The 56,758-nt window shown below is 50.8% G+C and carries 44 protein-coding genes; 36 read left to right on the forward strand and 8 right to left on the reverse strand.

Annotated features, from left to right (window positions below; translation table 11 throughout):
- Window positions 1-305: 305 nt before the first annotated feature.
- Together FE783_RS34345 and FE783_RS34350 are read right to left on the reverse strand one after the other, a co-directional pair.
- Entirely contained in the window at window positions 306-1,169 is an 864-nt protein-coding gene (locus tag FE783_RS34345; RefSeq protein WP_158302184.1) for an AraC family transcriptional regulator, read from the reverse strand.
- A gap of 74 nt (window positions 1,170-1,243) precedes the next feature.
- A complete protein-coding gene (locus FE783_RS34350) occupies window positions 1,244-2,410 on the reverse strand; it encodes an alpha/beta hydrolase family protein (protein WP_138883920.1) in 1,167 nt (388 codons plus the stop codon).
- Between the two features lie 432 nt (window positions 2,411-2,842).
- Here FE783_RS34350 and FE783_RS34355 point away from each other — a divergent pair, with 432 nt between their 5' ends.
- The 4 genes from FE783_RS34355 to FE783_RS34370 all read left to right on the forward strand — a co-directional run bounded on the left by FE783_RS34355 (window position 2,843) and on the right by FE783_RS34370 (window position 9,293).
- Window positions 2,843-4,150 carry an ABC transporter substrate-binding protein gene (locus tag FE783_RS34355; protein WP_138883921.1) on the forward strand — a complete coding sequence of 436 codons (1,308 nt, stop codon included), beginning with the start codon at window positions 2,843-2,845 and terminating at the stop codon, window positions 4,148-4,150.
- A gap of 499 nt (window positions 4,151-4,649) precedes the next feature.
- On the forward strand, window positions 4,650-5,966 hold the full coding sequence (locus FE783_RS34360) for an ABC transporter substrate-binding protein (RefSeq protein WP_158302185.1): 1,317 nt from the start codon (window positions 4,650-4,652) through the stop codon (window positions 5,964-5,966).
- 30 nt (window positions 5,967-5,996) lie between these two features.
- Window positions 5,997-7,781, forward strand: coding sequence for a hypothetical protein (locus tag FE783_RS34365; RefSeq protein WP_138883923.1), 1,785 nt, complete (start codon window positions 5,997-5,999; stop codon window positions 7,779-7,781).
- A gap of 129 nt (window positions 7,782-7,910) precedes the next feature.
- Window positions 7,911-9,293, forward strand: coding sequence for an extracellular solute-binding protein (locus FE783_RS34370; protein WP_138883924.1), 1,383 nt, complete (start codon window positions 7,911-7,913; stop codon window positions 9,291-9,293).
- 144 nt (window positions 9,294-9,437) lie between these two features.
- Here the strand turns inward: FE783_RS34370 and FE783_RS34375 are convergent, their stop codons facing one another.
- Together FE783_RS34375 and FE783_RS34380 are read right to left on the reverse strand one after the other, a co-directional pair.
- Complete coding sequence (locus tag FE783_RS34375; RefSeq protein WP_138883925.1) at window positions 9,438-10,571, reverse strand: SGNH/GDSL hydrolase family protein; 1,134 nt, start codon at window positions 10,569-10,571, stop codon at window positions 9,438-9,440.
- Between the two features lie 76 nt (window positions 10,572-10,647).
- Complete coding sequence (locus FE783_RS34380; RefSeq protein WP_138883926.1) at window positions 10,648-11,424, reverse strand: AraC family transcriptional regulator; 777 nt, start codon at window positions 11,422-11,424, stop codon at window positions 10,648-10,650.
- Window positions 11,425-11,786: 362 nt separating this feature from the next.
- Between FE783_RS34380 and FE783_RS34385 the strand changes: the two genes are divergently transcribed.
- The 16 genes from FE783_RS34385 (at window position 11,787) to FE783_RS34460 (ending at window position 28,189) form a co-directional block, all read left to right on the forward strand.
- Complete coding sequence (locus tag FE783_RS34385; protein ID WP_158302186.1) at window positions 11,787-12,944, forward strand: ABC transporter substrate-binding protein; 1,158 nt, start codon at window positions 11,787-11,789, stop codon at window positions 12,942-12,944.
- The gene (locus FE783_RS37780) at window positions 12,941-13,084 is read left to right on the forward strand and encodes a hypothetical protein (protein ID WP_158302187.1); all 144 of its coding nucleotides are present in this window, start codon (window positions 12,941-12,943) and stop codon (window positions 13,082-13,084) included. Before FE783_RS34385 ends, FE783_RS37780 begins: the two co-directional genes overlap by 4 nt.
- Before the next feature lie 23 nt (window positions 13,085-13,107).
- Entirely contained in the window at window positions 13,108-15,669 is a 2,562-nt protein-coding gene (locus FE783_RS34390) for a LamG-like jellyroll fold domain-containing protein (protein WP_138883928.1), read from the forward strand.
- A gap of 209 nt (window positions 15,670-15,878) precedes the next feature.
- Window positions 15,879-16,751, forward strand: coding sequence for a sugar phosphate isomerase/epimerase family protein (locus tag FE783_RS34395; protein ID WP_138883929.1), 873 nt, complete (start codon window positions 15,879-15,881; stop codon window positions 16,749-16,751).
- Window positions 16,752-16,886: 135 nt separating this feature from the next.
- On the forward strand, window positions 16,887-17,321 hold the full coding sequence (locus FE783_RS34400) for a YciI family protein (RefSeq protein ID WP_138883930.1): 435 nt from the start codon (window positions 16,887-16,889) through the stop codon (window positions 17,319-17,321).
- Window positions 17,318-18,601 (forward strand): RNA polymerase sigma factor, encoded by a 1,284-nt coding sequence (locus FE783_RS34405; RefSeq protein WP_138883931.1) that lies wholly within the window; start codon window positions 17,318-17,320, stop codon window positions 18,599-18,601. Before FE783_RS34400 ends, FE783_RS34405 begins: the two co-directional genes overlap by 4 nt.
- 178 nt (window positions 18,602-18,779) lie before the next feature.
- Window positions 18,780-19,214 carry a YciI family protein gene (locus tag FE783_RS34410; RefSeq protein ID WP_138883932.1) on the forward strand — a complete coding sequence of 145 codons (435 nt, stop codon included), beginning with the start codon at window positions 18,780-18,782 and terminating at the stop codon, window positions 19,212-19,214.
- A 129-nt stretch (window positions 19,215-19,343) separates the two neighbouring features.
- Window positions 19,344-19,739, forward strand: a complete 396-nt coding sequence (locus FE783_RS34415) for a VOC family protein (protein ID WP_138883933.1) — start codon at window positions 19,344-19,346, stop codon at window positions 19,737-19,739.
- Window positions 19,740-19,753: 14 nt separating this feature from the next.
- The gene (locus tag FE783_RS34420) at window positions 19,754-20,575 is read left to right on the forward strand and encodes an alpha/beta fold hydrolase (protein ID WP_138883934.1); all 822 of its coding nucleotides are present in this window, start codon (window positions 19,754-19,756) and stop codon (window positions 20,573-20,575) included.
- A 347-nt stretch (window positions 20,576-20,922) separates the two neighbouring features.
- On the forward strand, window positions 20,923-21,117 hold the full coding sequence (locus FE783_RS39075; protein WP_420799795.1) for a GNAT family N-acetyltransferase: 195 nt from the start codon (window positions 20,923-20,925) through the stop codon (window positions 21,115-21,117).
- Window positions 21,118-21,730: 613 nt separating this feature from the next.
- Window positions 21,731-21,997 (forward strand): NUDIX hydrolase, encoded by a 267-nt coding sequence (locus tag FE783_RS38770; RefSeq protein ID WP_274381473.1) that lies wholly within the window; start codon window positions 21,731-21,733, stop codon window positions 21,995-21,997.
- A gap of 361 nt (window positions 21,998-22,358) precedes the next feature.
- Window positions 22,359-22,787, forward strand: coding sequence for a GNAT family N-acetyltransferase (locus tag FE783_RS34440; RefSeq protein WP_138883936.1), 429 nt, complete (start codon window positions 22,359-22,361; stop codon window positions 22,785-22,787).
- 208 nt (window positions 22,788-22,995) lie between these two features.
- Entirely contained in the window at window positions 22,996-23,910 is a 915-nt protein-coding gene (locus FE783_RS34445) for an aminoglycoside phosphotransferase family protein (RefSeq protein WP_138883937.1), read from the forward strand.
- 267 nt (window positions 23,911-24,177) lie between these two features.
- On the forward strand, window positions 24,178-25,947 hold the full coding sequence (locus FE783_RS34450) for an ABC transporter ATP-binding protein (RefSeq protein WP_138883938.1): 1,770 nt from the start codon (window positions 24,178-24,180) through the stop codon (window positions 25,945-25,947).
- Window positions 25,934-27,694 carry an ABC transporter ATP-binding protein gene (locus tag FE783_RS34455; protein ID WP_158302188.1) on the forward strand — a complete coding sequence of 587 codons (1,761 nt, stop codon included), beginning with the start codon at window positions 25,934-25,936 and terminating at the stop codon, window positions 27,692-27,694. The genes FE783_RS34450 and FE783_RS34455 overlap by 14 nt, the downstream gene beginning before the upstream one ends.
- A gap of 24 nt (window positions 27,695-27,718) precedes the next feature.
- Window positions 27,719-28,189 (forward strand): VOC family protein, encoded by a 471-nt coding sequence (locus FE783_RS34460; RefSeq protein ID WP_138883940.1) that lies wholly within the window; start codon window positions 27,719-27,721, stop codon window positions 28,187-28,189.
- Between the two features lie 274 nt (window positions 28,190-28,463).
- Here the strand turns inward: FE783_RS34460 and FE783_RS34465 are convergent, their stop codons facing one another.
- A complete protein-coding gene (locus tag FE783_RS34465) occupies window positions 28,464-28,961 on the reverse strand; it encodes a DinB family protein (protein ID WP_138883941.1) in 498 nt (165 codons plus the stop codon).
- A gap of 354 nt (window positions 28,962-29,315) precedes the next feature.
- Here FE783_RS34465 and FE783_RS34470 point away from each other — a divergent pair, with 354 nt between their 5' ends.
- The 7 genes from FE783_RS34470 to FE783_RS34500 all read left to right on the forward strand — a co-directional run bounded on the left by FE783_RS34470 (window position 29,316) and on the right by FE783_RS34500 (window position 38,070).
- Window positions 29,316-30,371: a serine hydrolase domain-containing protein gene (locus tag FE783_RS34470; RefSeq protein WP_138883942.1), complete on the forward strand. Its 1,056-nt coding sequence runs from the start codon at window positions 29,316-29,318 to the stop codon at window positions 30,369-30,371.
- A 249-nt stretch (window positions 30,372-30,620) separates the two neighbouring features.
- Entirely contained in the window at window positions 30,621-32,120 is a 1,500-nt protein-coding gene (locus FE783_RS34475; protein ID WP_138883943.1) for a hypothetical protein, read from the forward strand.
- Between the two features lie 353 nt (window positions 32,121-32,473).
- On the forward strand, window positions 32,474-33,028 hold the full coding sequence (locus FE783_RS34480) for a dihydrofolate reductase family protein (RefSeq protein ID WP_158302189.1): 555 nt from the start codon (window positions 32,474-32,476) through the stop codon (window positions 33,026-33,028).
- Window positions 33,029-33,150: 122 nt separating this feature from the next.
- Window positions 33,151-33,714, forward strand: a complete 564-nt coding sequence (locus tag FE783_RS34485) for a dihydrofolate reductase family protein (RefSeq protein ID WP_138883945.1) — start codon at window positions 33,151-33,153, stop codon at window positions 33,712-33,714.
- Between the two features lie 944 nt (window positions 33,715-34,658).
- The gene (locus FE783_RS34490; RefSeq protein ID WP_138883946.1) at window positions 34,659-35,753 is read left to right on the forward strand and encodes a LacI family DNA-binding transcriptional regulator; all 1,095 of its coding nucleotides are present in this window, start codon (window positions 34,659-34,661) and stop codon (window positions 35,751-35,753) included.
- 183 nt (window positions 35,754-35,936) lie between these two features.
- Window positions 35,937-37,262 (forward strand): ABC transporter substrate-binding protein, encoded by a 1,326-nt coding sequence (locus FE783_RS34495; protein WP_138883947.1) that lies wholly within the window; start codon window positions 35,937-35,939, stop codon window positions 37,260-37,262.
- 25 nt (window positions 37,263-37,287) lie between these two features.
- Window positions 37,288-38,070, forward strand: a complete 783-nt coding sequence (locus FE783_RS34500) for a M55 family metallopeptidase (protein WP_238403359.1) — start codon at window positions 37,288-37,290, stop codon at window positions 38,068-38,070.
- A gap of 115 nt (window positions 38,071-38,185) precedes the next feature.
- Here FE783_RS34500 and FE783_RS34505 read toward each other — a convergent pair whose 3' ends face one another.
- A complete protein-coding gene (locus FE783_RS34505; protein WP_138883948.1) occupies window positions 38,186-39,223 on the reverse strand; it encodes an alpha/beta hydrolase family protein in 1,038 nt (345 codons plus the stop codon).
- 48 nt (window positions 39,224-39,271) lie between these two features.
- On the reverse strand, window positions 39,272-40,597 hold the full coding sequence (locus tag FE783_RS34510) for an ABC transporter substrate-binding protein (RefSeq protein WP_138883949.1): 1,326 nt from the start codon (window positions 40,595-40,597) through the stop codon (window positions 39,272-39,274).
- A gap of 204 nt (window positions 40,598-40,801) precedes the next feature.
- On the opposite strand from FE783_RS34510, the gene FE783_RS34515 reads away from it, so the two are divergent.
- From FE783_RS34515 to FE783_RS34530, 4 genes are all read left to right on the forward strand, one after another.
- Window positions 40,802-42,193, forward strand: a complete 1,392-nt coding sequence (locus FE783_RS34515; RefSeq protein ID WP_138883950.1) for an extracellular solute-binding protein — start codon at window positions 40,802-40,804, stop codon at window positions 42,191-42,193.
- Between the two features lie 26 nt (window positions 42,194-42,219).
- Window positions 42,220-42,789, forward strand: coding sequence for a hypothetical protein (locus FE783_RS34520; protein ID WP_138883951.1), 570 nt, complete (start codon window positions 42,220-42,222; stop codon window positions 42,787-42,789).
- Window positions 42,786-43,979, forward strand: coding sequence for a winged helix-turn-helix domain-containing protein (locus FE783_RS34525; protein ID WP_138883952.1), 1,194 nt, complete (start codon window positions 42,786-42,788; stop codon window positions 43,977-43,979). The genes FE783_RS34520 and FE783_RS34525 overlap by 4 nt, the downstream gene beginning before the upstream one ends.
- A gap of 215 nt (window positions 43,980-44,194) precedes the next feature.
- Window positions 44,195-45,220 carry a serine hydrolase domain-containing protein gene (locus FE783_RS34530; RefSeq protein WP_138883953.1) on the forward strand — a complete coding sequence of 342 codons (1,026 nt, stop codon included), beginning with the start codon at window positions 44,195-44,197 and terminating at the stop codon, window positions 45,218-45,220.
- Window positions 45,221-45,410: 190 nt separating this feature from the next.
- Here the strand turns inward: FE783_RS34530 and FE783_RS34535 are convergent, their stop codons facing one another.
- Complete coding sequence (locus tag FE783_RS34535; protein WP_138883954.1) at window positions 45,411-46,619, reverse strand: extracellular solute-binding protein; 1,209 nt, start codon at window positions 46,617-46,619, stop codon at window positions 45,411-45,413.
- Between the two features lie 78 nt (window positions 46,620-46,697).
- Here FE783_RS34535 and FE783_RS34540 point away from each other — a divergent pair, with 78 nt between their 5' ends.
- From FE783_RS34540 to FE783_RS34560, 5 genes are all read left to right on the forward strand, one after another.
- Window positions 46,698-47,240 carry a phosphotransferase enzyme family protein gene (locus FE783_RS34540; protein WP_158302190.1) on the forward strand — a complete coding sequence of 181 codons (543 nt, stop codon included), beginning with the start codon at window positions 46,698-46,700 and terminating at the stop codon, window positions 47,238-47,240.
- Between the two features lie 719 nt (window positions 47,241-47,959).
- Window positions 47,960-53,713: an S-layer homology domain-containing protein gene (locus FE783_RS34545; protein ID WP_158302191.1), complete on the forward strand. Its 5,754-nt coding sequence runs from the start codon at window positions 47,960-47,962 to the stop codon at window positions 53,711-53,713.
- Window positions 53,714-54,145: 432 nt separating this feature from the next.
- Window positions 54,146-55,066, forward strand: coding sequence for an aminoglycoside phosphotransferase family protein (locus tag FE783_RS34550; RefSeq protein ID WP_138883957.1), 921 nt, complete (start codon window positions 54,146-54,148; stop codon window positions 55,064-55,066).
- 46 nt (window positions 55,067-55,112) lie between these two features.
- Window positions 55,113-55,688: a serine hydrolase domain-containing protein gene (locus FE783_RS34555; protein WP_138883958.1), complete on the forward strand. Its 576-nt coding sequence runs from the start codon at window positions 55,113-55,115 to the stop codon at window positions 55,686-55,688.
- Window positions 55,689-56,004: 316 nt separating this feature from the next.
- Window positions 56,005-56,559 carry a hypothetical protein gene (locus tag FE783_RS34560; protein ID WP_138883959.1) on the forward strand — a complete coding sequence of 185 codons (555 nt, stop codon included), beginning with the start codon at window positions 56,005-56,007 and terminating at the stop codon, window positions 56,557-56,559.
- The last annotated feature ends 199 nt before the right edge of the window (window positions 56,560-56,758 follow it).

Genomic DNA, 56,758 nt, shown 5'->3' on the forward strand with positions numbered 1-56,758 from the left:
ACAGTTTGCTCGTGCCCGCAGTTTTATCTCTACCCTCCGTAAGCAAGGCCTCCCGGTCCTCACCTCCCTAACCTCCGTCCTTTGTGGTGAATTTCGTTTTGGATGATTATGGAACCTAAGTAGTAACGCATTTGTACCTTATCCTCGCAGATTCCCCCTATTTCTTGGGCATCCAGTCCTTCCACGAAAGGAATAACGTACATTTGAACACTAACTGTCCGGGTTCGCGGCACTTCGGTGGATATAGTGCGCATATGCACCTTATCTGCGCAAACAGCCCGTACCCGCCCGGCGGGCGCCGCCGCCTACTCCGCCGCCTGGGCTTGCCGCCACTGGCTAGGGCTCATGCCGTACCGTTTCTTGAACTGCCGGCTGAAGTAATGGATGCTCGGAAAGCCGTTCGTCTCGGCGATATCTTTGACCGTCAAGCTCGTGTTGGTCAAATAGCTTTTGGCCGCGTTCATGCGCAATTCCTGCAAATATTGGTAAGGGGTCGTCCCCGTGTGCTCCTTGAAGAGGCGGATCAGATAGGAGGAGTCCAGATGGGCCCGCGACGCCAGCATTTGCAGCTTCACCTCGTGCAAATAGGCGGATTCCATATACTGCATCAAATCTTGAACGAGCTGCTTGTTCGGATGCGCCTCAGCCGGCTCCGGATTTGCCGCATCCGGCTGACGGTGCTGCTTGAGAGCTGCGGTAATTTGCAGGAACAGCTTGCTTACATCATGCAGGACGATCCGCTCGCGCAATTCGCCGTGCCGGGATAAGCTCTCGTTATTCATGGCGGCCGCGATCGACTCGCTGGTCGAGGCGATCAGCTCGGCAAGTCCGGAGATGCCGGCCGACAATGCTTCGCCGTCGCTCTGTATGCGGTTCCATTCGATCGCTTCGCCGACGGAAGGGAACGAAGCGGTCTGCAAGAGCGGCCCCGCCCCTTTCTCCAGCTCCAAGTACCAGTATGCGGCCGACTCGGACTTTTTGTACAGATGGTGCGGGACGTTATCCGGAATTAGAAACAACGTACGGCTCCCGGAGCGGAACGATTCGTTCATGAACTCGAGCGTTACCTCTCCGCGGGTGATGCACAAAATTTCGTAGAACGGGTGTGTGCCTCCGCCCATGAATTTCTTCTTGTCATCGACCACATTGTGATATGTGCGAATGATCATCGTAACCCACCCATTCCCGTCAACAGTCGTAATACCTTCACTATAAGGTACCGGGGAGCGGCGTGTAAACTTGATCAACGCACGACGACACGGGTACTGGCCGTACATCCGCGCGAATCGAGCACGTTTATGAAATAAGCCCGGGCGTCCTGCGGAAGGCGAACATAGACGCAGTCATCCGCCCGGTCGAGCGTACAATCGGCCGTTGTCCATTCGCATTGCTGCCAGTTATCGCAATTGCTCGTATAGAACAGCTCTGCCTGGACGGGTTCATTCCCGTCGGCCCAATCGCAGGCGACAGAGACGACCCCATTCTCCTCCCTAGGTTCACCAAGACGAAGCAAAGGCTCGCCGCCGAGAACGATACTGTCCGCGAACGCATAGATTTCGGCAGGCTTCCAGCCGAGCGGGTGAGAATGTCCGAGGCGGGGATAGATGCACATGCCGGATTGCTCGATTCCATTTTTGGCGGCGACATACGATTTGCTGAAAATGTTCATGCCGAAATAAGGATCATAGAGCCAATTCACCCACAGCGTCGGCATCGCCACGCGGGACAAATAAGCGGACGGCTCGGTCAGCCGTTTGACCGACTCGGCGCTTGCTTCCCCCATGTCCACGAATCGCTGACCCCATTGATTATGGGCTTCGTACAGAAAGCCGCATCCGTAGACGGGAATGGCGAACGCGAACCGGTTGTCGATTCCAGCGACAAGACTGGTGACGATACCGCCCCACGATATCCCCGTTACTCCGATCCGCTGCGGGTCCACAAGCGGCATATCGCGAAGGAGGGAATGGGCCAGCATGACATTGGCCGCGGCATGGTACATCCACTGCTCCTCCACGGGCTGGTCGCAATCCACAAAAATGCCTTCCCGGATCGGGCCGGACCACGAATGGCTGAACCGCTTGTTCATTCCGGCTGCCCCGAGCGGAAGGTGCCCCTCCAAATCCATCGCAATAGCGGCGTATCCCCGGTTCGTCCACAAGCTCACCCATTCTTCATAGGCGGTGCCCCCGCCTCCATGAACGAGTACGACGGCAGGCACTTTCTCCTTGTCCGCCACTTCCGGCAATCCGTAATAGGCGAAGACGCGCGTTTCTTTTCCCTTGAAGGGCAGCCCTTCATAAAAAATCGAGTGAATGCCGTTCGCGGCCTTCACGTCGGACGGATATATTCGCGGGGAACGATGCAACTGCTCCAAGTTCCATGGCGACGACTTAAGCGTTCTGTCCATCCCGATACCTCCTTGCGTATGCTTATAGCGGGAAGGTTGGTCCTTCCTCCTGTTGCTACTGTATCAAATTGAACGCCGCGTGTATTTGGTTTATATTCGGCGAAAGATCTCCGGTATACGGCGGCAGCCCTATCCGGTTTGCACATAATTGACCTTATCGTTCGCGGACAGTCGGCGCATGTCTTCTCGGGGACGCGGGCAAAAGTCGTTTTTGTACAAACGGAGGCGGAAAGCACGACTTCTATGCCGTCGAATTACCGGATTTATACCAAATACAGAATACAGCCCCATGCAGTAATCTAATGGTGCAAGCGCTTAACCATAGGGCAAGCGAGGGCGGCGCAATACGATAAAGGGGGCGGCGGGAACGGGAACTGTCCGCTGCGGCTGCGCTTCGAGCACAAAAACATATCGGTTACGGGAGGTTCTACGGTGAACAAAACAAAACGAACGGCACTTCTTGCTGCGTTCATGGTGTCGGTCAGCGTGGTGATGGCCGGCTGCGGCGGCGGGGGACCGAAGGAGGCGGCGCCGGCTGCGGAAGTCAACAAACCGGTTACGATTACGGTGTTTAATCCATCGAACTATTCGGAGTATTTGTGGAATAACTTATGGGTGGAGCCGATCAAGAAGAAATATCCGCACATTACGCTCGTCCATGTCAAAAACGAGAAAGGGTCGAGCCTGGCCGATCTGGTCATGGCGAATCGGGTGCCGGACATCATTCAAGGCTCGGGGATCAAATCGACATTCGAGTATAACGATCTGGGCATCTTGGACGACATGACGCCGCTGATGAAGGCGAACGGCTTCGATGCGGGCGGGATCGATCCCGTCAGTCTGGACAGCTTGAAGATCGATAAGAAGGATGCGAAAATATACGGACTTCCCGTAGGGCAAGGCCATGCCGCCTTGTATTACAACAAAGACCTGTTCAACAAGTTCGGGGTCGCTTACCCGAAGGATGGGATGAACTGGGATGAAGTGTACGAGCTGGCCAAGAAAATGGCCCGCACCGACGGCGGCGTCAAATACCGCGGCTTCGACTTTGTCGCCGATTTCCAAATCCCGTACAATCAATTGTCTTTGCCGTTCGTCGACAATAAGACGGACAGAGCGAACGTCCAGACGGACGGCTGGAAGACGGTGTTTGCGGCTATGAAACGGTTTTACGATATCGACGGCAACAATCCGGGTGCGCTGCCGAACGTGTTCAATCCTTTCCTGAAAGACAAGACGGTCGCGATGTTCGCCGTCCCCAACATTTTGAGTCCTTTGATCGAATCGACCCAGAACGGCTTGGACTGGGATATGGTCACGCTGCCTACGTTCGCAAGCGGTCCGAAGACGGGCATACAGCCGGTCGTATCGGGACTGTACGTCTCCAAGACGAGCCAGAACAAGAATGAAGCGTTCCGTGTGGTGGCGCATCTGCTCTCCGAAGAGATTCAAACCGAGCGTTCCCGGATCGGCGAGCCCTCCATCTTGAAAAAGCCCGAAATCAAGAAGTCGTTCGCCGCGGACATGCCGCATACGAAAGGGAGAAACGTGATTGCCTTCGTTTCCGGTACACCGGCCCCTTCGCCGAGCTCGGTAACGAAATACGATTCGATCGCCGGCACAGAGATGGTGAAGAAATTCAAGGAAGTCGCCTTCAACGGGAAAGATATCAATACGGCGCTGCGGGAAGCGGAAGAGATCATCAACAAGAAGATCGACGAGGAGAAGGCGAAGAAATAAGATGCCGTGAGGACATACGGAATACTGTAAATTCGAGCTTATGTCAGTGGGAAACAGAATAACTGCAGGTTGTACGTAGAGGCTGTCGAGAGACAGTCTCTTTTTTTGTGTAGCCAGAAAATTGTACATCCTATCTACATCCAAAAATCATAATTTAAAATTAGTATAACGTCCTATTTACGGCCCATAGGACAATGAAAATCCACTTTTTTGCATATATATTTGTGTTTTTGTGATTTAAAGGGCCAAAAACGTTAAAACCCCCCCTTTACAGGATGTGGAAGGCGAATTATAATGGGTCTCAGAATTAGATCCTATAACATCGCAGTTGTAGTTGGTAAAGTAATAAACTGTAATATGTGATGTAGATAGGACCTAATATTATAATGGAGGAGGGGATACTCCTTTTCGAGAAAGACGTGTTTCAAGCATGGCACTGTACTCAAGAATCCATACCATTGCGGAAATGAAAGCGTTACCATTTAAAGGGGGTCAAGCGATGTTTCGCAAACCGATTTACGCGTGTACGATGTTCGCTCTTACCGCAAGTATGATCGCCGGATGCGGGGGAATGAAGCAGGAGACAGCAAACGATTCCGGGCGGAAAGCACCCGAAGCGAATGCAATGGTTGCGGCCGAACCGGCTACGCTGAAGATTATGTATTTCGCCACGTTAATTACGAAGGAGGCGGTCGATCAGTTTATCGGAGAACCGGTGAAGAAGAAATATCCCCATATTACGATCGAGTACGTGAACACGGGAGGAGGAGTCAGTTTCCAGAAGATGATCGAGCAAGGGACGCCCCCGGATATCGTCATAACCGATTATCCCAATTTGTCCGCCGTTACGGACTATGCGTATCCGCTCGATCTGAACCCTTTCATAGAAAAGTACAAGGTCAGTCTGAATCAGATGGACCCGTCGCCTGTGCAAGGCATCCGGAACGTCGGACCCAAAGGCGAATTATTCGGTCTGCCGTGGTATGTCGATAAATTCATGCTGTTCTACAACAAAGACCTGTTCGACAAGTTTGCCGTTGCTTACCCGACCGATCAAATGACTTACGACGATCTTGTGGGTCTATCCAAACGGCTGACGCGCAAGGAAGATCAGGTTCAATACGAAGGCGTGCGCTGGGGCAATTTGCATACGGTCGGGATGCAGTGGGGAATTCCGATCATTAACAAGCAGACGGGAAAGGCCGATTTTCAAAACGAGCTGTGGAAGCGGGCCCTTACCGTAGTCCGGGATATTCACGGAACGGGAATTACGAATTTGCCCAACGAGGCGTTCTACAAAGAAAACAGAATGGCGATGCTCACGCAGTGGCTGAATCCGATGCTCGGTTTCGTCGAAAGCGTGGAGAAGAGCGGGCAGAAGCTGAACTGGGATATGGCCTCCATTCCGCAGCATAAAGAGGCGCCCGGCATATCCGGCGCAGCCAAGCCGATTTACTTGCTTGTTTCCCAGGGGAGCAAATACAAGGAGCAGGCTTTTCAGGCCGTATCGTACATATCGACCTCGGAAGAAGTGCAGTCTCTGTTATCGCAGTACGGCAAAATTACCGCTTTGAATTCGGATGCGATCCGAAAACAGTTCGGCACCAAGTACGAGCTCGTTAAAGGCAAAAATATCGAGGCGATTTTCAAGCATAAAACGGCCCCGCTGCCTTACAGCACGAACTACGAGAAACTGGCGAGCCCCGAGCTCAATATTGCGGGGACGGACGTCGCTTCGGGCGCCAAAGATATCAATACCGCCCTGCGGGAAGCGGAAGAGCGGGCCAACAAAAAAATCGAAGCGCAGTTGAAATGACCGATCATGTATATAAGGAGAGTGATCCGCATGGAAGAAAAACAGGCCGGACGGGAAAGTCGATTCATCAGCCGCAGGAAGGTGCTGGCGACGATCGGGGCGGCCGCGGCGGGTGCCATCGCAGTATCGGGCAGTGTGGTCGGATTCGGGAAAGAGGCTGTCGGCGCTAACTGCGCCATCTGCTTGGACAGTCTGGCCGACTTGATAGCCTTGGACGAGTCGGAGCTGCACGACGGGCAATGCTTCTGTGTGAAAGGCTACCGGGCGGGCACATCGCATGGCGGCGGCACCTATGTTTGGGATGCTTCGCGCGGTAAGGGCGTTCATAACGGCGGAACCGTAATCGATCCGAATCGGCCGTTTCCGACGGATTGGACGAACGACGGACAAGTGGCGAATTGGTTCGCGGCGGATGCGGCAGGCCAAGGCTGCTACACGAGAATCGGAGATGCGGCAATCACTCCCGAGATGTTTGGCGCCGATCCTGGCGGCGTCATCCCGAGCCAGCGCCAAATTACCCGATGCGCGGCCGCTCACGGGGGCATCCAGCTGTCGTCGAAGGCGACCTATTTATGTACGGACAACGTATATTTCACCAAAGGCAGCTGTGTCGCCGGATACGGCCGAAGCACGAATCTTCGCTTTACGTCGGGCGGGGTCGTTCTGAGCGGAACGGAGTCCAAAGAATTCAGCTTGGAAAATTTCTTGATCACCACCGCCGGAACCGGACAGATCGCGCTCGACATTATCGATGCCAATGTTAATACGGCGCCTACCCGCTGGTCTCTGAGAAATTTGTTCCTGTACAGCGAGACCGCCGGCCAAGGGACCGGATGCCGCATTCGCGGCGGATGGATCGCGTCGGTATTCAATCTGGTCGCGCAGCGCTTCGCGGTAGGGGTGGATATCGTAAGAAGCGACTCCCCGCCGAATGTCGGTTTTAACGGCGTTTCGTTCGTCGGCGGCGAGCTGCAAGGAAACGGGGTAGGGTTCCGCTCCCGTTCTCCGCTGGGAGTCAACTTCTTCGGTACGGCCATCGAAGGAAACACCCAGTTCGGCGCCAGGTTGGAAAACGGAACACGTCAAGTGAACTTTGACGGCGTCTACTTCGAATCGAACGGCACCGCCAATGTGAACAACGGGTCCGACATTGCGATCGATGTCGACGATCCGCTGGCTACGATTTACGGGATAGCCGTGAGGGGCAGCATCTTTCTGCGGGGATCTTCCGGCTGCAAGCGGGCTATAGTCGTGAATAAAGCGATTGGGCTGTATGTCGATCCGGCCTGCTCTTTCCACGGTTATGAGAATGCGCTTGTCCTGAACGAGATCGTAGCCAACGGGGTGCGGGGCGGCCTGTTCGATACGAGGTCGCTGCTCAGTGTGACCGGCCAGCCGGTCATCAACAATACGCTTCAGTACGGCAATCCGACACGCAGCTCGTTCTCGCTCGGCAATGTCGCCGCCGGCCCCGATACCGTGACGGACGGGTGGTTGGGTTTCGTCGCCTTCGGGACCGGAATAGCCAACCGGGGGGCCGTAGATGTATGCGTCCATGCCGAGCAGGCGGGTACGGCATCGTTCCGCCTTGCCGCCATCGATACGGCGACCAATGCCCCATTGGGGACGGATACCCTTTTCAACGCCAGCCTGACAGCGGGAATCAACAAGGTCAATGTCGCCTATAACTTCGAAAGCGGGGGGCTCAAGGGCAAATACGTCGCTTTCCGGCTGTCCCGGCAAGGGGATTCGCCGGCCGATACGAATGCAGGCGGCGTCACTTTGATCGAATGTTTCGTTCAGTATTACGTCTGACTTCCGGAATGCCCGGCCCGAGCAGGGTCGGGCTTTTGCTCCGGCAGATGCGTCTGTTGACATTGAACCATGAACGATACAAAATGAAGGAAGCAAAGCTCCGGCTATTGGACAGGAGAGTAGAAACCGTTGCGCAACGAGGAGAAAGAAAGCCGCAAAACATTTCATTCCAGGCTGAACCGAATGGTTGAAAAGTTGGAGAGGGACATTGCCGAAGGCGTGTACGGCGTAGGCGATCCTCTTCCTTCCGAAACCGCGCTGGCGGAACTATACAAGATGGGTCCGCGTTCGGTCCGTAAAGGCATCGATCTTCTGGTCGAACGGGGCATGGTCGTCAAAGAAAGGCGCGTAGGCGCGAAGGTAGTCAAAGCCCCCGAGCTTGCGCGGGTGACGCTGGTGATCGCCTGCTATGCGACGGTCGTCCACGACTTTGCGCTCGAGCCGTTGATCGCTGACTTTCAGGCGCAGCATCCGTCCATCAGCGTGAAGACGATATTGGTCAATACGGATCACTACTATATGTTCAGCCAAATGCTGGACAGCGGCGTTATCGACGCGGTGACGCTGAATCAGGATACGTTTCAGGACTTTGCGGTACAGGACAAGCTGTCTTTACTGGAGCCGCTGGAGGGCAATCTTCCGGGCGTTTACCGTTTTCTGGCGAATGTGTTTTCCGTCGGGGAACGGCGCTACGTGCAGCCCGTGACGTTTTCTCCTCTTATATTGTGCTACAACAAAGCCCATTTCCGCGAGAAGGGACTTCTGGAGCCGGACAGCACTTGGACGTGGGGCGATATGATCAAAAATGCGAGGCTCCTCACTGGAAGCGATTCGTACGGGCTTTACTTCGATCCGTTGTCCATCAATATTTGGCCTGCCCTGCTCTTGCAGAACGGCGTGAAGTTCGAGCGGAGTGCCAACGGCCGTTTCGAGATAAGCCCGGACGGGAAGTTTATGGAGTGCATGCGGTTTTACCGGGAAATCGTCGCGGATCCGTCCGTCTTTCCCCCGTCCTGGAATGACAGGGAGATCGATTTTATCCAAAGGTTTAGAGAAGGACGCATTTCCATGACGGTCATCGGTTACAGTACCTTGACGCGGCTGAAAGGAAGCGGTATCGATTACGATATATCGCCGATGCCGTTTATTCATCATCCGCTGACCAACGCGATCTCGATCGGGGTAGGCGTCAATGGACAGTCCAGACATAAGGAAGCGGCCCGCACGTTCATGGAATATTTGCGATCGCCAAGAGCCCAGAGGCTGATCGGCTCCCGCTCTCTCAGCATCCCGGTCCATAAGGAAGTAGCCGACGAGATCCGGCCGGATGACGGCGAGCGCCCTTCCCGCTACAACTTGTTCAAAGAAATTATGCCGTCCTTCCGGGTTCAGCAAGATTTGAATCTGGCCAACTGGCAGCTGCGAAAAATGTCCGGCCCGCTCCAGCTTTATTTGTCCGGCCAGATCGACGACATCGCTTTATGCGAGCGGCTTGAGCGCACCCTTTCCTAAAAACGGAAACGGAAAAACTCCCTCGGGCGGGGGAGTTTTTGTTTGTCCGGAAGCCGTCATCGAAATAAGAGGGGTTTGCTCCAAAAGACCGTTAATCAGCTGCGCACTTCCGGCCCGAACGCGCGCAGCCGCCCCTTTCTTCCACTACTCCAAAATAAACCCCTTGAAATCCGCCCTCGCCGACTCGCCCGTGAATACTTCCAGCTTGTACAGCCCGATGTCGATCTGTTCCAGCACGGTTTCCGGTCCGGTTAAAGCTTTGCGCACTCCGTTCACCCGGACGTAAGTGCCGGCGGACTCCGACTTATAAGCTTTCAAGGTCAGCTTCTTCTTGGAGCTGACGAACACCCAGGCGGACATGATGCCGATGTCGGCTGCGTCGGCTTTCGCATAATCGACATACACCTTGAAGCAATCCGTCGGCGATTCCGGCATCGTCAGCCAATCTTCCGGCACGCAATCGAACACCTGCTGGCTCGAATAGTCGATTTTGGCATAGCCGTCCACTACGATCGTCCGGGGAGAGAACCGCGAGAAAATATATTCCGCTTCCGCCTTATGGCCGATATTTCCGAAATGCAGCCTGTCCGAGATAATGGTTCGCGCCGGGACCGAGGAGTACAACAGGAACATCTCGGTGAACTTGTTCAGATCGATAAGCTGAAGGCCGTATTGATCGGCCAGCTCCCGCTTGACTTCGTTCGCGACGGAATAAATATGCTCGCTCGTTCTCATCGGATACGTCTCGGCATATTGGGTCAATACGCCCGGCTCCACGGTCGCTTGGGTCGTAAGGAGAAACGGCTGGATGCCTCCGGAATAGCACCATTCGATCATCTGTTTGACCGATGCCTTGAAGCTGTCCCGGTATGCTTTCTCGTTCGGGAATCCGAGCCGGTCGTTGATGCCGAAGCCGATCCCGATCATCTTGACGTCGTTGTAGGCGGAAGCTTCGCCGAACTCCTGGTCCAGGACCGTAACGGCCCAACGGGCGACTTGACCGCTGAATCCCGCATTGTAAATCCGCAGCGCGGGATTGTTCGTAGCTTGCCGCAGCAAACGCTCCAATACGTTCGAGAACGCGTTGGGCGACAGGTTGTCGGTACCGAGCGTATTGCGCACCCATTCCGTCGTGTTCGCCCCATCGAACGTACTGTCTCCGAAGAAAGCGACGGGAAACTTGTTTCCCGCAAGCCATTCCGTCCAGGCGTCGTTAAACGTATATAATCTTTCGCGTATTAAACTATTGTCTGCCCCCGAAGCTTGTTTCGTTTCCACTTGCCGGCACCTCCCGAATTGACTTGCTCAAACCAACATATTACATGAGATGAATCGTTAATGCTATAACGGATGTTCACGAAGAGCTGTACAGCGTGTTGCTGTAGCGGTTTTGCCGGAAGGAGAGGGGCGTTTCGCGCAGCTCCCGCTTGAAAATCGTGCAAAATTGGGCGTCATTGGAGAAGCCGCACTCGGTCGTGATGGACGTAATCGGCAAATCGGTATAGCGAAGCAGGCTGCGCGCATGCTCCAGCCTTTTGCCGATCAAATATTGGATCGGAGAAAGGCCGAACTGCGTTTTGAACATATGCCGGAAGTGATGGTAGCTGTAGCCCGACAAGGCGGCAAGCTCCTTGACCGATATTTTCTGATTGAAGTTCTCGTCCATATAAGTCCGGGTATAGTGCAAATGATCGTCCGCAGAGACGGTCTCGGACGAAGCGACGGCACGGAGATGCTCGATGACGATTTCGCTGATGCGCAGCTTGAGCAGTTGATCGTAATAGGCATCTTTCTCCTGCATTTCCGCCATGATGTCCAGAAGCATGCCGAGGATCGGGGAAGAGGGGGAATCCCGGAACAGCCCCTGCTGCAAGGAGGGCACATCCCGGCCGGTGAGACTGAAGCCGATGCACAATACTTCGGTATCCTCGTCCCGGTATTCATCGTGCGGCGTGCTTGGCGGAATAACGGCATACGTGTTGGTTCCATAGCGGTATTCGGTGCCGTCCACGCGGGTCAAGCCCTCTCCCGAGGCGTAATAGACGATCTCGCAGCAGCGATGCTGATGCAGACGCATATAAGTGCGGGCAGTCCGTGACCTTCTGAACATAAAATCGATCTGGGCCAGCATGAATGCTCCTCCTCTTCGTCATGCATGATGGGTGCCGCATGTGTTCCGTTAAGATCATTATATTCGCCGAAACCGTCCGATCAAGCATTTATTTGGACCGTCCGCCCCCTCGGCGCAGAAAAGCCAAATCGTATAATGATACCGCCGAAACATGAAAGTTTGAGCTGCCGCAGCGCGGTAGAATGGGCTTGAAATAAGGCGTGGCACTCCACAAGGAAGAGGTGGCCGAAGAGATAAGAGATGCAAGCGGGTCAAGTATTTCACTATTTTTGAAGAACGTTGTTATGCAATGAGGAACGATAAGCGGCATGAATGGTATTCACGATTCAAAGCTCATCAAAAGGCTAGGGGGGGAAATCCGTATGCGGAGATTGGGAATAGTTTCGCTCTTTACCGTGTTATTCATAACCGGATGCGGCGGAACGGGCGGCAAAAGCACCGGGAACGGAGCCGGAACGACGGCGGATCAGCCGGTTACGCTATCCGTGTTCTTTAAATGCTTCCAAGTTACCGACGAGGAATTCGCGAAGTTTTACGTCAATCCGACGAAGAAGAAATATCCGAACATCACGTTGCAGAACGTGGCGTGCACCGGACCGAATCAATATAAAGATATGATCGTGACGAACAGCCTGCCTGACATTATCGTGGACGGGGTTACGAATTTGCGCGATCTGATCGATGTGGACATTCCGGCGGATTTGAACGAGCTCGTCAAGCAGCACAAGTTCGATATCGCCTCGATGAACAAGCAATCGATCCAATTCGTGAAAAATTTCGCCAAGAACGGCGAGCTGTACAGTTTGCCGATCACGCTCAATACGTTCGCCACCTACTACAACAAAGACATTTTCGACATATTGGGCGTGCCGTATCCGAAGGACGGGATGACGTGGGACGACTACGTGGGGCTGGCCAGGAAGCTGACCGTCCAGAAGGACGGGGTCCAGTATCTCGGACTGCAGATGGGCGCGTTTAACCGCTTACCCTCCCAGCTTTCGCTGCCGTATGTCGATGCAGGGTCGAACAAAGCGACGATTCAGAGCGACGGCTGGAGGAATGTGTTCGAAACGTGGAAGACGATCCACGACATACCGGGCAACAGGACGCCGGAAGCGAAAAATTTGTATTCCGGCCGCAACCGGTTCGTCCAGGACAAAAATGTGGCGATGTTCCCCGATATCGCCATGCCGGAAGGCAACTTGACCGATTATGAGAAGACCGGCGGCAAATGGGACATCGCTTCGTTCCCGGCGTTCAAGGACAAGGCCAAAGTCGGAGTCGGCGTGTTCGCCAACGGCATGGTGATCCCGAAGACGGGCAAAAACAAAGATGCGGCGTTCCGCGTCATCGCCAATTTGCTGTCCGATGACGCCCAAACCGAGGCGGCCAAAAACGGATGGATGCCGATTCTCGACAAAGCCGAAGTGCAGAAGCATCTGCTGGAAAACTCCACCCTGTACAAAGGGAAAATATTAAGGCGTTCTATTATAACGACTTGGCCGCGCCTTATCCGATGACCAAGTACGATTCGATCGCATCGGGCAAATATACCGAGGCTTTGCGCCAATACGTGTACGGCTCCAAAGATTTGAATACGACGCTTCGCGAGGCGGAAGAAGCGACCAACAAGGCGATAGAAGCGGAAAAAGCCAAATAGGTTAGAAACGGAGGGCGAGCATCATGATTCGCACGCGATTCAAATGGCTGACCATTATCGTTGTTTGGGGGATGATCTTCATGGCCGTTCCCGTCGCGAAGACGGAGAAATATCAAGCTGCCGCGGCGGCGGCCGCCGATACGGGTTACACCCGGTCGCTCGTTTCCGAAGTGAAGTTCATCGAGGCGTCCGAGCAGAGTTATGTCGCTTCCCCGAGTCTGGTCCGGTTGGACGACGGCACGCTGCTCGTCTCGCACGACTATTTCGGCCCGAATTCCCCGAAGAAGACGACGTCCGTATACCGCTCCAGCGACAACGGAGCGACATGGACTGCCGCCGCCACGCTGAGCGGCATCATGTGGGCGACGCTGTTCAAGCACGAAGACGCCGTATATTTGCTCGGTACTTCGGGGCCGATGGAATCGATCGTAATCCGCAAAAGCACGGACGGGGGAACCACATGGACCGTATCGTCCGATGAGAACAGCGGGCTGTTGTTTCCGGGCGGAGCGAACTTGCCGTCGGCGTATCATACGGCCCCGACTCCTGTGCTGAAGGCGAACGGGCGGATCTATAAAGCTTTTGAGAGCAACAATCCGTACGTATGGCCGGAAAATTTCAAAGCGCTCGTCATTTCCGCGCCGGACGACGCCGATCTGCTCCGCGCAGACAATTGGACGATCACGAATGAAATCGCTTACAACCCATCGTGGACTCCGTCGTCATGGGGCAGTACGGACCCCGGATGGCTGGAAGGGAATACCATCCTCGCGCCGAACGGGGAAATATGGGACGTGCTGCGTTTCAACTCCGCTCCGATGGTGGACAAGGCGGCCATAGTCAAAGTGTCCGCGGACAACGGCGGCGTCTCGTTCGACCCGGCGACCGGATTCATCGATTTTCCCGGAGGGATGAGCAAGTTCAGCATCCGGTATGATGAAGCAAGCGGACTCTATTTGTCGCTCGTCAACAACAGTACGTACCCGTCCAAGCCGAGACAGCGAAACGTGCTTTCCTTGTACGCCTCCTCCGATTTGCGGAAGTGGGATTATGTACGGACACTGATTACGGACGATTCCGGACTTTCCATGCTCGATTCGATCGACAAGATCGGCTTCCAATATGTCGATTGGCAAATCGACGGCAACGAAATCCTCTTCCTGTCCAGAACTTCGTACGGCGGGGCGGACGATTACCACAACAGCAATCGGATTACGTTTCACCGGCTGCACGATTTCCGGAGCTATCTCGATTCGCCGAAAGGCTATTGGAAGTTCGATGAGACAAGCGGCTCGTCGGCAGCCGACAGCTCGGTCTTCGGCAACGTGTACGGAACTGTACATGCTTCGGTGTATGGAGCCTTGTGGTCGCAAGGCTATATCGGCGGCGCTCTGACATTCGATGGGGTCGATGATTACGTCGATCTGGGGAGTGACATGGCGGCGCGGCTGGACGGTTCTACGGCCATCACGATTGCCGGTTGGCTGAATGCGGCATCCTTGTCTGGGTCCGGTCAAGACGGAAATTGGCTGTTCGGCGTTCCGGCCGGCTCCGGCATGACCGGGGCGGAGCTGCTCATGCACGGCAGCCATCTCCGGGTCGGCGGCAGAAGCAAGCCCGGCGAAACGTACCGGTACAAAGATTTCCCGTTCCCCTCCGTCGGCGAATGGCATCATGCGGCTGCCGTTCTGGACTTCGGAAAAGATGAAATCCGGTTGTTCCTTGACGGCGTCGAACAGGTGCCGGTGCAGAACGGACAGACCAAATTCCAGTCTTCCGTCTATCGTCCCGTTTCTTCGCCGAATTCCGCCACGATAGGTCGCAGCCCGGCGGGCGGCGGTTATTTTCACGGCATGCTGGATGAAATCAAGGTGTACGGGAAAGCGCTGGCACCTGGAGAAATCGTCAGCTTGGCCTACGACGGTCTGGAGGGCTACTGGACATTCGACGAGTCGGGCGGGACGTCGGCCATGGACGTTTCCCGATACGGCAGAGGCGCCAAGATCATGGGTGCTGTCCGCGAGGCGGATGGGGGCGGGATTCGACTGGACGGGACGGTCGATCATGTGGACTTGGGCTATGACATCGGCATGGCGCTAAGAGGTGCTCCGGGAATTACAGTGGCCGGCTGGGTCGAAGCCCGCGCGATTGCCAATTCAACGGCGCATTGGCTGTTCGGCACGAGAATCCACGGCAGTACGGCCGGCGCGGAAGTGCTCGTTTACGGCAACGCCATCCGGGTCGCGGGGAGAAGCGTCTCTTCGGACAGTTACCGCTACAAAGAGTTCGCTTATCCTGCGGGAGAGGAACGGCACCATATCGTCGCGATCCTCGATTATGCGGGCAACCGGATCGCCTTGTACGTAGACGGTGTGGAACAGGCGCCTACGGGCGGCACCGTCAATTTCAACAGCCGCGCTTACGAGCGGATGCTCCCGGCGCAAAGAGACTCCATCGGCAAAAATCCGGCCGGGACGGATACGGGGTTCCTGGCGGGGACGATCGACAACTTGATGATTTTCTCCAAACCGTTAACGGCTGCGCAGGTCGGGCACCTATATCGGCAGCAGATGGCGGAGCAGTGACGATTGAACAACGGCTCTATGTCGCGAATGATGCGAACGGAGCCGTTTTTCTTGTGGGATTTCGGATCCGAATGAGCCCGTTATGCACGCAAAGTGTTTCCGTTTTACTTGAATATGGAGCCTCAGAATGATATGTATGAATAGATGACTTGGGGTGAATGCGGTTACAACCTATGTTGATGCGGGAACTAAATCGAAGAGGTGAGACTGTGAAAATCGGATTAAGCTCGTACAGCTTGCTGAACGCTTTGAAGTCGGGAGAAATGGACATATTGGACGCGATCCAATGGGTTGCGGACAACGGCGGAGAGCATATGGAGTTTGTTCCTTACGGTTATACGTTGGTGGACAATCCCGCGTTGACGGATGAGGTGCGTGAGAAGGCGCGCTCAGTCGGCATCGAACTATCGAACTATTCGATGCCGGCCAATTTCGTACAAGAAACCGAAGAAGCATTCGAGGAAGAAATGAACCGGATGAAGCAGCATGTCGATCTTGTTCATCGTTTGGGCATGAAGCATATGCGCCATGACGTGACCGCTTTTACGATACCGCCGGAAAAGATGACGATCGCCTGGTTTGAGGAAAGCTTGCCGCTCATCGTCAGAGGCAGCCGGATCGTTGCGGATTATGCCCGCCAGTATGGAATCACAACGACGATTGAAAATCACGGCTTCAGCGTTCAAGCCAGCGATCGCGTACAACGCGTACTGCAGGCCGTGGACCGTCCGAATTTCAAGACTACACTCGACATCGGCAATTTCATGTGTGTGGACGAGAATCCGATCATCGGGGTCATGAAAAACTTGCCGTACGCCTCTCTCATTCATTTCAAAGATTTTTACTTTCGCCCGTACGATCAATATCCGGGAGAGGGCGTTTGGTTTAAAACCGCGCACGGCAACTACTTGCGCGGCGCCATTATCGGCCATGGCGATATCGATATTCGAAGAATCGTAAAGCTCGTAAAAAGCTCGGGATACGACGGGTATATTACGGTGGAATTCGAGGGGATGGAGGAATGCAAATCGGCCTCCCGAATCGCCATGCAAAATTTGCGCCGGCTTTGGGAAGAAGCCTGAACGGCTGCCATCGGAGCTTAAAAGGAAATGCCATATCCATTTTGATCCGGCATGTCGATTTAGCGGACTTTCATTCGTCGTCCATATGGAGGCAGCATAACGGTCTCCAATACTCAATCAGGAGGAGTCAATCCAATGAGGTTTATGATGATTGTCAAGGCTACCCAAGATTCGGAGGCGGGCGTAGGGCCCAGCGAAGAGCTGTTCGCGGCGATGATGCGGTACAACGAGGAGCTGGCCAAGGCCGGGGTGCTGCTCGCGGCCGACGGGCTCCATCCGAGCTCGAACGGCATCCGGATCTCCTATCCCGAACCGGGCGGCAAGCCGAAGGTCGTCGACGGCCCTTTCACCGAGTCGAAAGAGATTATCGCCGGCTATACGCTGATCGAGGTCAAATCGAGAGAAGAAGCGATCGAGTGGGCCATGCGCATGCCGGATCCGCACGGCTTCGGCGAAGGCCAAATCGAGCTGAGGCAAGTGTTCGAGGCGCCCGAATTGACGCACAATCCTGAATTGATCGCGAAGGAGGCCGAGCTGCGCAAACAGATGGAGAGGCTGAATAAATCGTGACGGACATCGCTGCCCACCGTACGATCGATGCGATCTGGCGCATCGAATCGGCCAAGCTCATCGCCGGTCTTGCGCGGATGGTGCGCGATGTCGGCATTGCCGAAGACCTGGCACAGGATGCGCTCGTCATCGCGCTTGAGCGGTGGCCGGAAACCGGTATTCCGGACAACCCCGGCGCTTGGCTGATGGCGACGGCGAAACGCCGCGCGATCGATCTGCTGCGCAGGAACAAGCTGCGCGACCGGAAATATGAAGAGCTCGGACGCGGCGGCGATTTATATACCGAGCTCGATCTGGAATCGTCGATGGACGGGATTGGCGACGATCTGCTTCGTTTGATCTTTACGACCTGCCATCCCGTTTTATCCCAGGAAGCGCGCGTAGCTCTGACACTGCGTCTGCTGGGGGGGCTCACGACGGAGGAAATCGCGCATGCCTTTTTAATCCCCGAATCGACCGTCGCTCAGCGGATCGTCCGGGCCAAGCGGACATTGACCGCCGCGCGGGTTGCCTTTGAAGTTCCTGCGGGCGATGAGCTTAAGGACCGCCTGTCATCGGTGCTCGAAGTCATCTATCTCATGTTCAACGAGGGATATAACGCGACCTCAGGCGGGAGTTGGATTCGACCTCTGCTCTGCCGGGAGGCGCTCCGTCTAGGGCGCATCCTGGCGGAAATCGCTCCCTCGGAGCCGGAGGTTCACGGTCTGGTCGCCTTGATGGAGATCCAATCTTCGCGGTTTAAAACCCGGGTCGGGCCGACGGGAGAGCCTATCCTCCTCATGGATCAGAACCGGGCGCTCTGGGATCGGCTTCTGATCCGCCGCGGCTTGGCCGCGCTCGAGCGTGCCCGGAAGCAAGGGCGCCCGCTAGGTCCTTACGCGCTTCAGGCGTCGATATCCGCGTGCCACGCCCAGGCCCGTACCGCTTCGGAGACCGACTGGGCGCGTATCGCCGCCCTTTACGAAGCGTTATCCCGGGTGAGCCCTTCGCCTGTCGTGGAGCTGAACCGCGCGGTGGCGATCGCCATGGCGTTCGGTCCGGCGTTCGGTCTGCAAATCGTCGATGAACTGGCTTCCGAACCGTCTCTGAAAGGGTACCACCTGCTGCCGAGCGTTCGTGGCGATTTTCTAATGAAGCTGGGCCGCGTTGCCGAAGCACGCGAGCAATTCGAGCTCGCCGCTTCGTTGACGCGAAACGAGCGCGAACGCGAGCTTCTGTCGAGACGCGCCGCCGAATGCGCTGTAAAAGACGGGACGCAAGGCCATGTAGAACGCGAATGAACATTTGTTTCGTTCGCGTTTTTTTGGCCTATATAGAGTATTAATTTCGGGGTCCCCGCAAAATCGGTACGGCATGTCGATTTCGCCGCCTCTCGTTCGTCGTCCGAGTAGAGTCAAGTTCCCGGGTCATCCGGCTCCGGCAGCTTGATCTCCACCAGAACGAAGGAGGAGAAACACGATGCGCTTTATGATGATTGTCAAAGCGACCCGGCATTCCGAGGCGGGAGTGGGGCCCGCGCGGGAACTCGTTGAAGCGATGACGGCGTATAACGAGGAGCTGGCAAGAGCCGGTGTGCTGCTTGCAGCCGAAGGGCTGTATCCGAGTTCCGGCGGAATACGGATCACGTATCCCGTACCCGGCGGCAAACCGAAAGTGGCGCCTGGACCCTTCGAGGGGGCGAGAGAGCTGATTGCGGGAATCACGCTGATCGAGGTGAAGTCGGAGGAGGAGGCGTACGAATGGGCGATTCGCATGCCCGATCCCCACGGCTTCGGCGAGGGCGAAATCGAGCTTCGCCGGGTTTACGAAGCGGCGGAGCTGATCCGCGATCCGATATTACGGGCGATGGAGGCCGACCTGCGCGACCAGATTGACATGCTGTACAAAAAATAAAAATTATTTTTTCGGATCTGTCGATTTTGTCGTTTCCCGTTCGTTGTGTTAGTAGAGGCCGGGTTAAGCGGCGATCATCCGGTTCGCCCGGCAAACCAAATCCAAATCGTAGACGAAAGGTTGATGAACATGAAAGCACTGTTAACCCCTTATGTGATATCGGAGGATGCGAGAGCGCAAGCTGAACTGTATAGGAAAGCGATCGGCGGCGAAATTCGGTCCGTGATGACTTACGGCCAGATGCCGGGGACGCCGGAAGCGCTCAAGGACAAAGTGATGCACATGGTGATGACGGTGGCGGGCGGCAATACGTTGTTTCTTTCCGATTCCTTTGAGCCGGCCGGCGGCAGCCGCGGCATTGCGCTGGCGCTGGCATTCGAAAGCGAGGCCGAAGCCCGGGAGGCATTCGGGAATCTTGGCGAGGGCGGTGCGGTCAAGCATCCGTTCGAATTTCAGCCTTGGGGGGCCTATTACGGCGAAGTCGTAGACAAATTCGGCATCACGTGGCAGATCGTCAAACAATAGAAACGGAGAATCTCATGAACAAAGTCATTTCAAGAGACGGCACCGCGATCGCTTATGACAAGGTCGGCAAGGGACCGGCGATTATTTTGGTGGACGGCGCCCTTTGCCACCGTGCCTCGGGCCCGAATGGGCCGCTTGCCGCACGGTTGGCCGAGCGGTTCACCGTATACAATTACGATCGCCGCGGCCGTGGCGACAGCGAGGAGAAGAAGCCTTACGCGATCGAGCGGGAGGTGGAAGATATAGAAGCCATTATTCAAGCCGCCGGCGGATCCGCGTACGTATATGGAATATCGTCAGGAGCGGCTCTCGCGCTCGAGGCGGCTATGCGGCTGCCGGCCATCGAGAAATTGGCTTTGTACGAGGCGCCGTTCATCGTGGATGACAGCCGTTCGGCCGTTCCGGACCATTATCTCACCCGGATGAACGAGCTGCTTACTTCGAACAATCGAAGCGCAGCCGTCAAGCATTTCATGAGGAAAGGAGTCGGCGTGCCGGCTCCGATCGTCGCCATGATGCGCATCATGCCTGCTTGGAAGAAGCTGAAGGCTGTCGCGCATACGCTGCCCTATGATACGATTCTGACGATAGACTATCAGAAAGGCAAGCCGCTGCCTGCGGACCGATGGCGTGCGGTTGCCGCACCGACGCTTGTAATCGCCGGCGGGAAGAGCCCCGCATGGATGCGTAATGCGATGCAAGCTTTATCGAAGGCACTGCCGGGCGCCGAGCATCGAACGTTAGAAGGGCAGACGCACATCGTAAAACCGGCGGCTCTGGCCCCGGTACTGACGGAGTTTTTTAACGATAAGGAAGTTTATGGAGAGGTAAAGTGAACGGGAAGCAAAGGCTGCCGAAACATTCGGCGGCCTTTGCTTATCTATTGGGCAGGTTAATGCGATTAGAAGCCTGGTGTTTAAGCGAGTACCCCTTTTTACTCAACCGAGTTTGCTTTATTGATTCCTTGAAAGTCATCATTTAGAAAAAATCGGGTCTGTGCTGCAAAGTCTTTTGCCGATGTTTCAGGCCGTACTTATCATAAACTCCAGATGGCCTCGACGGAATTTGGTTTGTATTCGTAAACCGGTTACTCTTGAAACTAAGTGCATGTTTCACGTTGGTGGGGCTAGGAGTTGGGTTTCGCCTTTGGGCATCTTCATTGTTACGGAACAGTTGAATTTGCCTGAAGAGGCTTGCTGTCGACCCCCACTATCAAGGAAGGGCAATCGGAAGAGGGCTCGTCGAACACCTAAAATCCCGTTTAGAACGGAATACATTAATTTCCCTATCCGCCCCTGAATCGAGAGGATATTATCAGAGTATTGGGTTTACTAACTTCGAGCATATTGAAGACACTTGGAACCTGTATATGAAATGAGTGTCAATCACTGCAAATAGGGCAGGAACTGGTTAAGAAAAGAGAGACAGATCGCATCTGGTGTGAACCTATCAAGTTGGACTGTATAATCGACGGCACCAACCCTAACGACAGAATGTCAATTCAGCTCCAACTGAGGTTCTTAGCTCTTTATTGTTAACTTTAAAAATACACTTTAAAGGGTATTTTATTTTTATACACAAATAGCACCGGATCTATGAGTTGTAAAAAATGTTATTATTATGTAAAAGTCACATGATTGGGTTGGTTATTATGGATCCGAGAGTCAAAAGCTTGCCTGGACGGTGGTAAATTACTCGATTCAACTGCAGATCGGTGAGTATTTGCTAGTTGAAGTGGAAGGTCATCACACTGCCTTGGCGAAGGCAATTCTTGTAGAAGCATTTAAAGTTGGTGGGAACGCGAGCATTGTTTTTAACGATCAGGATATACTGCGGACACAGATCATGTACAGGACAACAGATCAATGGATACAGCATGCGTCCCATGATAATGCTCGAATGAATGCAATAGATGCCTACGTCTTAATTAAAGCGTGTCAGCGATCAAACAAAATACCTGTTAAAGTCGGAGGGAGATTTGTTTGAAAAGAGTGGATGTGGCAAGCGCCTTAATTTTTGATGAAACATCAGAGAATGTTCTGATGGTACGGAATAAAAGGGGGAGCTCCTCAGACTGGAGTTTGCCTGGAGGAGCGGTAGAGCCTGGGGAAACATTGGAACAAGCCGTTATCAGAGAGACAAAAGAAGAAGCAGGCGTCGATATAAAAGTAACAGGTCTTTACTCAGTAAGAGAAGCATTTTTTACAGGTGCAGCACAGCACGCTCCTAATATTCACATTCACCTCATCAATCATTAATGGAGAACTAGGAAGTATTGACCCTGATCATGAGATTCTTGAAATAAGATGGATTGATATTACAACCGCAAATCAATCTTTTCAAAATTATCAGTTCCAATGGTAATTGTGCCCAAGAATAGATTATTATCGACTTATTCTTTCTATGGGAATGTTTAAGGCAAGTGAGCATCCCAGCCGACTTCACTAAACCGAGAACGGAGAAAGTAAGCTCGATATTACGACACAACGAGGCAGCCGGCGAATCGATCGGCTGCTTCGCTCACCAAACTGGCATCATTGCGCAACAAACAGTTGATTTCCATAAAATCGATTATCCGTTATCTTGGGAACAGTATTTATAAATGAAAGTGGGGCTATCATGACAAACGAATCGGATATTTCTTTTGGAAATAAAGAGGAAAGTGAATACATAAGGAGAAGGCTGATCGAATTTAATGCACAGCATGTTCCTGAAAGTTTAAGTTCCCGGTATGAAGAGATAAATCTCGCCGTTAAGAATAACGATGGTCGGGTCATTGGTGGATTGTTAGCTACTCTTTGTTGGAATTGGATTGAGATTGATATTCTTTGGGTGGAGGAATCTCTTAGAGGCATGGGGTACGGTACCCGCCTGTTAAATATTATTGAGAGTATAGCTAAAGAAAAAAGTTGTACATTCATTAAGCTTAATACCTTTAGCTTTCAAGCACCTTATTTTTATCTGAAGAACGGTTATAAAAAGGTTGCAGTATTTAAAGAAGCACCGATCGGGAGTAATCATTATTATTTCAAGAAAGCTATTGTTTAAGGGACAGAATAGATTACTGAACTAACGAGATTACGTTAACGGACGCGATGGTTGAACAAACTGCTCTCGAGGTTGCCGCGGAAACGATCGGCGGCCTCGTTCCGCTAATGGATATTAGAAAATTGTAACAACCGTTTAGTACAACATGTTAGCAAATAATTAGTCTTTACCGAGTAATTACTGGAAATTAACATTAAGGGGACTTCGTATGAGTTTAGTCCAGTATATTATAGACGAGTTACAAGGTTCGTCCATAACTCATTTTGAAGAGTTAAACAAGGGATTTTCGACTGCGAAAAAATATGTACTCTACTCAAAGGATAACGTGTCGAAGTACATATTAAAAGTATACGGTATTGAAAAAGCAGAGAGACGTAAAGTTGAATTTGATTTATTAAAACGGCATTACAATAATAATGTATCATGTCAGAGACCAATCAAATTCGGAATCAATGCTGAGCATCAAGCTTGCTATATGGTATTGTCATATTTTAATGGAGTGAGCGGCGACAAATTCATACCAAGTAGGAGTGTTGAAGAGCAATATAGTCTTGGGGTTTTAGCTGGAAGGGAATTAAGGAAAATTCATTTAATTACCCCACTAAAACCATTCGATTGGTACGGGAAAAGGACAGAAAAGTACCAGAAGAAAATGGATGAGTGCAAGAAATTAGGTCTTACATTTTATCAGCAGAAATTTATAGAAAATTACATTAAAGATAACATTCATTTATTAAAAGACAGCAGGGTTTCGTTCCAACATGATGATTTCCACCCTCAAAACATGATTGTAAACGACAATGGAGCTATTTCAATTATTGATTTTGATTCCTATGATTGGGGTGACCCTTTTGAGGAATTTTTTAAATTACCCAAGTTCACGATTTATGTGAGTAAATACTTTGCGAAAGGTCAAGTTGACGGGTACTTCAACAGCAAAATACCTGACACGTTTTGGCGTAAATATAATTTGTTTGTCGCTCTTAACCAGCATGCGAGTCAGTTAGGTAGCGTAACTTCTAATAACCTAGCCTACGTTCAAGAAAGAACTCGTTACATCATTGAAACACATGACTTCAGACATAATAATGCTCCGGACTGGTTCAATAATTGTCATGTTTGAAAACCTGTTTTTCACTGAACGACGGAGTACGCTTTTAAAGCATACTTAATACAACATCCTATGGAAGCTGAAAAATACTTGAATGGAAGCGATTAATACGTAAATTATGGAAAAATAAGTTTACATGCGAACAAATGTGCGGTAAATTTGTGGGGGAGTGTATCGGCCTTTAACCGTCTGCATTTCCCAAGCGTACGGATCCATTGTCGGCACTCACTGAACCATGCAATCGTATTGAAGCGGCAGGAAGCTAAGAAAGGGTGAAAGATGGAGACACAATCGGCAAGATGGAAGCGTTTTACCGGGCGATCGCGTCCGTACGTCTGGATGCTCCGGTTCATGAAGCCTTATGGGGGAATTCTTCTGCTGCTGGTTGTCTGCAGCCTTCTGATGGGGCTCGGCGAACTGGCCATTCCCAAAATGATCGGTATCATCATCGACCGGATTATACCCGCGAACGATCTTCGCTCGCTGAACCGGCTCCTGCTCGTTTTAAGCGCGGTGATCGTTGTCATGCTGGCCTTGACGGCCGGCCGCAACCTATTGGAGCGGCGAATGAAAGAGTACTGCTCCAGAGATTTGCAACTGCTGTCCTTCCGTCAGCTGCGTAGGCTTGGGTATGCTTACTTCGAGAATACTCCGTCCGGCGAGACGCTGAACCTGCTGCGGGCGGACGTATCCGCCGTGCAGGAGCTGTACCGCCATCACATTCCGAATATGCAGTCCCGGGGCATGTTCATCGTGCTCTGTATCGGTCTGATGCTCAGTTTGAGCATCGCTTTGACGCTAGTATCATTAGGTGCTTTTTTGATTTATTATTTCATCGGTCCCGCGCTGGACCGGAAAACCGGGCTTCATCGCCGGGAAGCGTCCGACCGGGACAACGATTATCAGAAGCAAATCTATGACACCGTATCGGCGATTGCCGAGGTCAAGGCATATGGGGCCGAACGGTGGGTATTTCAGGAGATTGACCGGAAATACCAGGCCTATTCGCGGCAATGGCTCAAAATGCTCGCCTATTTGTATCGTTCCGAATCATTCCGCCACTTCTCGCATTATGTTGGCGCCGCTATTTTGTTCATCGCCGGGGGCTTCGAGATCCGGCACGGCCGGGTCATGATCGGCGAATTCATTACGTTCCTGCTCTATTATTACAGCATGATGGGCTTCATGCAGGCGTTCTTCGGTTCGGTTACGGAACAGAGAATGATGATGGTACAGGTCGACCGGCTGCACCGGTTCATCCATCTGGAGCCGGAAGTCCGGGAAACGGCGTCCCCCGTTCATCTGGAAGGAATCCGTGGGGAGATTGCGTTCGAGCATGTTTCGTTCTCTTACCTGGACGGGACCCCTGTGCTGCGTGACTTTCATTTAACGGTTCGCCCGGGCGAGCGTGTCGCTTTTGTAGGAGAAAGCGGCAGCGGCAAGACGACCGTTCTGAAGCTGCTGAACCGGTTTTATGATCCGCAGGAGGGGCGGATTTTGCTGGACGGAGTCCCGATTCGTTCGTTGTCGCTGCAGCAGCTGCGTGAAAGCATGGGGTATGTGTTTCAGGAAACCTATTTGTTTGGAAGCACGATCCGGGACAACATTCTATTCGGAAACCCCCAAGCTGCGGAGGAGGAAGTCATGGCGGCCGCCCGGCATGCGGCAGCTCATTCCTTTATCGAGCAGCTGCCGGACGACTACTCCACCTGGATCGGGGAGCGTGGCGTGAAGCTTTCGGGAGGACAGAAGCAGCGGATTTCCGTGGCGCGCATGCTGCTTAAGCGCCCGCCCATCGTCCTGCTCGATGAAGCGACCTCCTCTCTTGACCGGGAGAACGAACTGGAAATCGTCCGATCGCTGAAAGCTTTGCAAGGAGCCACGGTCATGACCGTCGCCCACCGTCTGTCCACAATCCGGGACTACGACCGGATCGTGGTCATGGAGCAAGGATCAATCGTTGAAATCGGCAGCTGGGATGAGCTTATGCAGCGGCGCGGAGCACTTTATGAGCTTTGGAAAGGGAGTGACGAATATGAAGCCGGCTAAGTGGAAGAACGAGCTCCGATGGTATTGGCAGTCCGTTTCTCCCTATAAAAGAAATTACGGAGTCATGCTGCTGCTTATGCTTGCCCAATGCCTCGTCACTCTCGGAGTAACCGGAATTCAGAAATTTTTTGTCGACGACGTCATCATGACCGGCGCCTATGAACGATTGCCCGCGCTGATCGCCGTTTTCGTCGTCCTGATGGTCCTGTTCATGCTTCTTTATATCCGGGTAGCCCATTATGTGTTTCTCAACCGAATGGACAGCAAACATCTGATTACGCGCGGACTGATGGATGCCATTTTGCGGCTGCCGCAGACGGTGTTTCAGAAGGAACGGACATCGGCCTATGTGCACCACATGACCTATGATGCGGATTCGATCGCCCAGGTTTTGTCGAACCGGATCCCGAGGGGACTGCAGCATCTTTTCTATGTCCTCTCGATTTTTATCATCTTAAGCCAAATGGGTCCTGCCATCGTTCTGGTGACCGGTTGCCTCATCGTCTTCTATGTGTTGGTCGGAAAATATTCGGGACCGATGATCAAACGGATCAGCCGGGAGGTCAACGACGAACGGATCCAGCTGGGCATCGTCATAGAGGAAGGAATCTCTTCGACTCGGGAGGTCCTCTCCTATCATCGACAAAGCTGGGAGATGGACCGGTACAATACCCGGTTCGGCCGCTATTTCGGCAAAGTAATGGAAGAGGGAAGGAAGAGTAACCTGCAGCTGTTTATGACAGAGCCGGCCAAATGGGGCATCCACGTCGCCGTCCTCGGCTTCGGGGGGTATGCGGTGATCTATGGGCATCTGAGCATTGGCATGTTTCTGATTTGTTATCAATACATCGCTCAACTGGTCAACTCTTTCCAAAACCTGTTTCATTTCAGTATGGATCTGGCACGCGGCGCCGCCTCTGCGGAACGGCTGAAGGACATTATGCGGCAAGCCGAGTCTCATGCCGGCACGCTTCGATTGGAGGAGCCCGTCAAGCGGATCTGCTTCCGGAACGTCCACTTTGCATACCCGTCTCAATCTGCCCCCGTCTTCAAGGGACTATCGATGGATCTTCCGGCTGGCTGCAAAATCGCGCTGGCAGGCGTAAGCGGGGGCGGGAAATCGACCCTGTTGCAGATGCTGCTGAGGACATTCCCGCCAGACCAGGGCCATATTCTCGTGAATGAACAGCCGCTGGAACGGATTGCCGCGGACGATTGGAACCGGAGACTGGCGATCGTGCTGCAGGAGCCGTACTTTTTTCCGGATACGGTAAGGAAAAACGTAACATTCGGGATGGAGGTATCGGAGGAAGAGATGATTGCCGCTTGCCGGAAGGCCCATATTCATGAAACGATCGTCCGCATGACAGACGGATACGACAGCATGCTGGGAGAACGGGGAATCACGCTTTCCGGAGGACAGCGGCAGCGGCTCGCTCTCGCTCGTGCGATGCTGCGCAATCCGGAAATCCTCGTACTGGACGAAGCGACGTCCGCCCTCGATCTGGAGACGGAGCGCCGGGTGATGCAGTCGCTTGACCTCGATCGCCAAGGGAGAACGACGATCATCATCGCCCACCGCCTTTCGACCATCAAAAATGCCGATATCATTTATTTTCTGGCGAAGGGCCGGATGGAGTACAGCGGCTCCTATGATGAGCTGTATAGCCGTTCGCCCGAGTTTCGGCACTTGGCTCAGTTGGACGAAGAGAAGCTGGGAGCCGAGGGTGAACTGATCGGAGGTTAGCCTTAATCAAAGAGGAGGTAGAATATGTTGAACAAAAAGACGAATGGTGCAGATGTGATCGGTTACTGCTGCATGAGATTTCCAGTCACAAATTTGAAAAAATCGGTGGATTTTTATTGCGATGTGTTGGGCTATGAATTGATTTCAGCAGATTATTCGTTTGGAGAGGCACATGTTGCATTGAAAAATGGAAACGGTCCGGGTATTTTTTTGATGGAAACCAAACCGGAGAATGTCACACAATTGAAGTTTGTATTTCCTCGTTCATTCTTTATCACAAGCAGTACGGGGCACGTAACGATGGTTGAGATGTTAACGTATGATTTGCTTGCTTTGCATGAACGGATTAAACAAGCTGGAGCTCATATCGATAAAGAACCTGTATTTACTAATGATTTCGGTTATTTCACCTTTTATGATCCGGACGGGCACTATATTCGGGTAGTCGAAGAAAAACAATCAAGCATACAGGAATCTGGCAGCAAAAAGGATTGAGTGATACGGAGTACGATAGCTCAAGAAGATACATATAGGTAGCCGGCTTTTTACGATACGATCGGCTATCACGAAAACCTTAAATTTCTTGTTTTATACGTTTTTAAACTCCCGGGCACGATAGTTCAATAGAAAACACAGAAGCAGCCGATCTTTTTGGTCGGCTGCTTCATTACGTTAACGGGCAGCATAATCCCATTTATCACCGCCAGCTGCTTTGCGGGACTACACAAATATTCGACTGTTTGGCGCGTATCGGATCGAGAAACTTAGTTCATCGGGCTTCCTCGTCGGCCGAGGGACCGTATGTGCCCGGCACCGGGATATCGAGAAGCCGCAAGTACACTCCGAGCTGCGCCCGGTGGTGAACCATGTGGCTTAATCCGAAGGTGCGGAGCGCGGTCGCCCGCGGCTCGCGTAGGATGATATGATCGCCGTGGCGCAGCGTCCATTCCTCGCCGAGCGTTTTCTCGTCGCATTCGGCGAGCAGCTTTTCAAACTTGCCGACGTTCGCGTCGAACTCCTCCAGAACGTCAGCGCTTTTTTTCAAAGGCTCCCGCCGCAGCGGCACGGTCGAAAGATCGAACTCCGGGTACTGAAAAATCGCGATTTGCCAGTTCAGCAGGTTGATCAGATGCGTGGCCAGCCCGCCAAGCGTCATCGATTTCTCGTGCGGCTTCCACGACATATGCTCCTCGGGCAAGCGTTCCAGAATGCGGCGCGTAGTAGCCAGTTCTTGCGTTGCATCGCCGACGATCAGTTGTTTGACCATAAATTCCACTCCTCCCATATGATTTAGCATACTATAAATTCCAGTCGAGTGGAAAGCTCTCTGGTAATCTGACATGCCCTCTCACTCCAGCATAAATCCATTTTTCCTTCTATACTATTCGGCCGGAAATTTATGTTAATATGTGGTTGGATCATCTTTTAATGGTAAAGGGGATTACTAGATAAAAGATCCAGGGATAACGATTAGGTATTTCTATAAATGCACCCGACGGGTAAGACCGCTGAATAAAGATAACACGGCGGCAGTCGACCAGATGATCGGCTGCTTTTATGCTCAACTATGAGGAATCAACATGTCCCATTCGGAATTCGTAAAGTATAGGAGTGATACCCGATGCACCGAATCAAAGAAGCCGTCCCGTTCACATTGATGGAACCCAAGGCTACCCAACTAGACGCACTACGACTGAACCAAGCCTATGAAACGCTGCTCCAGACGTTTCCCGGCCTCTACAGCCTCCTGATCGTTAAGGATGCGCAGCTCGTCTTCGAACGATACGAGCCGCCGGCCGAGCCGACCGCTGCCTGCAGCATTAAATCCATCACGAAGAGCGTCATGAATGCGCTCGTTGGTATCGCCATTCGGGACGGTCTGATCGCTTCCGTCGATCAGTTTATCTCCGACCTGGCTCCGAAGATGCCGGAGAAATGGCTTGCGAACATCGACGGAGTTACCGTTAAGCATCTGCTAACTATGACGCATGGCTTACATGTCGAGGAGAACAGCCCGGAGATGCTAGAGGTCTGGAAAAGCAGCAATTGGATTGGCGCGATACTTGACAAGCCGCTCGTCCACTCGCCGGGCGAACGTTTCCTTTACTGCACTTGTTCCACGCATCTGCTTTCTGCAATTCTGACACAAGCAGCGAAGGTTCCTCTTGCCTATTACGCAAGCCGGAAGTTATTCTGGCCGCTCGGCATCCGGTTCCGCCGGAAGTTATTCGGGTCGCTCGGCATCCAATTCCCGGTCCGATGGGAACAGTCTCCTGAAGGGTTAAACTGGGGCGGCAATAATATGTTCCTTACACCCCGCATCCTTGCGCGCTTCGGCCAGTTGTATTTGGCGGACGGCATCTGGAACGGCCAGCGACTCTTCCCTGCCGGATGGGTCGACGAATCCTTTCAAAAGCACTCCACCGGCTGGGCCGATTACGCCGCCTACGGCTACCTGTGGTGGGTTGGCTGCGCTGATGGATTGAATTATGCTTTCGCCTCCGGCTACGGCGGGCAGTACGTCTATGTCATCCCCGAGCTGAAGAGCGTTATCGTCCTGACGGCCAACTCCGACGCCAGCATCGCCGATATGCAGGCGACGACGAATCCTGCCATTAAGGACCCGACTTGGATTTTGAGGCGGTTTCTGATTGAGAGTAGGCTCCAGGAATTTTGAGGGACGGAGAACGAGAGCTGAGCGGATCCCGTGAAGAAAATTTGGGTTATTTCAGTAAGCGAAGAAAAGGACGGGCAAATGAAAGTGACGAAGCAGTATGAAGAACCGTTAATGAAATGAATAAATGTAGGCTACAACGATTTTAGAACAAGGCTGTTTATATGGTAACCGAACCTTATTGAGAACTTCGACAGTCAAAAATAACGATAAGATAAATCGAGTCTACGTGGATAAGGAGTGGAACTATCTATGATGATACACAAATCATTACTGCTTGCCGCCATATTGGCCTTCGGCCTAACATTCACCATTGCGGGGGAAACCGCACATGCAGCATCACGCAATGTGACTGTAACGTTACCGGCGTTTCCGGTGGTGCTGGACGGCATTCAACTCGACAATGCGCATCTGAAATATCCGTTGCTGACGTATAAAGATATTACTTACATACCGATGACCTGGTCGATCAGTCAGGCGACGGCGCTGCAATTGAACTGGAGTAAGGAGAACGGTCTATCCGTCAATCTGGGAACACCGATGAGCGTAAAACCGGAGCTCGAAAAAGGTGGTTCATTTCGCTACGATCGTTATACCGCCCATGTGGCGGAGTTCCCCGTCAGTGTCAATCAGGAAGCAGTTAACAACTTAGAGCAAACATACCCACTCCTTGAGTTTCAGGATATTACCTATTTCCCGCTGACCTGGGATTATGCAGTTGATAAATTCAGATGGAAGTTGACCTGGAATGATGTAGACGGATTGAGCATCCAGACAAACCAACGACGATACATGTCTGGAATCATCTATGATGATGAGAATTATCTATATACCTATGTTCACAACGTCAGGGGTCGAATATTCCGCATACAGAAGAGTCTTGAGGGTTCCCCGGAATTGCTGACGGTTGAACAGAGCAAGCAAATTATGGCTTCCCGCCAGGCCTTGCCGGAGGATGTGCCGGGCAAAGTGGAATCTAAACCGAAGCTGACGGTTTATAAGGATCATCAGCTCTGGTACGACGATACACCGCTAATTTCGGTTGAGAAGGAAGAAGAAAGCAGACGGCTTGCCTGGCAAAGCGAGGAAACTAAAAATGTTCAGTTTGTGTATGAGGAAAGTGTGATTGAGCTAGAAGCGGATACGAAGGTGTTCACCTTCCAAATTCCGACCGGGCGGAGTAATCCTGCAGGAACGCCATCCTCCAAGCGCCTTGTTATCGTACATCAAGGAAATGTTCAAGAGCTGACCGATTTCACCAGAAGCGTATCCGGGATAAGGAAGTCGAAGGATGGGGTCTGGCTATGGACGAATTCGCCTACCCGGTTGTCCGCACGCACGGGCTCGGACCGTGGAGAGGTGTTGTGGGTAGGTGCAGACGGAACGCATCGCAGCTGGAATCAGATTCTGGATGCCCAATACGTTCGGGTCCTCCATCACGAGGACGATAAGCTGCTTGTTCAGGCTTACGAGCTTTTCCGGCTAAAGGACACCGCCCCCAAAAATACCGGATATTTCTGGCTGCACGGTGATGGAACGTATGAAAAAATCGGTAATTTGACCGAAGAAACGACCATTAAAGAAGCGTCGTTATTTATGGCCGATAACCTCGACGCTTATGTGGATCGGGATTTGAACATTTACGTTGTGAGGAACAATACGATCAGCAACGTGAATAACGGAATCAACCGAATCTGGTGGGATTACGAGTTGGAAGAGCTCACCAAAGATTATCCGGGTGCGGGCTATTGAGTAAATTAGTTTTGCGATTTTGATATACGTTCATCCTATCTTTTGGATCGGTTTCCTTGAAGATCGTATGGACGATGAAACGGCAGCCTCGCTGGTAAGGGCAATCTGTAAATACGGCATGATATTTGGCATCGCCAAGAACCTTTTAATACCATTGGGTATTTCTAAGCCAAAGTACTTAGCGTAATGTTCCTTCTGTAAAGTGTTTTACTTCTATGGATTTTATTTGGTCCTAACTCTGATATATAGCAATCGGCAAGAAATGTACCCTACAAAACATTGCTACACTGGAACAGGATGCTGGTGAATGTACCTTCGGAATTAATTTTTTTTACAACGGGAGGATGAGCTTGATGCGGAAAGTAATCGCCTCTGAAATGTTATCGATAGAAGGTTTCATGGAGGAGGAAAGGGGGCAACTGGATTGGTTCGTTCAAGATGAAGAACTGAATGACTACGCAATGAACCTGCTTGATTCGGTGGATACTATTATTTACGGCCGGATTACGTATGAAATGATGGCCGGCTTTTGGCCATATGCTCCAGGTAGTTTTGCAGCACGCACCAATGAATTGCAGAAATATGTGGTCACCGGGACGTTGAAAGAAACGCCTTGGGGAACATGGAATAACGCCCGTCCGCTAAGTGGAACTCTGGCGGAGGAGATTGAACGGCTAAAGAAGCAACCGGGAAAAGACATGGTGATTTACGGCAGCGGCAGTATTGTCCGGGAATTGACGGAACACGGGCTTATTGATGAGTATAGACTTATCGTGAATCCGGTTTTGCTAGGGAAGGGTAAACCGCTTTTCGGGGAGTTTTCAGGCCGGATTCACTTGAAACTGAATGAGGCTAAAGTATTCCCTTCGGGCGTTATTGCATTGGCCTACGTTGCAATCAAGATTTGATCCGTTACGGTGCGGCCATGGAATCGATTGGCTGCCTTGCTCAACTAACGGGCAGAGTATTTCCATTATATGTTAATAATGATGGTCTCGTTGGAAACTGAAAATTGGAGGGCGTTATTGAAATGGCTAAACTGATCTACGCTGCTAACGTATCTTTGGACGGGTACATGGAGGACGAGCACGGCAATATCGAGTGGACGACCTCCGATGACGAGGAGTTTGCGTTCTGGACTGACTTCCAGCGGCCGATTGGCACATACCTATACGGGCGTCGAATGTACGAATCGATGGTGTACTGGGAGACGGCGAGAGCCAAGCCAGGCGATCAACCGGAGGTAATACGGGAATTTGCGCAGATCTGGCGAGCGGCCGAGAAGATCGTGTATTCGCGGACGCTTCAGGAGGTTTCAAGCGCCAGGACTAGAATCGAGCGCGAATTCGATCCTGATGCGATCCGGAGGCTGAAGGAGTCTTTAGGAGCCGACATTACGATTGGCGGCCCCGAGCTTGCTGGGCAGGCGATGAGTGCGGGACTGATCGACGAGTGTCATCTGCTTCTTAATCCGATCGTCTTGGGTGGAGGTAAGCAAGCATTGCCGGACAACCTCCGCATGCGGCTCGAGCTGCTCGGTGAGCGCCGCTTCCGAAGCGGTGTTGTCCATCTTCACTACCGCGTGATCGTCTGACCGCGACGCTAGACGCCAACCAACCAAGGGGCGCTGTGAGGCAGCCACAACAAGCTATCGCGGGGCAGAAATATAGGCATGGGAAGCCCCCCCACCCGTCAAGGATATAAACGCTGCCGCCCTTGACGGGTTTACAGCAGTGCGGTCAATTTGCACATCAGATCTTGGACAGTGTGCATAGTCAGTTTTTGGACATTTTGAAGCTGTTAGTACAGGTTATACCATTCGATGTGCACAGTTGGTCAAAGACGGGAGATACGCTTTCAGGCTTACTATATCAATTGAAATTACGGAAGCCGGAAGTTATGACCGGCTTCCATTTTTAACTTAACGGGAGACTTTTTTTAATGGATCAGTCTAAAACTTATTTTCAAAAGCTGACGATTCTTCAATTCCGGCTCAACATATTCGAATAGGCCATACCCGGCCGCGAGGCGTACCTTCCCTGGGTGATCGCGATCACTGTCTACCCGAATTTGGTGCATCAATTTTGGAGTGTCAGCGAACAGCAAACGGTGGTGACCCATGATCCACCTGGGCGCCTTGGAAGTTCGATTGATCAAAAAAACAGTAATTTGTTATAATGAAGCAGCACATGGAGCATTCCGGCGAAGATTTCCATTATATCGATCAAGAAACAAACGAGCAGTATGTGCCATACTGCATCGAGCCGTCGGTCGGCGCGGACCGAGTAACGCTGGCGTTTTTGATTGATTGCGTAGGAGGAGCAAAAGCACAAAGGTGACGACAGTCGCACCGTGCTGCGACCTGAGGGCGTTTATAGAAAGCAAGCTTGCATGTTAATGCAAAGATGACGGAATAAGCTTCGAGGAATTCACTTCACTTTGTGGGGTTTAAGTAGGGCCGGTCGCTTGGATGAAGTTCCGGGTCGGCTTTTCCAGATTGTTTAGCCCGCTTTATGGGAGAGGAGAGAGGGAAGAGCTATGCAGGAACGGCGATACGTACGGGAAAAGAAAATAACGATGAAGGATATTGCCGTTCACTTGAATATCGACCGGACGACGGTGTCCAAAGCATTGTCGGCCAACCCGGGACTGTCTCAAGCGATGGTTGAGAAAGTGAAGCAAGCGGCAAAGGAGCTCGGCTACCATAAAGACACGTTTGCCAGCGGACTGATGACCGGAAAAAACGCGGTGCTCGGCATCGTCATTGCCAATGAGATCAACCGCAACATTTACGCCTCTTTCGTCAAAAGCTTCGAGCAGGTTGCTCAAGACCATCAGCATGCGGTCATCATGTGCCATGTGGAGCGGAATCAAGACGACTTGTTAAAAGCGATCCGCTTGTTGAAACAACAACGGGTATCCGGAGCGACATTCGTTGCGGGTACGCATGAATCTTTGGATCGTCAATATTTAATCGAACTAACCGAATCCGGAATGGCGGTCAATGTAACGGGCTCTCGATTTTCCCATGACAGCGTCGACAGCATCGTTTATGACCATAAGCGGGCTGGATACGATTTGACGAATTATTTGATTGGGCAGGGTCACCGACATATTATGATGATTTCCCATCCCGGGGCGTCGTTGAAGCTGCTGGACGATACCGAGCAAATATCGTCGAGAAACTCCAACAACTTGCGGACACAAGGTTATTTGCAAGCCATGCATGAAGCCGGCCTGCCGACTTCGGTCGTTATCGCAGCGCATGCGACGAAGCCGCCGATTACGGTTCAGGACTGCTATACGACGCTAAAAGAAATGGGACATCTGGGACAAACAAGCGCCATTATTGGCGCCAGCGACGATCATGCCTTAGGTGTGCTGTTCGCTTTAAAGGAGTTTGGCATAGCAGTTCCTCAGCAAATTTCGGTAGCCGGTTTCGACGATGCGTACGCCACGCTTGGGGTACCTCAGTTGACGACGATGCGCATGCCGCTGCGGGAATCGGGAGAAACTGCCGGGTTGCTCCTAATCGAGCGAATGAAGCGGCTGGACAAGGATAAGGCCAGTATCGTGCTGCCATATGAGATGATTGTAAGAGGAAGTACAAGTCCTAAGTATGAGTCAATGTAAACAGCCGGGCAAGGGGATGGTTCCCAAGCTCGGCTTTATTTTTGATCCAATATTCGTATTTTTTTGTTGACATTGTTTGCTGTTACGATTTATTATAATTTTAATCACTCGAGTGATAAACCTTTTGGTTAGACCTCGGCATAAAAATGAAAGAGTTGATTCAGTACATGGGAGGGGTTCATATTGGTCAGAAAAAAAGTAACACTGCTCATGTTATCGTCGGCGATTGCGGTCGGATTGGTCGGTTGCAGCGGAAGCAACAGCTCGGGGAGCGATACGAAATCTAGCGAGCCAGCCAAGCTTCCGGCGGCCAGCAAGGAGCCGGTTGAACTAACGATCGTCACGAACTCCGGTCATACGCAGGAGGCGTTCGATACGCGCTTCGGCAATTCGCTGCGCAAGAAGTTTCCGAATTATACGATCAAGTTCATTCCAAGCTCTGTTATTAAGTTCACCGATCTGGTTGCGACGAATACGATGGTCGATATCGTCTATGCTGCCGTCAACGACTTTACGAACGGGCCATTGAAGAGCGGCATGGTTTACGACATGACCGATCTGATGAAGAAGCATAGCGTCGATCCGAACAAAGTCGGCATGAACTGGGTGCAAGGGTTGAGCCCGGTATGGGGCGGCAAGCTGTATGGTCTACCGATCGGGATCGAGACGCTGGCTACATTTTATAACAAAGATATTTTCAATAAATTCGGCGTCGCTTATCCGAAAGACGGCCTGACGTGGGACGATATTTTCGATCTGAACAACAAGCTGACCCGGGTCGATCAAGGGGTATCGTATGCAGGCTTGGTCGTTGCTCCGTCACAGCATTTCTCGCTCAACGCATTGTCGCTGCCGTACTACGATGCGCAGACGGGCAAGTCGTCGGTTGTCACCGATGAAGCAAAATGGAAGACGATCTTCGACACGATCGCGGTTCGGCCGATGACGGCGCCTGGCTACAAAGAAAAGACTGCGACTTTGAAAGCGTTGCCAGGGGAGGCCAACTTTTATAAAACGAGAGATGCCGCGATGGAAGTCGGTCTTGTTCATATTCCGCTTTCGTACGATATGAAAGATTTGAATTGGGACATTACGACTTATCCGAGCTTCAAGGAATCACCGGGCGGAGGCGCTCAGGCGAACTTGCTGCTGTTCGGAGTTACCAATATGAGCAAAAACAAAGACGCGGCGATGGAAGTCATCAAATTTTTGTATTCCGACGAATATCAGACGATTACGGCTCGCGACGGCAACTATCCGGCTATCGTCAACGACGATCGGATCAAGCAGTTTGCGCAAAATACATACTACAAGGATCGCAACGTTCAGTCGGTATTTAAAGTGAAGCTGGCTCCACTGTCCAAACGAACGATCTACGATCCGGACTTGGCGGCCGTGTATCGCAAATATTTAACCGATTTGGCGCTAGGCAATATGGATATGAACACGATGATGCGCAAGGTTGATGAGGAAGTGCAGCAAATGGTTGCACAAATTAAGAGCAGATAAATTAAGATTCGGAGAGGAACCCTACATGATTAAATTTTACATCTTAACCGATTTGGAAGGGGTTGCGGGTACCGACCGGTTTACGCAAACCCGGACATCCGATTCCGGTCCGGACGGCAAAGGGCCTTCGATGAAGCAGTTGGGCCGCGAAGTGAATGCTTGCGTGGAAGGGATTAAGGCGGTTTACCCGGATGCGGTCATCGACGTATGGGACGGTCACGGCTCGTACGGCTTATTCCCGGAAGATTTGGTCGGCTGCAACTATCAAAGAGAGTATCGGCCCCATACGGGCCAACTGCATGATTACGCGGCGATGCTGTTCGTCGGACAGCATGCGATGGCAGGTACGATCAACGCGCCGCTATGCCATACGTATTCGTCGCGAGAAGTGATGTATTACCGGCTGAACGGTGTATATATCGGAGAATTTGGTGCAAGGGCGTTTCTTGCCGGCGTGCAGTCGGTGCCGACGATCTTTTTGTCCGGCGACGACAAGGCTGCTTCGGAGGCAAAAATGTTCGTGCCGGAGATCGAAACGGTCGTGACGAAGCAAGGCACTGGCTTCGAATCGGCGATTCATCTCGATCTAGACGAATCGTGCCGCCGTATCCGCGAAGGGGCGGAACGCGCCGTGCGCCGCATGCTGGACATCGCTCCGTTCACCGGCTTTACTGCGCCGTATACGTTCGAAGCGCGGCATTATAATAAATATTGGACGGAGACGCGCAAGCCGAATTCGAATCGCGAGTATGTAGACGATTATACGTACAGGATCGTATCGGACGATATTTTCGCAATGCCGTTCTGAGGTTGTTAACGAGAGGAGGGGGCTAGCCTAGCTGCCCCCTCCTTGAATTTATGGCACAATCAGCGTTTTGACGTTTTCTTGCAGTTTAGCTTGTCTCTTCTATTAACAGCCTCGTCTATTTTGATGGTTCCATCAACCAGCGGTTCAGAAAGTCATAGGCCATAGTGCGGATTTCCGGCGGGAAATCATGCGCTTTCGCCGTCATGACCGCTTCAAACCGATCCCCAACTTCGAGAAACTGGTACAGCTTGTACAACTCGGCCATACATTCACCGATCGCTTGCCAATGTGGGAAAATTGCATCCGTTTGGCCGTAATAATAAAAGATGGGAACCGGAGCGGTTAACATGGCAATCTCGTGAAATTCGAAGGGCACCTCGTATCGGCTTAAATAATCGGTTATTTTCGGCAAATGGGTGTACCAGCTGCGTATGCCCCAATGAGTCGGACGATGATCGCCATAGAACGGACTGAAGCCGCAAATACTTACAACAGCCCGGATACGTTCGTCAATACCTGCGAGAAAATAAGAGTTATACCCGCCGAACGATAAGCCGATCACCCCGATACGGTTCGGATCCACGCCTTCCCACACGCTTAACAAGTCTACGCCCTGCATATGATCGACAATATTTTTGCCGACCGTAGTCCAGTTCGGATGCTTTTCATAGAACGGCTTGCTTTGGAAAGACCGACACCCGTCATAGATCCGTTCACCCGCCGTTAGCGCATCCGGAACAAGCACAATATACCCTCTGGAGACAAGCTGCAATCCGTAACGCCTATTTTCTCCGCCGCTCAACGTGGCGTAATGCTCTTTTCCCAATTCTTGCGTCCCATGCAGGGCGAGCATCGCCGGGCGTCGCCCGTATTGATCTTTGCCGGGAATGGACGGATCCGGTATGAGCAAATATGCCGTTACTTGATCTCCATAAACCGTATCGTAAATAAGATGCAGCCGGGTATGATCTTGTTCTTTTATTTCGTCCAATACTTTGTAGGAAACGGGAACGCGTTCGGGCAACCCGCCGATGAATTCCAGCCATTTATGCTTTATTTCGTTTCGCTTCGTTAACCAATCGTTGGCATCGTTTACCCCGTCAAGCAAATGGGGGAGGCCTTTTTGATTCAACTCGAACAAGTTATAACTCATGGTTGGGATTTCTCCTTCGTCTAATAATAGGCTTGCTTTCACTTGAGCTTATTTCATTTTACTTTTTTCTTTCTCAACTTCTTTTCGCAAAAGTTCGTCCGCATTTCTCAAAGACGTATTAACATCTTGTTGGCCATTTGCTGCCGAAAGGAAAGCGTTGCGCAAGAATGAATCCGCTGTGCTTGTATCGATAGGCGTCATCCCTCTCGCCCGGGGGAGGCGAACCGAAGCGAACTCATAATAATCAACGGACTTCATATTTTTCCCTTTATATAAATCGTTGTCTTGTCCTAGAACCTTCATGTGCTCTTTATTGGATACCGTCGGCAAAAATCCGTTGCGGGCATCCTTTAACTGCACTTCATCGTTGAGCATCTCCATAATCACTTTAAACGCCTCGTCCTTGTGCTTACTTTGCTTCGTAATCATCAGGTATCCGGGGGAAAAAATGCCGATCTTTTTCGGCGCGCCTTCAATTATCGGGATCGAAGCCATGTCCCAGTTTGGCAGCATGCCCAGATTTAAATAAGGGGAGAAAATGTCGGAATGAATTGCGACAGAACCCTTTTGGAATACTGCAGCTTCTTCGTTGATGGTCTTCCCGACGCTATTGTTCGGTATTTTGTAAAACCGGGTGTAGTTATCAAATATTTTTTTCCAGATGTCATACCCGTACAACTCGTCTTTTTCAGGGTGGAGCGCCGGGGCAGAATACTCGTTGTAGGCGATCAAGGTTGTAATATTCGCGCTGAAGCCGCGATAGACAACGCCATTCTCAACCCGCGTCAGTTTTTGTGCCACTTCATAAATTTCTTCCCAGGTCATACCATCTTTCAAATAAGGCTGACCGAATTTATCAAACAAATCTTTGTTGTAGTACAGCACCCGCGAGAAGAACGGCGATACCGGAAGGCCGTAAAGCTCTCCGTTTTGCGAAGTCAGATCCATTAGCCCTTTGATGAAAATGGGGTTAAAACGGCTGAGGTCATATTTGTATTTTTTCACCATTTCATTGAGGTCGTATCCAAGCCCCATGTTCAAGTACGAGGAATGGACGGTGCTGGCGATATTGCGGACAATATCCGGAACTTCTCCGCGAGCAATCGTTTCCGGCAATGTATTCTGCGCACCACTTGACGGCAACCAAATAAAGGTAATGTGCGGGAACTTTCGTTGAAGAGCGTCCCTGAACCGGTCGTTGAATTCCGCTTCGGTTACACCGTAAAAGTGAAGCTTCAGTTCGATCGGCTTATTCTCGGTGTTAGCGCTTTCAACGGCATTAGACTTGTTCCTAGAGTGATCGCTACCGCTACAGGCGGTTAATAGCGCGACCAGTGATACACTTAATGTGCCGGCGTACAATAGGTTTCTCATTCGATTCGATCCTCCCTTTCGCTCAATCTAATAAATATCTAATAATTAACTACAAGAAAAATAGTATTTTATTTATTAGATATTGTCAAGATCTAAAAACCTACTCGGTACTGGTTACACCGAATCGTTGACAGATCCGTAATTTGACATGAATAGATCCATCGCTTATGATCAAATATCATATGCGATGAGGTTGAACACGGAATGGAACGTAAGCCAAGCCGCAAAACATTTCGCCCACGACTGGATGAAATGATCACATCGATTCGGAACAATATCATTACCGGGAATATCGAGCCTGGGAAATTTTTGCCTTCCGAAAAACAATTAGCTGAGCAATTTGGCTTAAGCGTCCCTTCGGTACGCAAAGGGCTTTCTGTGCTTGCCAATGAATCGCTGATAGTCAAAAAACCGAAGATTGGCAGCCAAGTAGTCGATCCTGCGGAAAAAGGCGCGATTACGATCAGACTCGGGCTAACCTCGACGATCCCCGACGATGTGAATATTCATCAACTCATTGTTCTCTTTCACCGGAAACATCCGAATATTCGTATCCAAGTTGTCAAGTTGCCCGGTTTGACGTACGACCAAGCCAAGAGCCATCTAGACGGCGGCATGCTGGATGTGTTGACTATGAATTACAACCATTTTCGCGCTTTTGCCGATGCAGGCCGTCTCGACGAGATTGAACCGCTGGCACGAAATGAAGCGTTGTACCCGTTTTTGTCCGACGCTTTTACAGAAGATGGGGAACTGCGAGTACAGCCTTTTGTATTCTCTCCGATTATACTCTGCTACAACCGAAGCCATTTTGTTCAGCAGGGGTTGCAGGAGCCCGACAGTAGTTGGGACTGGAAACGGCTGTTTGAATGTGCCGCTGCGTTGGACATTCCTGATGAGCGGATCGGATTTCATTGTTACTTTTCAACAGCGAATCGGGCGTGCTTGTTGCTGATGCAAAAGGGGAAAGCGTTTGAACGCAGCGAGGACGGGCGACTTAAGCTCGGCGGTACAGAAATGATGGAAGCGATCCGTTACAGCCGGGAAATATATAAAAAAATTCCATCATTGCCGAACAGCTTAATGGACTGGGATAATGTAAAGCTGGACATGTTCCGTCAAGGCAAAGTCTCGATGATGATTACTAGCTATTTTGTATTGAACTTTTTGCACCATAGTGACCTTAACTACGATATTGCGCCTGTTCCTCATTTTGGTGAACCTCTAACGATCTTGTTGGCCATTGGAATGGCAGTGAATCGACAATCCAAACATAAAGAAGCGGCGTGTAAATTGGTTGATTTTATGATTTCGCCTACAGCGCAGCAGTATATCCGCGAGCATACGTGCAGCTTGCCGGCCCGTGTAAATTCGGCGGAATGGTCGGGGCCCGATACTAGCAACCGTCCATCGCGCTTTACACTGTTCCGTGAGATCATACCGAGTTTCCGGTTATTTACGGATCTGAACATCCGGGAGGATGAATATAATCTTCTGTTTAAAGAGCTTCGGCTCTATTGGGCGGGGTTGATAAACGAAGAGACGCTTTCTTCGCGCATTGAATCAAATTCATCGATGAATGTACTTGAAAAATAGGAAAGAGCAGGGGAGGAATATTCCTCATGCTCTTTTTTTGTTTGCATTGTTTCTCTCGATCGTCCTATAAAGGGAACGAAGGTTCGTATCGGAGTGAAGCGAAGTCGTTTATTCTTGGCGACTACTTAAGGAAGAAGTTTCCGAATCTTACGATCAAGTACATTCAGGCGAAGGCCGGGACGACGCTTCCCGATTTGGCCGTTGCCGGGCACAACGGCAATGTTGCAACGCCGGATATCCGCATTGTCATCAACAGTGGCAACTGGGAAGTGCTGCGCATTAAGCTAAATGGCAGTTATTTTTCAATAGCTCTTGTTTTTATGCTCCAGACAATGGTAACATTTTATGGGAACATGTGTTTGTTTTTTTGTATTTTCCAACGGATAGGGGGAATAGGCGTGCTTGAAATCATTGAAAAAGTGCAATTTTCGGTTATTGGAAAATTAGGAAAGGGGTTTACTAATAAAGCTCCCCAATGGATACCACCATTATGGCAAGAAGCAAATAGTAACTCTATTAAGATAATCAACCTCGCCATCCATCATCATGTGCAAGCGGCTCCCGTTTGTTTCGTTAAGGAGCCAATGCATACATGATCCAATTGACGAACCGCCAGGCACGGCAATTTCTGTTATTGAAGCACGGGCTGTTGGGCGAATATCAATTTACCGGAAAGCAGGGAGTATTGGATTTTGTGCGGCAGGTCGGCTGTATTCAATACGATCCCATCGATGTTTGCGGAAAAAACGCCGAACTGGTGCTTCAGTCGCGAATCAAAGGATTTACCAAGAACATGCTCGACGAGTTGCTGTATCAAGATAGAAGCCTTGTCGATTATCCCGACAAGAATTTGGCCATTATTCCTGTCGAGGACTGGCCGTATTTTGAGCGGTACAGGCAGGCCGCCCGACAACATGCCAAGCGCTATCCCGAAATGGAAGCGTTGACAGAGCAAGTACGGGCTCACATCCAAAATCACGGAGCGCTAAGTTCGGATGATCTAAAATTGGATGGAAATTTCGCTTGGCAATCTGCCATCCACTGGAGCAGCGGAAACAATTCATCCCGGTCGGTGCTGGAGCAGATGTACTCGACAGGCGAGTTGATTATCCATCACAAAAAAGGAACGCGTAAATATTACGATATCGCCGGGAAGTACATACAGCCAAATCTGCTGAATGCGCCGGAGCCGCTGGAGGGCGAGATTGAGCATCATAAGTGGCGGGTACTGCGTCGAATCGGCGCTGTTGGCCTTTTATGGAATCGCGCATCCGATGCCTGGCTGAACATATGGGGATTGAAAGCGGAGCAGCGCAACGAGGTTTTCCGCCAGCTGTTGCACGAGGCTCGCATTGTTGCTGTTGCCGTGGAACAAATGAAGGATATACTGTACTGCCGTGCGGAGGACTTGCCGCTTATTGAAGCCGTTATGCAAAAACCGGCGCCGAAATGGCGCTGCGAGCTGATTGCCCCACTAGATAATTTCATATGGGACAGAAAACTGATCAACGAATTGTTTGGATTCGATTACACCTGGGAGATTTACACGCCTGCAATCAAACGGAAATTCGGCTATTATGTGCTGCCTCTATTATACGGAGAAAGCCTCATCGGACGAGCCGAGGTAATCGCCGAGCGAAAAGCCGGGACGCTCGTTGTTAAAAACATCTGGTACGAGAACGGCATAAAGTCAACAAAGCAATTGCGAACAGCCTTGAACAATTGTTTTCAAAATTTTGCATTATTCAACGGATGCGAGACGATTTCGACAGAGTCTATGAACTGATATTTTCAGTTCCCTGGTACCATTGCCGACAAGTTTCCGCGTAATACGAAGTTGTACAGTATGATGAGAACAAAGCCGGAGGAAACAATAAAAATGTCGTAGAGATACATATGTAGGCTGCCGCTTTTTAACTTTTATTTCTCAATAAATCAAGGAATTAGCCAATTGATTGGAGAATTTTTATATAACAGAAATAAAATGTTAAGAGGTGCCTTATGATTTTGAGAGTCAGCGAAAAGGAGCTTGTGTTAAAAATTGAAGATTTCGTCGGTAAGCTCAGCACGGAGGACGTTTTCTCAGGTTCTATTCTTGTAGCTAGACATGGTGAGGTGCTCTTCAAAAATGCTTATGGACTAGCGAGCAAAGGTTATTCCATTAAAAACAAAGTGGATACCAAATTTAATCTGGGTTCAATGAACAAAATGTTTACAGCTGTTTCGATTGCACGTTTAGCTGAAGAGGGACTTTTGAACTTCAATGAATTAGTCGGTAAATACCTGCCCCACTATCCGCCTCAAATTTCTAATAACATTACAATTCATCAGCTTCTTACACACACATCTGGAATGGGCTCCTACTGGAATGACAAGTATAAAGCATCTGTAGCGAGGATTAAGTCAGTGGATGATTATACGCAACTGTTTATTGATGAACCTTTGTTGTTTGAGCCTGGAACAAAATGGGGATATAGCAACGCGGGATACATTGTACTGGGGGCAATTATTGAGTCTATTACAGGCAAGGACTATTTCGAAGTAATAAGAGATTTTGTTTATAAGCCAGCAAATATGATCCATACAGAATCTTATGACCTAGAGTATGATGTTCCAAATCTTGCGATAGGTTATACACGTCTTGGCGTTGAAGAAAAAGGAGCATGGAGAAATAATCTTTTTCTTCATGTAGTAAAAGGCGGGCCAGCAGGTGGAGGGTACTCTACAGTCGAGGATTTACATAACTTTGACATTGCAATTCGAAATCATAAGTTATTAAGTTCTGAACGGACTGAACTTGTTACCCGAGGAAAAGTGGAGGTGTCTTCAAATCATAAATATGGTTATGGTTTTGGTGAGCAAATGAACAAAGGTGAACGGATTGTAGGTCACAACGGAGGATTCCCAGGAATTAATTCAACCCTAAAAATGTATATGCATAGTGGTTACACTCTCGCGATCCTGTCTAATTATGATAAAGGAGCATCAATTATTGAAAAAGAATTTAACGAACTGTTATTAAACTAAACGGGTACGATAGCTCAGGAAAGACATATGAAGGCAGCCGGCTTCTTACGATCGGCCGCCTTTCTCGACTTACGGGAATCAGGAAAAGTGACGATCGGGAACCGAGGAATTTAAGCAGCGTAGATGTCCTATTCGACAAAGCTATTTGTTTTGTCCAATCACGGAGCATATCCCGAAAAATCGTAGTTACTCAATTTGCAGTAACTGCTGGCCTTACCTTTGCTAGCGCTTCGTCCATCCTTACCGCAATCGTGTCTAGCGTCTCCTTAACGTCCGCGCCTTCATAAACGATCCGGCGCATTTCCGGATTCACATATTTGTCCAACAAGCGGTAGTAATCGGTATTCGCGGCTGACACCGGAAGAGGGCCTCCGTAAGCAAGCTCATCCAATACTACTCGCCGCAATGGATCGTTATCGTGCCCGACTTCCGCGTAAACGGATCGAAGCGGAGCGATAAAGCCCTGTGTAACGAGTCGGGTGAGCTCATTACTCGTGCAGGTGAGTTCGCGAAGCAACTGCCAAGCAAGCTCTGGATGTTCGGTTCGGGTAGCAATGCCGAATCCGCAAATCCAAGGCTCATTAACTCTTTTACCTCCCCGGAAATACGGCAAACCTACCACCCCAAGATTTTCCTTCAATTTAGGCTCATTCTCGTGCAGCATGATGAAGTAATCGAGGATCATACCGGTGTTATTCTCAAGTAAATCACTGTTTTTGAAATAGTCATGCATAGCCCAGGCGACTCCGTGTTTGCGAACGAGATCGGTGGCCCACGTAATCGTTTCGACTGCTTTTGGACTGTTCGCATAACCCGAAGCACGAGTTCGATCGGGAGATAGCCAGTCCGTGCCTGCTGTCAATAGAAGGAGACCCATATATTCTCTATGGAAAGATATTCGGGCCGCATAACGCTCTTCTCCGGGATTCACATTCGCCATCTGCAGCTTTAGTGCGATCTCAAGAAAATCATCCCATGTCCATCCGTCGTCCGGATACGGGATCTCGGCTTTTTCGAACCACTGCTTGTTATAAAATATGCCCTTCATCGTTGCGCTTATCGGCATAGCAGCAATGCTATCGCCTTTTCGCACAAGCTTTAAGATCGATGGGTGAAATAGTGCTTCGATATCGTACGCTTCCACCCACGGTCGTAAATCCAGCAGTAGTCCGTCCCGGCTTCCGTCCGTAATATCGCCACAAAATAGCTGGACAATATCCGCTCTCGACTCACCGGTATAGAGCTCCGAACGGATCACGCCATTATCAACAACATCGACAAGCACACTCACTCCCGGGTTCGCAGCCTCAAAGCGTTTTGCTATCTCTTCAATACTTTCTTTCTGCCAAGGCTCGTCGATCATGATACGAAGTTCAGTCTTATTATGCAATGTGTTCATAGAAGCTCCTCTCAATGAAAGAAATTAATTGTAATATTCTGTTTATATTTTTATATTCCTCCTATGCGACGTCATCCGTTGGAACAAGCGGCTAAGGCTGAATTAGTTAAGGTAAAGTTGTGGCTGAGTTCTTTGAACATGACAGATGATAATTTTGGACTTATTCATTATGACTTCCAACTGGGCAATGTGCTCTGGGATGAACATGAGCAACATTTTAACGTCTTTGATTTCGATGATTCCATGTACCACTGGTTTGCGATGGATATCGTGACTACGCTTAAGGACTTGTTGGAAAGTGGTAGGCAAGAAGAACAAGTGGCTAAAGCGGAATCCTTTCTGAAAGGTTATCGCTCAGTTTTATCGTTGGATGAAGAGATGATTAGGTTAATTCCTTGGTTTAAGAGGTTTGACCAACTCTACGTCTTCTCAAGGATACTACGGGCTTTGGAAAATAGCGATATTGACAATGCGCCACAGTGGTATGATGGTTTAAAAGGAAAACTCAAACTGATAAACGATAAAACAAGACAAGAATTCCAACACCTTGGTAAAAATAAAATGATCCACTGGGTAACTCCGTGGATCATTTTCCTTTATATATTTACCAAAGATCGTTAAAAGAAACGGGTACGATAGTTCAATATCCAACTAAGACTAGGCTGCCGACATTGGGGGCCTGTTGACAAATTACCTTTTTAACGAAGTTGACGTTTGAAAACCCGCATAAACACTGGGTTTCTAAAAGTCCTATTCGAGATATCTACTGGATCTTTTATTAATGATATCCAAGATTTATCAGCGTTTCGCGTTGCATATGTCTGCCTGTTTTGTTCATCATGAAAGTTAATTGGCATTATAAATTCCCCTCCCGTCAATAAGTTTCGCCGTATGAGATCAAGTTTCTTTATTGTGCCCTATAATTCCACCAAACTCGTATGGTCGCTATTATTTTAAGTTCCCTTGTCATCAAAAAGATGGGTGTTATTGTTACTCATTGTTATTTACATACTGGAACCGAACTGGATTCTTTTATAGTTCTTTCATAGCCGTTTGTTATATTGATGTTAATAAAGCCTAGTCAATTTCCGCTTGGGGTTATAGAGAAAGGAGAAGATGATGAGAGAAAATCGACCTTAATCGTGAAGAGAAGGCTCAAAATACAATTCAGTGCTTGACGAAATACAAGATGCTCTTTCATTTTTACGATGGAGAGTGCGTCTATTTCCATTTTACCTCAAATAAAGACATCGGTGGTCGCAAGAAGCGCAAAGTTCTTCCATTTGACCCAGGCATGCTTATCCAAATATAGGCCTACAGTACAAAGGAGAGAATACAAGATGCAAAGGAATCATCCGTCAAGTATGAGGAAGACAAGGATCAACACTGCCGTTCTGCTGCAAATAATGGTTGCCCTGGCGATACTGAGCGGTTCCTGGCTGTCGGCGCCGCAAGCGGTATCGGCAGATACGGCATTGGGCAATGTGACAACAGGAAATGGCCCCTACAGCACTGTAGTGAATCCGGTAACGAATCAAATCTATATCGCGAATGAACAAGACAGCTCCATCACCGTCGTAGACGGCGCGACTCGTGAAACGAAGACAATTATCACAATGAGCCATCCAACCGCGATCGCGGTGAATGCGGTGACGAACAAAATCTATGTCACCCACCTGGATCACGACAAAGTGAGCGTCATTGACGGTGCCGGCCTCGTGACGGATATGATCGATGTGGGGGATGGCCCGATTGATATCGCAGTGAATGCGGTGACGAACAAAATCTATGTCGCCAATATAAACAGTGATAATGTCACCGTCATAGACGGCGCAGACAATTCGACGGAGACGGTGGCAGCGGGGGACGAGCCCTATCGAATCTCTGTCCATGCAGGAACAAACAAGATTTATGTCGCCAATATAAACGGTGATAATGTCACCGTCATAGACGGCGCGGGCAACTCGACGAATCTGGTAACGGTGGGAAGCTTGCCCTATGCAATCGAAGTGAATCCGATCACGAATAAAATTTATGTGGCGAATCAAGGCGGCAATTCGGTGACCATCATAGACGGCGCAGACAACTCGACGGAAACAGTTGTAGCGGGAGTCTCGCCTACCCACATCGCGGTGAACCCGGTGACGAATAAAATCTATGTGACGAATCAAGGCGGCAATTCGGTGACCGTCATAAACGGCGCAGACAACTCGACGGAGACAGTAGCGGCAGGAAACGGTCCCCGATTACTCACCGTAAATTCCGTAACGAATAAAATCTATGTCGCCAATTATCTCGGTGATAATATTACCGTCATAGACGGCGCGGACAATTCGACGAAGACGATCGCAACGGGAGACGGCCCTTACGGGATCGTGGTGAATCCCGTAACGAACCAAATCTACGTTGCGAATCATCTGAGCGACACGGTGACCGTCATAGACGGCGCGGATCACATGACGGATACGGTGGCGGCGGGAGACCGCCCATTCGGCATCGCGGTGAATGCGGTGACGAACAAAATCTACATTTCCAATTTTTTTAGCAATACGGTGACTGTCATAGATGGCGCGGACAACACGATCGAGACAGTGGCGGCAGGCAGCTCTTATAGTGTTGCAGTGAATGAAGTGACAAACAAGATTTATGTCGCCAATTATTATGATAATACCGTTACCGTTATAGACGGCGCGGACAATTCGACGGAGATTGTAGAAGTGGGAGATGCTCCGTTTGACATCGCGGTGAATCCGATCACGAATAAAATTTATGTAACGAATCAATCGGGCGATACGGTGAGCGTCATAGATGGCGCGACGAACGAGGTGGAGACGGTCAATGCGGGAGCCGCTCCCTTCGGCATCGCGGTGAATCCGATCGCGAACAAGATTTATGTCTCCAATTACGGCAGCAACGATGTCACCATCATCGACGGTGCGGACAACACGACAGAGACGGTATCGGTGGGCGTCAGCCCTCGTGAGATTGCGGTCAACTCCGTTACGAACAAAATCTATGTCGTGAATTCGGGCAATAACACGGTGACCGTGATAGACGGCGCAGACCATACGACAGCATCGGTCATAACGGGGAACATTCCCGGTTATCTTGCAGTGAATGCCAAGACGAACAAAGTCTATGTCTCGGCGGAATCTAGCGATACGGTGACCGTCATTGACGGCGCAGACAACTCGACAGTAACTTTGACAGCGGGAAGCGGTCCCCGGGATGTCTCGGTCAATTCGGCAACGAATGAAATCTATGTCATCAATTTTGCCAGCAGCAACGTTACCGTCATCGACGGCAACAGCAATACGACGGAGACGGTAACTGTGGGGCACACGCCCGGAGGCATCGCAGTGAATGAGGCGACGAACCGCATCTATGTCTCGAACCAGTTGAGCGACTCGGTGACCGTCATTGACGGCTCCGGACGGACGCCGAATCCCTTGCAGGTTGAAATCGTGCCTTTGCCGGACCATGTCGCAAGCGGAACAAACGCCGCGTTTACTTTCCGTATTGCGAATGACTATCACCCGAATCCCACGAAGGTGCTAGGTTTGTATTACCAGTTGGATGATACGCTAGGAGAATGGAAGCGGGCGGATGCGTCCGGCGAGGATTGGGTGGCGACTGTGTCCTCGGCAACCTATGGTCGGCATGTGCTCTATGCGATGGCCCTCGAGGCCCAGGGGGATGGCGCGACGGCCGGAATCGCAAGCGCCTATTCATTCAACTTACTGCCGGAGAACACGATCAGCCCTGCCGCGGCGAGCTTCGATAAATACGTCGGAGCGGCGGCGCATGCAGATATAACGACAACGTTAACGTTGAATGGCTACCCGCTCGCGAGCATTGCGAACGGTGCAACGCCTCTTGCTCGTGACACGGATTATGTGGTAACGGGCAATACGGTTACCATCAAGAAGGAATTTCTCGGCGCTCAGCCCATCGGCGCCGTGAACTTGACGTTCACGCTCGGCTCGGGGGCGACGCTGACGCTGACGGTAACCGTAATGGACTCGACGCCGCCGTCAGGATTGACCGCGATTGCTGGGGATGGGCAAGTCGCATTGAGCTGGAGCGGAGCGCCGGATACGGTAACCTATGCGGTATATGGAGGAACGGCTCCCGGTGTGTATGGGGCTGCGCCAATCGGTACCGTCAGCGGTTTGACGACCAGCTATACGGCAACCGGTCTGACGAACGGAACGATGTACTACTTTGCGGTAGTCGCGAGCCGTGCGTCGGGATACAGCACCTACTCCAATGAGGCAAGTGCAACGCCGCTTGCGGATGAAGATGACACCGACCTTACCGCGCCCGTGATCCGCTTGATGGCGAGTCCGACAAGCCCGACGTACGGAGACGTGACGGTGACAGCCGATGTATATGAAACGGGCAGCGGAATGGACAGCTTGAAGTGGTCGGATGGCGCCAGGCCGGCGTCTTACTTCGCAGGGGGCGGGACTTCTTTCGTCGGAAGCTTCGATGTAAGTGCGAATGGCATGTACACCGTGTATGCGCGGGATGTGGCAGGCAATGAAGCTGTGGAGACGATAGAAGTAACGAACATTCGCATCCCGGATTCGACGCCGCCGTCAGGATTGACCGCGATTGCTGGGGATGGGCAAGTCGCATTGAGCTGGAGCGGGGCTCCTGATACCGTAACCTACGCGGTATACGGAGGAACGGCCTCCGGTGTGTACGGGGCCGCGCCAATCGGTACCGTCAGCGGCTTGACGACCAGCTATACGGCAACCGGTCTGACGAACGGGACGACGTACTACTTTGCGGTAATCGCGAGCCGTGCGTCGGGAAACAGCCTCTACTCCAATGAGGCAAGTGCAACGCCGCTTGCGGATGAAGATGACACCGACCTTACCGCGCCCGTGATCCGCTTGATGGCGAGTCCGACAAGCTCGACGTATGGAGACGTGACGGTGACAGCCGATGTATATGAAACGGGCAGCGGAATGGACATCTTGAAGTGGTCGGATGGCGCCAGGCCGGCGTCTTACTTCGCAGGGGGCGGGACTTCCTTCGTCGGAAGCTTCGATGTAAGTGCGAATGGCATGTACACCGTGTATGCGCGGGATGTGGCAGGCAATGAAGCTGTGGAGACGATAGAAGTAACGAACATTCGCATCCCGGATTCGACGCCGCCATCAGGATTGACCGCGATTGCTGGGGATGGGCAAGTCGCATTGAGCTGGAGCGGAGCGCCGGATACGGTAACCTATGCGGTATATGGAGGAACGGCCTCCGGTGTGTACGGGGCCGCGCCGATTGGTACCGTCAGCGGTTTGACGACCAGCTACACGGCAACCGGTCTGACGAACGGGACGACGTACTACTTTGCGGTAATCGCGAGCCGTGCGTCGGGAAACAGCCTCTACTCCAATGAGGCAAGTGCAACGCCGCTTGCGGATGAAGATGACACCGACCTTACCGCGCCCGTGATTCGCTTGATGGCGAGTCCGACAAGCCCGACGTACGGAGACGTGAAGGTGACAGCCGATGTATATGAAACGGGCAGCGGAATGGACATCTTGAAGTGGTCGGATGGCGTCAGGCCGGCGTCTTACTTCGCAGGGAGCGGGACTTCCTTCATCGGAAGCTTCGATGTAAGTGCGAATGGCATGTACACCGTGTATGCGCGGGATGTGGCAGGCAATGAAGCAGTGGAGATGATAGAAGTAACGAACATTCGCATCCCGACGACGCCATCCGGACCGGAGCCGGATGATCAGGGAGAGCCCTTGGGGGGGCCTTCGGGAGATCCCGAACCAAAGACGGAGATCGTCTTGGAGAAAGGGATCATTGTCATCAGGGTTGCTCCGAAGGATATCACGGAAGTGAAGCAGGAGGATGGACGTACCGTCGATCAGGTGGTATTGCCCAAAGAAGTGGTGGATAAGCTTCCGAAGTTGCTGGATATTGCGGAGCGTCCGTTCGTGCGCATTGTAATCAATGAACGTGAACGTAAGTCAGGCGTGAATCTGCAGTTGCCTGCCGATCTGTTGGATGAAATGATGTCCTTTCGTTCCGATGTTACGTTCGAAGCTCGCTTGAACGGCTCCAGCTTTCAATTGGAAGTGAACGTGCTGGATCTAAAGCAATTGGCTGCGAAGCTTGGCGTCGACGTGAAGGATATGAAGGTGAATATCTTCATCAAGACCTTGACGGGATCGGAGCGGGATGAACTTGCGGCAGCCGCCCGGCAGCAAAGCATGACATTGCTCAGTGAAGCGATCGACTTTCGATTGCTCGTAACGGGCGGCGGACAGACGCTGGAAATTAGCGACTTTGGCGGAACGTACATGATGAAGTCTATCGTGTTGGATGCTGGGGTGGCGAAGCGAAATTATACGGCGGTATTGTACGATCCGGACGCGCAATCGTTTACGTTCGTTCCAGCGGTCACCTCGAATCACGGCGACAGTGGCTCGGAGTCGGTGATGCGGATGCCGCACAACAGCATCTATGTCGTTATGGAATCGGATCCGATTTCGTTTGCCGATATGCAAGGGCACTGGGCGAAATCTCCGGTTGAGCAGATGGCTGGGAAGCGGATTGTGGAGGGCGTGTCGAAGACAGCTTATGCACCGGACCGCGCCATTACCCGCGCGGAGTTCACGGCATTGCTGGTGCGGGCGCTTGGTCTTCGCACGGAAGACAAGGCTGCTGGAAATGTGTTTAAGGATGTTTCGGTAAGCGCATGGTTTGCATCCGTGGTGGAAGCGGGCGCAAGGAGCGGACTGGTAAACGGAATAGGTGAGGCGCGGTTTGCGCCTGAAGAACAGATTACGCGGGAGCAGATGGCCGTGATGCTGGCGAATGCACGCGCCTTGGCGACTGAGCAAGCGGTTGGCGCTGGAGTGACGGCGAACTTGCCGGGTAGATTCAGCGACGCGGCGGAGGTTTCGCCATGGGCCCGGGCTGCGATAGCGGAAGCCGTCGCCACCGGCATCATTCAAGGAATGACGCTGGACCGGTTGGCGCCGGCGGAATCGGCAACACGCGCACAAGCAGCGGTCATGCTGAAGCGGTTGATGGAGGACATCGGATTTCTGGAAAAAATGGGCGATTAAAAATTAGGCTGAGTTTCAGATGGTTGTTGCTTGGGAGCACCCTAATGATCCAAGCCGATCATCCACTGGGTGAGTGTCAGGAAGATGCATTTAGAACAAAGCGCCTCAGTCCCATACGGGATTCGGGGCGCTTTCGGCGTTATGCTTACTCCGGAAATCCGCGCTCTCACATTTGCAGAAATGATATCATAGCCCGTTGCTATGGGGCATTTTTTTGCCATTGAAGGGCAGTTTACGCTAATACGATCGGGCAGGATAATAACTAGGTGATCTATGTCTGTCGGAATAAAAAATTATAAAAAAGATATACGTTGAAATTGGAATGACAGACCGATAATGTCAATGTTAGAAATAGGTGCATTTCCAATACTGGAGGGGATTGGAACGGAAATCACCTGCAATGGATTTAGATTTAGGGAGGACAAATGAAGCATGGAAGAATTAATCATTCACATAAGAAAAAAAGTCGAGGAATTATTACATACGAAAGTTGACGATATAGAAAAACTTGAGAATGTTCCCAATAATTCAGTCTATAAAATTTTAGTGAAAAACAGGCCCTATATTTTTAAAATATATAAGCAGAGAAATTGGCCCGAAGATGGAAAGCTCATTTTTATAAACCGAAAATTGATTGAAAACCATATTGGTTGTGCAAAGATGATCGCGTTCGACAGAAACGATTCATTTTTTCAAACCGGTTTTTTGCTCGAGGAATGTTTGCCCGGATTAACCGCAGATCAAATTGTTTTCGATTCGGAATCGGGAAAGGAATTTTATAAGAAATTAGCACTCTTGGTTTCGAAAATACATCGGATACATATTGAGAACTACGGCTATATAGGCAGTGGCAATGCAAGCTACAACTCATTTATTGAGTCTATGAGCGATAAATACGACGAGATAGCGAAAGCCTTGATAAACAAGAAGTTATTTGATAAGAACAGTTTACTGGAAATAAAGAAACCAGTTATCGATAAGCTTCGTTTAAGCGACAATCTCCCCTCTGTATTGAATCATGGCGATTTATCAACAAAAAACGTAATTGTAGATAATCATGGCGAACTTACTCTAATCGATTGGGATGACGCCATGTCATACAATTGGATCGCGGATATATCGAGAATGACTTATTGGATGAAATTTCAGTACAACGATTATGAATATGCAATGTACAGAAATACATTTATGGAACATTACTCAACCGACAGTTCAAATTTTGATTTCAATGTTTTCGAAAATACGTTACATGTATGGATCGGTCTGGATTATTTGAATTACCTTTCCAATAAACCTCAATATGAAGAAACACTGGCATACTTCAAAGAAACAGTAGATAAGCTCAATCTATAATGTAAACACAAATAATCAGTCGAAGAACTTGACGTGAAGGGGAACTATGACAAATATGGATCCCATACCCATAGTTGCAACTCCCACATGGGCGCAAGAGGCGGACCGCTGTTTGCGAAGGAATTTGTTCAATGGAACCGTGCTGATAGCCATAAAAGGCGAGATACTGTTCTGCCAAGGGTATGGAAAGGCCAGTGAAAGCGAGACGTGTTCGCCGCAAACTGCGTACCGGCTTATGTCGATTTCCAAGCAGTTTACCGCAGCAGCCATCTTGCAACTTGAGGAGCGGGGGCTCTTGTGTGTGAACGATACGATCGAAAAGTATAATTCGACTGTCGGCGATCTATTGCTGTGGGATCGTGCACTGTACAGTGAACGAATACTAAAAAAGGATTCAATCGAAAAGATGTATAAGCCCAATCCGGGCAGCTACGGATACGGGTGGAGCATTAACCCGCGTAATCCGAGCGTTGTCGCCCATAACGGCAATGGCAGTGGATTCTCGACGTTTATTTATCGAGAGATGGATACGCAGACTCTACTTGTCGTATTGAGCAACGTCACCCGCGCGGATGCCGGAAAAACCGGATTCGATTTATTGAATGTAATGGCCAAAAGTTAAATCCGATCGAATTCGTTCCGCGAACAAATGGCTCAAATGACATCAATGAAGTCGCGCAAGATATCCTTGATGTTCTAAATAAATAAAAGCCGCCGTGGATGCCTGTACGATGAACAGAAGTCCCTTCCACGCTAACGGAGCACGTTAGCTCAATAAGTTAAGTCCCTCTTTGGCACGCGTGTTCCATTCAACGCTTTCGTGATAGAAGGACAATTTTCTGGAAACTTACGGGTCGAAAGGGTTCGTTAATCCGATAAAATGAAGATGACAGCAGACGTGATCCATCACAATCTTAGCGAAGAATGGGGGATCAGATATGTTGGCTCAATTGCGACGTACACAAGAGAAACTGAGTATGTGGCAAGTCATAACCGGGTTGTTCTTCGTGCTGCTAATCATAGAAATTGTTGTGCTACCATACGGTTCATCCAAGCTGAATGACTATTCGGGCAGCGCGGGTATCTTGGATTTGAGACTCTCGTATACGGTTGATAAGGCTTATTCTATTATTGGCGCTTATAGCGATGCGGGAAGAGATTTCTATGTCAGGTTCACATTGATCGCGGACTTTATTTATCCGATTGTCTATAGCTCGTTCTTCGGTTTGCTAACCACCGCGATCTATCGACGCGTGTTCGCACCGCAGTCTTGGATACAGGGTTTGCCACTGCTCATTTATTTGACCCTCATTCTCGATTACTTGGAGAATGCCTGCATCGTTACAATGCTGACGAATTATCCCGATCAGATCGCATTTATCGCGAAAGCCGGCAGTCTCTTCACGACACTGAAATGGACCATGGCGGCAGTCAGCGTGCTGCTGATGCTCTTCGGTCTTATTATGCTGGTGGTTAAGAGTCTGCGCAAATAGAAGCAACTGTAAGAAAAGAACATCCGATCAACCTTCAAAGGCGGCCGGCAAATGGCCGCCTAGCTGCGTTAACGGGCAGCATTCCTGTAATGAAGAAATTCGCGGTTTGAACAAGAAAAAGGCCTCTGGTAACATGAAATTGTCCTGAGCTGGCCAGCAAAAAAGGACAAATACTCGTGTTCCAGGAGGCTACAATGAA

The organism is Paenibacillus mesophilus (assembly GCF_005938385.1).
Classification (GTDB): domain Bacteria; phylum Bacillota; class Bacilli; order Paenibacillales; family NBRC-103111; genus Paenibacillus_AB; species Paenibacillus_AB mesophilus.

Coding starts and splice junctions, on each gene's coding strand:
- FE783_RS34530 (WP_138883953.1), top strand. CDS start 44,195: ATGATTTTGAGAGTCAGCGAAAAGGAGCTTGTGTTAAAAATTGAAGAT.
- FE783_RS34485 (WP_138883945.1), top strand. CDS start 33,151: ATGGCTAAACTGATCTACGCTGCTAACGTATCTTTGGACGGGTACATG.
- FE783_RS34505 (WP_138883948.1), bottom strand. CDS start 39,223: ATGAGTTATAACTTGTTCGAGTTGAATCAAAAAGGCCTCCCCCATTTG.
- FE783_RS34520 (WP_138883951.1), top strand. CDS start 42,220: ATGCTCTTTTTTTGTTTGCATTGTTTCTCTCGATCGTCCTATAAAGGG.
- FE783_RS34440 (WP_138883936.1), top strand. CDS start 22,359: ATGACAAACGAATCGGATATTTCTTTTGGAAATAAAGAGGAAAGTGAA.
- FE783_RS34380 (WP_138883926.1), bottom strand. CDS start 11,424: ATGCTGGCCCAGATCGATTTTATGTTCAGAAGGTCACGGACTGCCCGC.
- FE783_RS34400 (WP_138883930.1), top strand. CDS start 16,887: ATGAGGTTTATGATGATTGTCAAGGCTACCCAAGATTCGGAGGCGGGC.
- FE783_RS34360 (WP_158302185.1), top strand. CDS start 4,650: ATGTTTCGCAAACCGATTTACGCGTGTACGATGTTCGCTCTTACCGCA.
- FE783_RS34515 (WP_138883950.1), top strand. CDS start 40,802: ATGGAACGTAAGCCAAGCCGCAAAACATTTCGCCCACGACTGGATGAA.
- FE783_RS34385 (WP_158302186.1), top strand. CDS start 11,787: ATGCGGAGATTGGGAATAGTTTCGCTCTTTACCGTGTTATTCATAACC.
- FE783_RS34455 (WP_158302188.1), top strand. CDS start 25,934: ATGAAGCCGGCTAAGTGGAAGAACGAGCTCCGATGGTATTGGCAGTCC.
- FE783_RS34415 (WP_138883933.1), top strand. CDS start 19,344: ATGAAAGCACTGTTAACCCCTTATGTGATATCGGAGGATGCGAGAGCG.
- FE783_RS34365 (WP_138883923.1), top strand. CDS start 5,997: ATGGAAGAAAAACAGGCCGGACGGGAAAGTCGATTCATCAGCCGCAGG.
- FE783_RS34345 (WP_158302184.1), bottom strand. CDS start 1,169: ATGATCATTCGCACATATCACAATGTGGTCGATGACAAGAAGAAATTC.
- FE783_RS34470 (WP_138883942.1), top strand. CDS start 29,316: ATGCACCGAATCAAAGAAGCCGTCCCGTTCACATTGATGGAACCCAAG.
- FE783_RS34410 (WP_138883932.1), top strand. CDS start 18,780: ATGCGCTTTATGATGATTGTCAAAGCGACCCGGCATTCCGAGGCGGGA.
- FE783_RS34450 (WP_138883938.1), top strand. CDS start 24,178: ATGGAGACACAATCGGCAAGATGGAAGCGTTTTACCGGGCGATCGCGT.
- FE783_RS34445 (WP_138883937.1), top strand. CDS start 22,996: ATGAGTTTAGTCCAGTATATTATAGACGAGTTACAAGGTTCGTCCATA.
- FE783_RS34510 (WP_138883949.1), bottom strand. CDS start 40,597: ATGAGAAACCTATTGTACGCCGGCACATTAAGTGTATCACTGGTCGCG.
- FE783_RS34500 (WP_238403359.1), top strand. CDS start 37,288: ATGATTAAATTTTACATCTTAACCGATTTGGAAGGGGTTGCGGGTACC.
- FE783_RS34420 (WP_138883934.1), top strand. CDS start 19,754: ATGAACAAAGTCATTTCAAGAGACGGCACCGCGATCGCTTATGACAAG.
- FE783_RS34480 (WP_158302189.1), top strand. CDS start 32,474: ATGCGGAAAGTAATCGCCTCTGAAATGTTATCGATAGAAGGTTTCATG.
- FE783_RS34475 (WP_138883943.1), top strand. CDS start 30,621: ATGATGATACACAAATCATTACTGCTTGCCGCCATATTGGCCTTCGGC.
- FE783_RS34390 (WP_138883928.1), top strand. CDS start 13,108: ATGATTCGCACGCGATTCAAATGGCTGACCATTATCGTTGTTTGGGGG.
- FE783_RS34550 (WP_138883957.1), top strand. CDS start 54,146: ATGGAAGAATTAATCATTCACATAAGAAAAAAAGTCGAGGAATTATTA.
- FE783_RS34555 (WP_138883958.1), top strand. CDS start 55,113: ATGACAAATATGGATCCCATACCCATAGTTGCAACTCCCACATGGGCG.
- FE783_RS34350 (WP_138883920.1), bottom strand. CDS start 2,410: ATGGACAGAACGCTTAAGTCGTCGCCATGGAACTTGGAGCAGTTGCAT.
- FE783_RS34535 (WP_138883954.1), bottom strand. CDS start 46,619: ATGAACACATTGCATAATAAGACTGAACTTCGTATCATGATCGACGAG.
- FE783_RS34525 (WP_138883952.1), top strand. CDS start 42,786: ATGATCCAATTGACGAACCGCCAGGCACGGCAATTTCTGTTATTGAAG.
- FE783_RS37780 (WP_158302187.1), top strand. CDS start 12,941: ATGACCAAGTACGATTCGATCGCATCGGGCAAATATACCGAGGCTTTG.
- FE783_RS34490 (WP_138883946.1), top strand. CDS start 34,659: ATGCAGGAACGGCGATACGTACGGGAAAAGAAAATAACGATGAAGGAT.
- FE783_RS34560 (WP_138883959.1), top strand. CDS start 56,005: ATGTTGGCTCAATTGCGACGTACACAAGAGAAACTGAGTATGTGGCAA.
- FE783_RS34545 (WP_158302191.1), top strand. CDS start 47,960: ATGCAAAGGAATCATCCGTCAAGTATGAGGAAGACAAGGATCAACACT.
- FE783_RS34465 (WP_138883941.1), bottom strand. CDS start 28,961: ATGGTCAAACAACTGATCGTCGGCGATGCAACGCAAGAACTGGCTACT.
- FE783_RS34460 (WP_138883940.1), top strand. CDS start 27,719: ATGTTGAACAAAAAGACGAATGGTGCAGATGTGATCGGTTACTGCTGC.